Here is a 55302-nt window from a genome sequence, read left to right as displayed (position 1 = left end):
TCGCGCAGATGATGCGTGCTGCCGCGATCAAGGTCACCCCGCAGCACGTCACGGCGACCTCCCCGGCCGTCACCGCGCTCGTCGGCGAGGTCGCTCCGATCCGCCACGTCGCCGAGGAGCAGCCCACCCAGCAGCGTCAGCCCAAGCAGCGCTCGGCCGAGTCCGCCGGTGACGGCGGCGGTCGTCGCCGTGGTCGCGGCGGTCGGTCTGGAGGCGCGGCGCAGCCCGCGCGCTCCGGCTCGGCTGGCGAGTCCGCCGGTTCGGCCGGGGGCCGTCAGGGCCGTCCGGCCCGTGGCGCGCGGACCGAGGGTGCCGGGCGCTCCGGTGCCGCGGCCGCCGGTTCGACCGGTGGTCGCCGCAGCGGCGGCAACCGTCGCTCGGGCAGCAGCGACGTCGTGCGCGGCGGCTCGTCGGCCGTGTGGTCGTCCGAGGGCGGCTACGCCGCGGGTCGGTCCGGCAACGAGTCGGGCGGCAACCGTCGTGGTGGCTCGCGCCGCGCCTCCCGTCCGGCCGGCGCTGCCGACCGCCACTGACCTGCGCGGTCTGAGTCCGCAAGACACCGGTGTTCACGTTTCGAACCCCCGCATCCCGGGGTGTGTTCCGTGAACACCGGTGTTCCGCGTCGGGGCTCGGGCGAACCTTGGCGGGGGCTGGGGGTGAGGGACTCCGACGGGCGTACGGTCTCACTCACCGGATGCCGCGCAAGCGGCTGACGGGGAACACGTCCGCTTCTGGAAGGAGTGCCTATGGCTGGCATCGATGACATCAAGAACGCCGCTGAGAAGGCGTCAGGCAAGGTCAAGGAAGCCACCGGCAATGCGACCGGTAACGACCGGCTGAAGGCCGAAGGCCAGACCGACCAGGGCAAGGCCTCGGCGAAGCAGGGCGTCACCGACGTCAAGGACGCCGCGCACGGCGTCGCCGACAGCTTCAAGGACGACAAGCACTAAGCCGGTTCGCGACCGCGCTGCGAAGCCCCCGGATCCGATCGGATCCGGGGGCTTCGTCGTGCGCACGGCGTGGACACCCCGGTCGGGTTAGTGCAGGGCGCCGACCGATGCCAGGCCGGCACGGAGCAGTGCGCCGCGGCCGCCTTCCATCTCGTCGGCGACGGCGTCGGACGCGGCTTCCATCGGGCTCATCCACGTGAGCTCGAGGGCGTCCTGCCGGGGTTCGCACGTCCCCGTGACGGGAACGACGTACGCCAGCGAGATCGCGTGCTGCCGCTCGTCGGTGTACACCGAGGCGCCGGGCAGCGGGAAGTACTCGGCCACGGTGAACGGCGTGGGGCTCGAGGGCAGCTGCGGGAACGCCATCGGCCCGAGGTCCTTCTCCAGGTGGCGGAACAGTGCGGTGCGGATCGACTCGCCGAACATCACGCGACCGGACACCAGGGTGCGGGCGATCGAACCGCTCGGGGAGACACGCAGCAGCACGCCGACCTCGGTCACGACGCCGAGGCCGTCGGTGCGGACGGGGACCGCCTCGACGTAGCAGATCGGCAGACGACGGCGGACGTTCGCGAGCTCCTCGTCGGACAGCCAGCCGGAGTCGGGATCGGGGGTGCGCAGCGAGGACATGCACCGTGTCTACCAGGCACGGCGGCGAGTTCGGCGGAAGGCGCGGGGGTTGGGGATGGTTACCGTTGTCCACATGATCGATGCGGACCTGGTGCAGTGGACACGGAGTGCCCCGGACCGGCGGGGGACACCCCTGCTCGTGGCGATGCACGGGGTGGGGTCGAACGAGCACGACCTGCTCGGGCTCGCCCCCGCGCTGCCGCCTGCGTGGACCGTCGCGTCGCTCCGGGCGCCGACGGCGTGGGGGCCCGGCTTCAGCTGGTACCCACTCGGCACGCCCGGCTCCCTAGCGCCGGAGGCGGTCGACGCCGTCGCCGCCGAGGTGCTCGACTGGATCGACTCCGTCGCCGCCGACCACCCGCGGATCGGCCTGCTCGGGTTCTCGCAGGGCGGCTCGATGGCGCTCCAGCTCCTGCGCGCCCGGCCCGCGGCGTTCGCGTTCGCGGTGTCGCTGTCGGGGTTCGTCGTGCCGGGCGTCTCGGACTCGCGGGACGAGGCCGTGTCGGCCGTGCGGCCGCGGGTGTTCCTCGGGCACGGCGACATCGACCCGGTGATCCCGCCCGAGGCCACCGCCCGGACGCAGGCGTGGGCCGCAGCCCACACCGACGTGACCGACCGCACCTACGCGGGCCTGCCGCACGCCGTGTCGACGGCGGAACTGGCCGACGTGGCGGCCTTCGTCGACGCCGGGTAGGCGCACGACGACGGACCGGAGGCCCGGTGCCAGCTGGCACCGGGCCTCCTGTCCGTTACGCGGTGACGTCCGTCAGTCGGCGAGGATCTGGAGCAGGTCCTTGCGGAGCTGGTCCACCTTGGCCGTGGCGGCCTTGGCCTGTTCCTCGGTCGCGGTGCTGCGGTACATCTGCAGGACGCCCATGGTCTTCCGGAGCGCCTCGAAGAACTCGCGCTGGGCGTCCGGGATACCCGGGGCCCCGTCGAGTGCCGCAGCGATCTCGTCGGCCTTGACCTCGGTCTCGGCCTTGCCGGCGTCGGTGAGCTCGAAGAGCGTCTTGCGGCCGTCGCCCGACGAGACCACGAGGTCTTCGTCGACGAGCTGCTGGAGCGTCGGGTAGACCGAGCCGGGGCTCGGCTTCCAGGCGCCGCCGGTGCGCTCGGCGATGGTCTTGATCACGGCGTACCCGTTCTGCGGGCCCTCGGCCAGCAGACCGAGGATCGCGAGGCGGACGTCACCGCGGCGACGGCGTTCGCGGCCGAAACCGGGCCCGCCGAAACCGGGGCCGAAGCCCATGCCCGGACCGAAGCCGGGGCCGAACCCGCGGCCACCGAAGCCGCGGCCGCCGTGGTCGTGGTCACCGCGGTCACGGCCGGGGAAGCCGGCGCCGTGGTGCTGCCGCGCGCCGCCGAAGCGGGGGCCGCGCGGGCCGAACCCGCGCTGGTCGCGGGGGGACGTGTTGCTGTCGTCGTCATACGAGGGGCGCATGAGGAGTCCTTTCATCGTGCTGAGTCGGCTCGCGATCGGTCTGACCTGATCGTCTTCGTCGTATCGCGATGTGTTCACGATAGATCGTTAACTATCGTTCCGTCAAGGGGTACGCGCGCCCGGCCTGCTGTCGGTGGTGGGGGGCAGGATGGGACGGACCATGACGGACGTCTTCGAGCGCTTCTCCCCCGCGACCACCGAGTGGTTCCGCGGCGCCTTCGACGCACCGACGCCGGCGCAGGCCGGGGCGTGGGACGCCATCTCGACCGGGCAGCACGCACTCGTGATCGCCCCGACCGGCTCCGGCAAGACCCTGGCGTCGTTCCTGTGGTCGATCGACCGACTCATCAGCGCGACGGACCGTCCGCCGGCGAAGCAGCGCACGCGGGTGCTCTACGTCTCGCCGCTCAAGGCCCTCGGCGTCGACGTCGAGCGCAACCTGCGGAGCCCGCTCGTCGGCATCACCCAGACCGCTCGGCGCCTCGGCACCGAACCGCCGGACGTCACGGTCGGGGTGCGCAGCGGCGACACCCCGTCGTCCGACCGCCAGAAGCTCCTGCGCCAGCCGCCGGACATCCTCATCACCACGCCCGAGTCGCTCTACCTGATGCTCACCTCTCAGGCGCGCGAGACCCTGGTCAACGTCGACACGGTCATCGTGGACGAGGTCCACGCGGTCGCCTCGACCAAGCGCGGCGCGCACCTGGCCGTGTCGCTCGAGCGCCTCGACGACCTGCTCGACAAGCCCGTGCAGCGCATCGGGTTGTCGGCGACCGTCCGCCCGCCGGAAGCGGTCGCGCGGTTCCTCGGCGGTCGTGCACCGGTGACGATCATCGCGCCGCCCGCGCAGAAGACCTTCGACCTGCGGGTCGTCGTCCCCGTCGACGACATGACCGAGCTCGGGGCACCGCCGGTCGGTGCGGACGCGTCCGAGTCACCGACGAACGGATCGATCTGGCCGCACGTCGAAGAACGTGTCGTCGACCTGATCGAGGAACACCGCTCGACCATCGTGTTCGCGAACTCGCGGCGGCTGGCCGAACGACTCACGGCCCGGCTCAACGAGATCCACGAGGAACGCGTGCTCGCCGCCGCCGGCGACGGCGTGCTGGTGCCGGCGGGGGCGTCCCCGGACGACGACGGCCTCCCCGTGGCGCGGGGCCGACCACAGTCACCGGCCCGCACCTCGGCGCACGCCGTCGCCCCCCAGGGCGCCAAGCGACCGCCGGCGCAGCTGATCGGCGGGTCCGGACAGACGGGTGGCGGTGGCTCGGACGCATCCGTCCCGGTGCTCGCGCGTGCACACCACGGCTCGGTGTCGAAGGACCAGCGCGCGATCATCGAGGACGACCTGAAGTCCGGTCGGCTGCGGTGCGTCGTCGCGACGAGTTCACTCGAGCTCGGCATCGACATGGGCGAGGTCGACCTGGTCGTCCAGGTCGAGGCGCCGCCCTCGGTCGCGAGCGGCCTGCAGCGCGTCGGTCGCGCCGGCCACCAGGTGGGTGAGATCTCCCGCGGCGTCCTGTTCCCGAAGCACCGGGCCGACCTGGTCAACAGCGCGGTCACGGTCGAGCGGATGGTCACGGGCCAGATCGAGTCGATCTCGGTGCCGGCGAACCCGCTCGACGTCCTGGCGCAGCACACCGTGGCCGCCGGGGCGATCGACACCCTCGACGTCGAGCACTGGTTCGAGCTCGTGCGGCGGAGCGCCCCGTTCAGCGGTCTGCCCCGATCGGCGTTCGAGGCGACGCTCGACCTGGTCACGGGCCGGTACCCGAGCGACGAGTTCGCCGAACTCCGGCCACGGCTGGTCTGGGACCGCGTGCACGGCACCCTGACCGGGCGCCCCGGTGCGCAGCGACTCGCCGTGACGAGCGGCGGGACGATCCCCGACCGCGGCATGTTCGGCGTCTTCATGGTCGGCGAGAAGGCGTCCCGCGTCGGCGAGCTCGACGAGGAGATGGTCTACGAGTCGCGCGTGGGCGACGTCTTCGCCCTCGGTGCGACGAGCTGGCGGATCGAGGAGATCACCCACGACCGCGTCGTCGTGAGCCCGGCGTTCGGGCAGCCCGGACGCGTGCCGTTCTGGAAGGGCGACGGCATCGGCCGGCCCGCCGAGCTCGGCCGGGCGACCGGTGCGTTCGTACGCGAGGTCGAGGGCGCCTCGGACGAGGACGCCCGCGCCCGCGTCGCCGCCGGTGGACTGGACGAGCGCGCCGTCACCAACCTGCTGACCTTCCTGCGCGACCAGCGCGCGGCCACCGGTCACGTGCCGAACGACACCACGCTCGTCATCGAGCGGTTCCGTGACGAGCTCGGGGACTGGCGGCTCATCCTGCACTCGCCCTACGGCATGCAGGTGCACGCGCCGTGGGCCCTGGCCGTCGCCGCACGGCTGCGCGAACGGCACGGCATCGACGGTGACGCGATGGCGGCCGACGACGGCATCGTCGTCCGCATCCCGGAGACCGATGCCGAGCCGCCAGGTGCCGACCTGTTCGTGTTCGAGCGCGACGACCTCGAAGCCCTGGTCACGGACGAGGTCGGCGGCTCGGCACTGTTCGCCGCGCGGTTCCGCGAGTGCGCGGCGCGCGCCCTGCTGCTGCCCCGACGGAACCCCGGGCAGCGGTCGCCGCTCTGGCAGCAGCGGCAGCGGGCCTCGCAGCTGCTCGAGGTCGCGCAGAAGTACCCGACGTTCCCGATCGTGCTCGAGACCGTGCGCGAGGTGCTGCAGGACGTCTACGACGTGCCCGCGCTGCTCGGGATCGCCGACGACATCGCCGGACGCCGGATCCGCCTGGTCGAGACGGAGACCGAGCAGCCGTCGCCGTTCGCCCGCTCGATCCTGTTCGGGTACGTCGCGGCCTTCATGTACGAGGGCGACACCCCGCTCGCCGAACGCCGGGCAGCGGCCCTGTCGCTCGACTCGACGCTGCTCGGCGAGCTGCTCGGACGTGCGGAGCTGCGCGAGCTGCTCGACCCGGCGGTCATCGCCTCGGTGGAGCGCGACCTGCAGCGGCTCTCGCCGGACCGCCGTGCCCGTGACGCCGAGGGGCTCGTGGACGTGCTGCGGCTCGTCGGCGCGCTCGACCTCGACGAAGCGGTCGACCGGAGCTGGCTCGCCGACACCGCCGACCGTCCAGCGGCCACCGCCGAACTGCGCAGCACGCTGCAGGTCCTCGAGCGTGACCGCCGGGTGCTCTCGTTCTCGCACGCCGGGGCGACGCGCTGGGCCGTGATCGAGGACGCCGCCCGTCTGCGGGACGCCCTCGGGGTCCCGCTGCCGATCGGTGTGCCCACGGCGTTCGTCGAGCCCGTGGCCGACCCCCTCGGTGACCTGATCGGCCGCTACGCCCGATCGCACGGGCCGTTCTCCGCGCACGAAGCCGCCGGGCGACTCGGTCTGGGCATCGCCGTCGTGCAGGACACCCTGCGCCGACTCGTCGCCGACCGCCGGGTGGTAGAGGGCGAGTTCCGCCCCGACCGCCAGGGTGCCGAGTGGTGCGACGCCGAGGTCCTGCGCCGGATCCGCACGAAGTCCCTCGCAGCGCTGCGGCACGAGGTCGAACCGGTCTCGCCGGACACCCTCGCCCGGTTCCTGCCCGCGTGGCAGCACGTGCAGACCCCCGGGACCCGCGGTGGGCTCCGCGGCGTCGACGGCGTCCTGCGGGTGATCGACCAGCTCGCCGGGGTCGCCCTGCCCGCCAGCGCCTGGGAGACCCTGGTGCTGCCGTCGCGCGTGACCGACTACTCGACGAGCATGCTCGACGAACTCACCGCCACCGGCGAGGTCCTGTGGTCCGGCGGTGGCACCCTGCCGGGCAATGACGGCTGGGTTCGCCTGCACCTGGCCGACACCGCGGCGACGACGCTCGCCGAGCCCTCCGGCGACGAGACGACCGAGCTGCAGCGGGACGTGCTCGGGGCCTTGGCGGGCGGTGGCGCGTACTTCTTCCGGCAGTTGGGCCAGGCCGTGGGCAGCAGTGACGACCAGGCGCTCACCACCGCGCTGTGGGACCTGGTCTGGGCGGGGCAGATCACGAACGACACGTTCGCCCCGCTGCGCTCGATGCTCGGCGGCAAGGCGAAGAGCTCGAGTGCTCCGCGTGCTCGGGCCTACCGCGGCCGTCGGCGTCCGACGATGCCGACACAGTCCGGGCCGCCGTCGGTCGGGGGCCGGTGGTCCTTGCTGCCGCTGGCCGAGTCCGACTCGACCGTGCGGGCGGCCGCGACCGCCGAACAGCTGCTCGAACGCTACGGCGTCGTCACCCGCGGTGCCGTGCAGGTCGAGGGCGTCCGGGGTGGTTTCGCCGGGGTGTACCGGGTGCTCTCGCGCTTCGAGGAGTCCGGCCGGGCTCGTCGCGGGTACTTCGTCGAGGGGCTCGGTGCCGCTCAGTTCGCCACCGGCCCGACCGTCGACCGGCTGCGCACCTACGCCCGCGAACTCGGCGACGACGAGCGCGACGATCCGGACCGGAAGCGCGAGGCGCTCACGCTCGCCGCGACGGACCCGGCGAACCCGTTCGGGGCCTCGTTGCCGTGGCCGACGGGCGACGCCGATCCAGGCGTCGGGGCTGACGATGCCGCCGGGGCCGAGAGCACCCTCGGCAGCGGTGCGGCGAGCGGCGCGAAGACCACTCGGGGCCACCGGCCGGGGCGGAAGGCGGGCGCCCTCGTGACGACCGTCGACGGCAAGCTCACCGTGTACGTCGAGCGCGGTGGCAAGTCGGTGCTGACCTTCACCGACGACGCCGCCGACCTCGCTGCCGCGGCCGCCTCCATCGCCGGCATCGTCCGGACCGGGCTGCGCAAGCTCTCGGTCGAACGGGTCGACGGGGACTTCGTGCTCGAGACGCCGCTCGGCGGCGCACTCCGGGCCGCGGGGTTCACGGCGACCCCGCAGGGGCTGCGGCTCCGTGTGTGAGGCGAGCCGCGCCTCCCGGCAGCGCAGCGACCACGTGCCGGAAGTGCCCCGTGCCGTCCGGACGAGTTGCGGGCGCCCGTCGGAGGTGACCCGTGCCTGAAGGCGACACCGTCTACCGGGCGGCTCGCCGCCTGCACACGGCGCTGGCGGGCAAGGTCCTGACGAAGAGCGACTTCCGGGTCCCCGCGTTCGCGACGCTCGACCTGGTCGGCCGCACCGTCGACGAGGTCGTCCCCCGCGGCAAGCACCTGCTGCACCGGATCGGCGACCTGACCGTGCACTCGCACCTGAAGATGGAGGGTCGGTGGGACGTCTACGCGCCCGGTGACCGCTGGCGACGGCCGGCCCACCAGGCCCGGGCGATCCTGGACGCCGAGGGGGTCTCCACCGTCGGCTTCGCGCTCGGGGTGCTCGAGGTCGTCCCCCGCGACCAGGAGTCCGAGGTCGTCGGACACCTGGGGCCCGACCTGCTCGGCCCCGACTGGGACGCCGACCTGGCGCTCGCCAACCTGACCGAGGACCCGGAGCGCCCGGTCGGGCTGGCGCTGCTCGACCAGCGGGTGCTCGCCGGGCTCGGCAACGTGTACCGGAACGAACTCTGCTTCCTGCGCGGTGTGCTGCCGACGCGTCCGGTCGGGCAGGTGCCGGACCCGGCGCGGACGATCACGCTCGCCAGCCGACTGATCCTGGCGAACCGCGACCGCAGTGCCCGCGTCACCACCGGCGTCGACCGTCCGGGGCGACGGTTCTGGGTCTACGGCCGTGCCGGCAAACCGTGTCTGCGGTGCGGGACCCCGATCCGGCACGGCGAACTCGGCGACTCGGAACTCACCCTGCGCGACACGTACTGGTGTCCGCGCTGTCAGACCTGACGCGCGGGGTGCAGGCGCGACGAGGCGGTCGCACGGACGGCGTCGGTGACCCGTTCGAGGAGCGGTGACGCCAGGTTCCAGCGCTGCCACCACAGCGCCACGTCCGCGTGCCGGCCCGGGGCCAGCTCGACCAGGACACCGCGGTCGATCGCCTCGAGGCACTGCGCCTCGGGCAGCAGCCCCCACCCGAACCCGAGCGTGACCGCACGGGCGAAGTCGGCAGAGGTCGGGACGAAGTGGCGCGGGCCTCCGGGAGCGTGTCCGAGGACCTGCCGCAGGTACCCCTGCTGCAGGTCGTCGTCGCGGTCGTAGTCGACGAGCGGGACCTCGTCGAGCCGCCGGAGCATCCGCCGCTCGGTGCCGGTGTCGCCGAGGTAACGGGCGACGAACGCCGGGGACGCCACCGCCCGGTACCGGTCGATGCCGAGCGGCACCGACGAGCAGCCCTGCACCGGATCCGCCTCGGCCGTCACGGCACCCATCACCGTGCCGGCGCGGAGCAGTTCGGCGGTGCGGTCCTGGTCCTCGCGGTGCAGGTCGAAGACCACCTCGGTGTCGGCTCGGACGAGGGCGAGGGCGTCGAGGAACCAGGTGCCGAGCGAGTCGGCGTTCACGGCCAGCGGGATCGACGGCACCACCGATGATCCACCGCCGAGCGCTCGGGAGGTCTCCTCGTCGAGCAGCCGGACCTGCCGTGCGTGCCGGAGCACCACTGCGCCGTCCGCGGTCGGGCGCACCGGGGTGGTGCGCTGGAGCAGGACCCGGCCGACCTGCTGCTCCATGGACTTGATCCGCTGCGAGACCGCCGACGGGGTGATCGCCAGCGCGCGGGCCGCCGCGTCGAGCGTGCCGTGGTCGACGGCGGCGAGCAGCGTCTCGAGGTGCTCGCGCTGGAACCGGGTCATGCAGTTGAGCTTACGGCGCTGCAGGAACGTGAGCTGTACTACACCGGAGCCGGGCCCTAGCGTCGGACCGTGACCACGCTCCTGCCCCTGCTCTCCGGCCTCGGCACCGGCCTCGCACTGATCGTCGCGATCGGTGTGCAGAACACCTACCTGTTGCGCCTCGCCGTGAGCGCCGGGCTCCGGGTGGTGGCCGCTGCCGTCGTGGTGTGCGCCGTTTCGGATGCGCTGCTCATCGTCGCCGGGGTGCTCGGGGTCGGCGCCGTGGTCGAACGGTTCCCCGTGGCGCTCCTGGTGGTCCGGTTCGTGGGTGCCGCATTCCTGCTCACGTACGGGGTGCTCGCGGCGCGGCGTGCGCTGCGGCCCTCGGGGGACGCGATGCGGGTGGCCGACGAGGCCGCCGACGACGGAGTGGTGGGCGCCGGCGCGAGCGCGGGGGTCGGCGCGACCACCGGCGGGACGGTGGCGGCGGGGCGGACGCGCACCGCGCCTCCCGGCCAGGGGGTGACCATGCGGACGGCGGTGCTGACCATGCTCGTCTTCACGTGGGCGAACCCGCACGTCTACCTGGACACGCTGGTGTTCCTCGGGTCGGTGGCGAACCAGCAGGGTGCGGACGACCGGTGGCTCTGGACGATCGGTGCCGTCACGGCGAGCTGCCTGTGGTTCGGTGCGCTCGGGTTCGGCGGACGCCTGCTGCGGCCGCTGTTCGAGAAGCCGGTGACCTGGCGGGTGTTCGACGGGCTGGTCGCCGTCGTGATGCTCGCGTTCGGCGTGCTCCTGCTCGTCGGCGCGTAGCGACGCGGAGCCGCGCGGCGGCGGCGCGGCGCGGCGGCGGCGCGGCGCGGCGGCGGCGCGGCGGACAGGCGGGCAGCAAAACACCGGTGTCCACACGTCGAACCGCGTTGTGCGGGTGTGCAACGTGCGAACACCGGTGTCTTGCGGAACCGCCCTACTGCATGCGCTGGCCGACGCGGCTGTGGCGACGGCTGTAGCCGAAGTAGATGACGAAGCCGATGGCCAGCCAGACGACGAACCGGAGCCAGGTCTCGACCTCGAGGTTCAGCATCAGCCAGAAGCACAGCACCGCCGAGATGATCGGCAGCACCGGCGACCACGGCACCCGGAAGGCCCGCGGGGCGTCGGGCCGCGAACGACGCAGCACGACGATGCCGATCGACACCAGGACGAACGCGGACAGCGTGCCGATGTTGATCATGCCCTCGAGCTTGTCGACCGCGGTGAACCCGGCCAGCAGCGCCACGACGACACCGGCGACGACCTGCACGCGCACCGGGGTCTGCGTTTTCGGGTTGGTCTTCGAGAACCAGCGGGGCAGCAGGCCGTCACGACTCATCGAGAAGACGATGCGGGACAGGCCGAGCAGCAGCACCATGACGACGGTGGTCAGACCGATCAGGGACCCGATGGCGATGATGCCGGCGGCCCACGGCAGCCCGACGATGTCGAACGCCGACGCCAGGGACGGCGCTTTCTCCTCTGCCAGGCGCTGGTACGAGACCATGCCGGTGATGACGATGCTGACGCCGACGTAGAGCAGGGTCACGATGCCGAGGCCGATGAAGATGCCGCGGGGCAGGGTCTTCTGCGGGTTCTCGGTCTCCTCCGCGCTGGTGGCGACGACGTCGAAGCCGATGAAGGCGAAGAACACCAGGGACGCCGCGGCGAGCAGGCCGAAGACCCCGTACTGGGCGGGCTCGGCACCGGTGAACCAGGACACGAGCGACTGGGTCCAGACGCTGCCCTCGGCACCCTTGGCCGGCTCGGCCGGCGGGATGAACGGCGTGAAGTTCGCGGCCTTGACGAAGAACGCGCCGGCGACGATGACGAACACGACGATCGCGACCTTGATGACGGTGATGACCGCCGACACCCGCGACGACAGGCGGGTGCCGAAGGCGAGGAGCACCGTGAAGATCCCGACGATGAGCACCGGACCCCAGGTGAAGGGGATCGGGCCGAGCTGGATCGTGCTCGGCAGGGTGATGCCGAAGACGTCGAAAGCGGTGCTGAGGTAGATGCCCCAGTACTTCGCGATGACGGCACTGGCGGTGAGGGTCTCGAGGATGAGGTCCCAGCCCACGATCCAGGCGAGCAGCTCACCCATCGTGGCGTACGTGAACGTGTACGCGGAGCCGGCGACGGGGATCGTCGACGCGAACTCGGCGTAGCACATGATCGCCAGGCCGCAGGTGACGGCGGCGAGCAGGAAGGAGATGATGACGCCGGGCCCTGCGAAGTTCGCGGCGGCGTTCGCGCCGACCGAGAAGATGCCGGCGCCGACGGCGACCGCGATCCCCATCGCGGCGATGTCGAACGTCTTCAGGGAGCGTTTCAGGGACCTGCCCTGCTCCTCGGAGTCGGCCAGGGAGGCCTCGATCGACTTGATGCGGAGCTTCGTTGCCATGGGGTGGATCCCGTCATCGGCTGGCGGCGGACCTCGGAAGGGTACTGGTGTACCACTGTGTCACGCAAAGCGTCCGCCCGGACGGTGGCCCGGTCCGGCGACGGCCAGGAGGCGCGGCACCGGCCCGGCAGCCACCGCTCGGTCGGCTGACGGGTGCGTCCAGTGCCGCGGTCGCGTCAGCGGCCGGCGCGCCAGTCCGCCAGGAACCGGGCGCCGGCCTCGTCGTGGATCACGCCGTCGGGCGCGGTGAGCACCGGGTACGGCGTGGCCGGCACCCCGTCGGCGGGACGGACGTCGACGTGCGCGACCTCGTGGCCGTGGGCGTGCAGCCAGTCCGCCATGGCGTAGTCGCTGCGGGAGTCCCCCACGGTGCGCCAGGTGACCGGGAGCTCGCCGTCCTGCCCGAGGAGCTCGAGCGAGCGCTCGGCCCCGAGGTCCTTGCCGCTGCGGTCGGACTCGACGTCGGTCGAGATGATCGTGGGGTCGATGCGCCACTGCACGGCACCGTCGGCGTCGGGTCGGACGTCGTCGAGTCGGCGGACACCGAGCCCGCGACGCTCGAGCGCGGCCATGGCCTTCGCGTCGAACTCCGGTTGGCGGGCCAGGTAGGTGGCGTTCGGCACCTCGACGCGCTGCTCGATCGACACCATGGCGCGCTTCGTCTCGTCGAAGAACACCAGGTCGGCGTACTCGTCGCGGACCAGCTCGCGCATCTCGTCGGCGTAGTCCCGCGGCAGCGCGAGGTCCTCGGCGACCGTCAGTTCACCCATGCCGCCGTCGTACTGCGGACCGATCGAGCACCACACGGCGCCCTTCTCGCAGACCGCATGGACCCGCCCGCCCTCGGCGAGGCCACCGGCGAGCAGCGGGCCGACGACCTCGGAGCGGATGAACGCGTCGCTGCGCCCGGTGTTGAACACGATCGGGATGCCCTCGGCGGCGAGCGCGACGAGGTCCGCGACGATGCTCGGGATCGCGATGGTGCGGGAGACCGGGCTGGCGATGGGTCCGTCGACGTCGAGCAGGAGACCGAGGCGGGGTGCGTTCACCCGCTCATCCTCTCGCAGTCAGCTGCTGGGCGAGGCGATCCGGCTCCGGACGCGGTCGATCAGGGCTCCGAGGGCCGCCGGGGCGGGGACGTGTCCCTGCCCGGGCACCTCGGCGTACTCCGAACCGGGCACCGCGTCGACGAGGGCGCGGGCCGCACGACGCATCCACTCGAGTCCGTCGCCACCGGCACCGACGAGCACCGGCACACCCACGGCGGCAGCGACCCGCTCGGGCACGGCGAGGCCGTTCAGCACCCGGACCTCGCGGCTGAGCACGTGGGCGTCGACGACCAGGGAGCGCCAGAGCGACCCCTTGAGCCGCAGTGCCGTGACCTGGCCCATCGGGACCCCGAGCACCTGGGTCAGGAAGCCGCGGACGGCCTGGGCCCGCCGGCCGGCACCGACGTGTTCGTCGAGCAGGTCGGCGAACACCACGTCGTCGGCGTGCGGGTCGACCGAGGCGCGGTACGGCGGTTCCCACAGGACGGCGCCGTCGACGGGCAGTCCGGTGGCGAGCCCGTGCAGGACGACACCGGCGCCGACGCAGATGCCGACGGCGGTGGTCGGTGCGCCGATGCTCTCGACGACGGCGCGCAGGTCGTCGACCTCGCGCTCGATGGCCCACGTCGCGGAGTCACCGCTGGCACCGCGGCCACGGCGGTCGTAGGTCACCACGCGGTGCGTCGAGCCGAGCTCGGCGACCACGCGGTCGAGGTACGGGGTCCCCCGGTGGTCGAAGGCACCGCCCACGACGACGACCGCCGGCCCGTCCCCTGCCTCGGAGACGGCGATGGTGGTGCCGTCGGAGGAGACGACCGTTCGGTCGACTGGAGGGAGCATGGGGTCCTTTGCGAGCTGTCGACGGCGATGCGTCGGGCCTCGGAGGGCACCGTGCGGATTACCGGTCCTCCGAGTGTCGCAGGCGTGCGAGTCCGTGTCTCCCCCCGCTTCCAGGGGCAGAACCCCACGCTCGACACCGTGGTGGTCGCCGTGTCATGCTGTTTGAGTACACCTGTACTCAACACTCACCGCCGCTGCAACGGGGAACCATGACACTCATCGCCATCGTCGCCTGCGAGATCGCCTTCTGGGTCGCGATCCTCGGCGGCCTGACCACCCGGTACCTGCTGCGACGGCCGCGGTCGGGAGCGGCGATGCTCGTCGCAGCGCCCGTGATCGATGTCGTGCTGCTCGCGGTCGTCACGGTCGACCTGCTCGGCGGTGGGACCGCGTCGTGGCACCACGGACTCGCGGCGATCTACATCGGCTTCTCGGTCGCGTACGGGCACCGGATGATCGCGTGGGCGGACGTCCGGTTCACGCACCGGTTCGCCGGCGGTCCGGCACCGGAACGCCTGAGCGGACGGCGGTACACGGTCCGGTGCTGGGGCGACGTGCTGCGGACCGCGCTCGCCGTGCTGATCGCCGGCGGGATCATCGGCGGACTCGTCCTCGTCGTCGGGGACCCGGAGCGCACGAACGAACTGCAGGGCACGGTCGCGCTGCTCGGGGTGGTGCTGGGCGTCGAACTGCTGTGGGCGATCAGCTACACGATCTGGCCACGCCGGGCCACCTCCGCAGCCGCGGGCCCGGCCGGAGCAGCGAGCCGGCCGTAGGCTGACCCGGTGTCCCGCCGTGTCGACCTCGAGGAACGGGGATCCCTGGTGGCCGCGGCCTGCCTGCGGATCCTGGAGCGGGACGGCCTGAGCGCGCTGTCGGTGCGGAACGTCGCGGACGAGGCCGGCATCGCTCCCGCATCACTCCGCCGTGTGTTCCCGACGCAGGACGCCCTGCGCGAGCACTGCCTGATGATCATCGAGGAACGGGTCACCGCTCGGCTCGCCGCCCTGCGTTCGACGGGTCGGGCGCTCGCACTGGACGTCCTCGCCCAGGTGCTGCCGCTCGACGCCGAGCGCACGACCGAGATCCTGGCTCAGGTGCAGCTCGGCGTGCTCGCGCGCACCGACGAACACCTGGCCGCGAGCGCCCGACGCCTGAACGACGGGGTCAGCCGGGTGTGCACCCGGGCGCTGGAGATCCTGCGTGAGGACGGCAGCTTCGGCGCCGATCGCGACCTGACCGACGAGGCGGACCGGCTGCACGCGCTGATCGACGGGCTGGCGATCGAGCACACGTGGGACCCGACGGCACGTGCGCCGGAGCGGGTCCTGGCGCTCGTCGAACTGCACGTGGACAGCCTGCGCGGCGCGATCGCCTGACGGCTGCACGCTGCCGACTGCTGGCTGCCGCCTGCCGCCTGCCAGCTCAGCGATCCCGGTAGACCTCGCGCCGGTGCCCGGCGTCGACGACCACCACGACGAGCTTGCCGTCGTCGATCCGGTAGATCAGTCGGTAGTCCCCCGAGCGGACTCGCCACCCGGGCCGGTTCACGAGCTTGCGTGCGGCGGGCGGCCGGGGGTGCTCGGCGAGGATGGCGAGGAGCCCCTCGATCCGCCGCCGCCCGTCGAGCGGGAGCTTGCGGATGACGCGTTGCGCGGCCGGGATGACCTCGACCGAGTACGTCACCCGAGGCCGAGTTCGCGCTTGAGGTCGTCCCACCTGACGTTCTCGCCACCGATGCGGGCGCTCTCGGCGACGGCTTCGTCGTAGGCGACCAGGTCGTCCAGGTCCTCTGCCGCCTCGAGCAACCGGTCGAGGACGGCCGCATCGACCACGGCGGCGACGCGCTTGTTGCGCCGGGTCAGGTACACGGGTTCGTGTCGGGCGTCGTCGATGATCGACGCCAGACGGCCACGGGCTTCGGAGATCGACACTTCGCTCACCTGTACATTCTAGAGCGTTTTGTACAAGTCAGACGAGTGCCGTGGTGCCGACCGACTCTCGTTCGAGCAGGGACCGCTTGACGTCGAGCCCCCACGCGAAGCCCCCGAGCGTGCCGTCCGAGCGCAGCACGCGGTGGCACGGGACGAAGAGCGCCGGGGCGTTCCGGGCGCACACGCTCGCCGCCGCCCGCACGGCGTCGGGCCGGCCCATCGCCGCCGCGAACCCGGTGTAGGTCAGGGTGCCGCCGGCGGGGATCCGGCGGAGCTGGCGCCACCCCTCGGTGAAGAGCTCGGTGCCGAACTGCCGGACCGGTACCTGCATGGCGTGCTCGACCTCGCCCGAGTAGAAGGCGTCGACGGCCTCGGCCGAGGCGACCACGCCGTCGAGCACTCGGTCGGGGCGGTGGCGGTCGGCCAGGCGGGCGAGGATCCACTCGACGGAGTCGGTCCACCCGGAGGCGAGGACCCTGCCCTCGGCGTCCTCGAGCACGGTGAACGGCCCGTCGGGGGTGTCCAGGGTCTGGATGGTTGCGTCGGTCATCGGTCGTCCTTCCGGGGGTCCTCGGGGGCACGGGTTGCACGGGCGCCGGCGGTCGCGGTCATCGCGCGGTCGATGATCGGTCGCCAGCAGTGCATCGTGAGGTAGCTCCGCCAGGGGGCCACCTGCTCCGACCATAGGGAGAGCTCACGCGCCGTACCGGGCAGCCCGAGTTCCTGTGCACCGTTCCGCACCGCGAGATCGCTGTGGAGGAAGATGTCGGGGTGGTGCCGGACCCGGAGCGCGACGTAGTCGGCGGTCCACGGCCCGATGCCCTTCACGGCGAGGAGTCCGTCGCGCAGGTCACCGAGGGACTGCCCACCGTCCACCACCAGGGACCCGTCGGCGAGCGCAGCAGCCACCCGCAGGATCGTGTCGACGCGAGCGGCCGGCCCGCGCAGGACCTCGTGCCCGCGTTCGGCGATCACCACCGCCGACGGGAACAGCAGCCCGCCGGGCCGGATGGCGTCCGGCACCGTCGCTCCGAGTGCGGCCACGAGCCGGGTCTGCGCGGTGCGCGCCGCGGCCACCGAGACCTGCTGCCCGATCAGGGTACGGAAGACGATCTCGTGCGCGTCCACCGCGCCGGGGAGCCGGAGACCGGGCACCCGCGCGACGGGTCCGGCGAGCTCGGGCACGGCTCCGAGGACGGCGTCGACGGCGACCGGGTCGGCGTCGAGGTCGAACAGCGCCCGGACCCGCGCCACGAGGGACGGCAGGTCGGAGAGGTCGGAGACCCGCACGCGCAGGTCGATCCCGGTGCCCCGCCCGGCCACGTCGGGGACGGCGGCCGATGCGCTGAACCAGCCCGGGCCTCCTGGCAGGTCGACCAGCCGCCCGTACGACGTGACCCGGCCGGCGGGGTCGGCGTCCACCTGCTCCGTGCCCGGCAGGGCGTGCAGCGCGTGCCAGTCGAGCAGGCCCTGCGCGTCGAAGGGTGCCCGGGCCGGCAGGTGGACGTGCAGTGCGCCGTCACCGACGGAGCCGCCGGAGCCGCCGGTGGCGACGTCGCCTCGCCCGGACCGGCGTCCGCGGAGTTCGGTCGGGGTGACGGCGAAGACCTCGCGCACGGTGTCGTTGAACTGTCGGACGCTGGCGAACCCCGCGGCGAACGCGACATCGGCCACGGGCAGGTCGGACGAGGTGAGCAGGGTCCGAGCGGTCTGCGCCCGGTGCGCCCGGCTGAGCGCCTTCGGCCCGGCACCCAGCTCGGCCGTCATGATGCGGTTGAGCTGCCGCTCCGAGTAGCCCACGCGTGCGGCGAGCCCGGGGACACCGTCGCGCTCGACGACACCGTCGAGGACGAGTCGCATCGCCCGGCCGGCGACGTCCTCGCGCAGGTCCCACTCGGGGCTGCCGGGGGTCGCCTCGGGCAGGCAGCGCTTGCAGGCGCGGAAGCCGGCCAGGTGCGCTGCGGCGCTCGTGCGGTAGAAGGTGACGCCCGAGGCCTTCGGCGTGCGGGCCGGGCAGCTGGGCCGGCAGTAGATGCCGGTGGAGTGCACGGCGGTGACGAACTGGCCGTCGAAGCGCGCGTCGCGCGAGGCGACGGCGCGGTGCCGTTCGGCGTGCAGCGCGTCGGGCTGCGCGTCGGTGTCCGGGCTGGTCATGGGCTCAGCCTGACATGCGCCGCCGACGCCGACTGGCGGGAATCGGACGGAGCAGTGCATGGCCGGGCGGGCCCGACGCCGGCGTCTCGTCGAGACGCCGCCACCCGCGCGAGACGCCGCCCGATTCCGCGGCGTTCCGCCGGGAACACGGCGTCCCGGCAACACGACGGCGTGTCACCGCAGGTCGACGGAGCAGTACGGGGCCGGGAGGCCCGGCTAGCGTTGGCCGCGTGACTCCCGCAGACGACGTGGCCGGTCTCGGCGACCGGGCCGGTCTCGACGACCTGCCGTTCCGCACCGAGGTCGAGGTCGCGCTGCTGCTCGTCTCGCCGCGGCACCGGTACGAGGGGCGCCCGGCCGACGGTGCACGGCCGGTGGGCGCGGACGATCCGGACGAGTCACGCGACCGGATCGAGCTGCGGGCCGGGCTGGGCATCGTCGGCGACCGGTACTTCGCGGCCCGCGCGCACGTGCACGCCTCGGTCACGGTGATCGGGCTGGAGGGGCTCGAAGCCGTGGGCCAGGCGATCGGTGCCACCGTCGACCCCGCTGCGACCCGGCGGAACGTGTTCCTGCGGGGCGCCGACGTCGAGGCCCTGCGGGGCGAGCCGTTCTCGCTGGAGAGCGTGACCCCGGACGCCGGTAGCGGGCCGGTCCGATTCCGTGGCTACCGTGCGGCGAACCCCTGCGCCTGGATGGACCACGAGGTGGCCCCCGGGGCGTTCCGGGCGATGCGCGGCCGGGGCGGCGTGCGGTGCGACCCGGAGTCCGACGGTGTGCTCACCCTCGGACCTGCGGTGCTCCGCACGGCCCGCCCCGTGGCGCTCGCTTGACGCGGTCGCGCCGCGACAGGACGAGCGTCCTGCGCCAGCCGAGACTCCGCTCGGCGGACACATCGTCGGCCTCCGGGGGCGCATCGTGTCCGGCAGGCCGAGACCCGGCTCGGCGTCGAGACGCTCGGCGGCGCGGTGCTCAGGCGGTGAGGGCGCTCTCGATCGCGTCGACGAACGCCGGCAGGTCGTCCGGGGTGCGGGAGGTGATGAAGCCGCCGTCGACCTGGACCTCCTGGTCGACCCACTCGGCTCCGGCGTTGCGCAGGTCGGTCTGCAGCGACGGGAACGACGTGACGGTCTTGCCGGACAGCACGCCCGCCTCGACGAGGGTCCACGGGCCGTGGCAGATCGCCGCGACCGGCTTGCTCGCCTCGGCGAAGGCCTGTACGAGCGTCGCTGCACGGGACTCCTGGCGCAGGGTGTCGGCGTTGATCGTGCCGCCGGGGATCACGAGTGCATCGAAGTCCTTGGCGTCGACACCGGCGATGGTGGTGTCCGGCTCGAGCGTCTGCCCCGGGTCCTTGTCGCCGACCAGCGTCTGGATCGTGCCGGTCTCCTTCGCCGCCACGGTCACCGAGGCACCGCGCTCACGCAGCTGCTCGGTGGGGACGACGATCTCGTCCTGCTCCACGCCGTAGTTCGTCGTGATGACGAGGACCTTCTTGCCGTCGAGGGTTGCCATGATCGCTCCTTCCGCGGCCCGGTCGTTCCGGCCGCACACCCGAGGGTCGTCGGCGTCGGCTGGGTAGGCGCGCAGGGGCGGCTCGGGGTCCGGTCGGGTGGTCGCAACTCCCCGCTGACGTCCGCCGGGCGGTCGCAAGGCGTCGGCTGGCGGCGGCGCAGCCGACGGTTCCTGACCACTCGGCGCAGGCCGGGCGGGGTGTCCGGACCGACGGGCGAGGCGTCGTGGACGCGCCCGCCGTCGGCCTGGAGGCACGGTGCGGGCCCGCCACGGGCCTCCAGGCCGCCATCCGGCCGGTCGCAACTCCCCGCTCACGTCCGCCGGGCGGTCGCAAAGCGTCGGCTGGCGGCGGCGCAGCCGACGGTTCCCGACCACTCGGCGCGGGCCGAGCGGGGTGTCCGGACCGGCCGGCCGGCGGACGCGGGCGGGCAGGACGGGCGCCGCGCTCAGCCGTGGATGCGGAAGGCGTCGCCGTCGCGCTCGACGGTCAGGCCGTCGTACCCGTGGACCCGGTGCAAGCCGGCCGTCACCGGGTGATCGAGGGGACCCACGACGACCGTGGTCGCGCCGGAGGCGATGGCGGACTCGAGTCCGGCGGGGGCGTCCTCGAACGCCACGCAGTCGGCCGGGTCGACGCCGAGCAGAGCGGCACCGCGCAGGTAGCCGTCGGGGTGGGGCTTGCCGTGCTCGACGTCCTCCGAGGGCACGAAGGCCGCGGGCACGGCGAACCCGGCGGCCGCCATCCGACCCGCGGCGAGGTCGCGCGGGGCGCTGGTGACCAGCGCCACCGGGACACCGAGCTCGACGAGTCGCTGGACGAAGGCGACGGCACCGGGGATCTCGAGGATGCCCTCGGTGCTCGCGGTCTCCTCGGCGACGAGCTCCGCCGCGATCCGCTGCTGCTCGGCGAGGGGCAGGTCGGGCAGGAAGCGCCGCAGGGTGTCGATCGCCTGCCGCCCGTGGGAGAACGCGAGGATCTCGTCGGGGTCGATGCCGTTCGCGTTCCCGAACCGGGTCCAGGTCGCCTCGACCACCGCGGTCGAGTCGACGAGGGTCCCGTCCATGTCGAAGAGGACCCCGGACGCCACGATGTCGATCACGCGCCCGACCCTAGCCCACGGGCCCGACCGTCCCGCGGTCCGCGGTCCGCGCGCGAGCGGGGTCAGCGCGCCCGCGGCGCCAGCGCAGGCGGGGTCAGCGCGCCCGGACGTACCGGGTGAGCAGCACGCCGTCGGCGCCGAGCAGCACGTGGGCCGGTCGCATCCGCCGGAGTTCCGGCGACGACCCCCGGGCGATGCGCGGCCCCTCCCCGCCCTCGAGCGACGGGTCGATCGTCAGGGTCAGCTCGTCGACGGCGTCCGCGGCGATGAGTGCCCCGAGGAACGACGGCCCGCCCTCGCAGTGGATCGTCCCGAGGCCACGGCCGGCCAACAGCCCACGGATCCGTCCGGCGTCGACCGAGTCCGGGGCGTCGTCCGCGCTGCAGGGCACGACGTCGGCGACCTCGGCGAGCGCCCGGCCCGTCGGCGAACCGGCCGCCGTCGCCGACGTCAGGACGATCGGGCGCACCGGCGCCTCGGTGAACACCCGAGACCCCGGGTCGAGCGACAGCGACCCGGTGACGATCGCGAACACGGGGTGGTCCGGCATGCCGTGGGCCCGCCGCCAGGCGATGTCGGTGTCGTGCAGGACCATCGGCCCGTAGCCCTCGTCACGGACGGTGCCGGCGGCGACGAGCACGACGTCGGCCACCCGCCGGAGCAGGTCGAAGACGCGCAGGTCGTCGTCGCCGCCGAGCGCCCCGGACACCCCGGCAGCCGAGGCCGAACCGTCCAGCGTCGCGACGAAGTTCACCCGGAGCCAGGGGTCGCCGGCGTCGGCGGTGTAGCGCTCGAGCAGGTCGTCGTCGGACAGGTCCGCGATCGACGGGGGCAGGACGTTCACGTGTTGTGCCTCGATTCCACCGGGGTGCGCCATCCGAGCGTGGCCTCGACCATGCGCATCGCGTCGACGCTCTCGGCGACGTCGTGCATGCGGACGATCCGGGCGCCGAGCATCGCGCTCACGGTCGCCACGGCGAGCGATCCGGAGAGCCGTTCACCGCGGGGGCGGCCGAGCGACTCCCCCACGAAGTCCTTGTTGGACACCGCGGCGAGGACCGGGTAGCCGAGCGCGACGACCTCGGGCAGCCGACGGGTGAGCTCGAGGGTGTGCACGGTGTTCTTGTGCAGGTCGTGGCCGGGGTCGACGATGATCCGCGACTCGGGGATGCCCGCGGCGAGCGCCCGGTCGACCCGTTCGCGCAGGAACGCGACGACCTCGCCCGCGATGTCGCCGTACTGCGGTGGTGCTGGCAGGGGCCGTCGGGGTTCGGCGAGCGAGTGCGTGATGACGACGGTGGCGTCGGAGTCGGCGACCACGGCGGCCATCCGCGGGTCGGACAGACCGGTGGTGTCGTTGACGACCCTCGCCCCGGCTGCGATCGCCGCCGCGGCGACCTCGGGACGGAAGGTGTCGACGCTGATGACGACGTCGGACTGCTGGGCGAGCTGCTCGACGACGGGCACGACGCGGTCGATCTCGTCGGACGCGGGCAGTTCCGGACCGGGGGCGAACTTCACGCCGCCGATGTCGACCCAGTCGGCACCCTGCTCGGCGGCGCGCACCGAGGCGGCGACGGCCCGGTCGAGCTCGAAGGTGGCGCCGCGGTCGTGGAACGAGTCGGGCGTGCGGTTCACGATCGCCATGACGGCGATGCGGTGGTCGAAGTCGATGGTGCGGCGGCCGAACGTCCGGACCGGGTGGCGCAGGTCCGGCACGACCCAGCCGGGTCCGGCCGCCTGGAGGCCCGTCATGCGTCCGCCCCGGCACTCGCATCCTGCCCGGCGTCGGTCGCACGCCCCGCGCCGATGAGCGCGATCGCCTCGGCCCGTCCCGCGGCGTCGGCCAGCGAACCGGTCGCCGCCACCGTCACGGTCGTCGAACCGGTCTGGCGCTCCCCACGTGTCGTGACGCACTGGTGCTGCGCGTCGAGGACCACCAGGACGCCCTCGGCGCCGAGCCCCTCGGCGATGGTCGCGGCGACCTGTTCGCCGAGCCGCTCCTGCAGCTGCGGGCGGGAGGCCACCGCGTCGAGCACCCGTGCCAGCGTGCCGAGCCCGATGAGCCGGTCGCCCGGCGCGTACGCCAGGTGCGCGACCCCGAGGAACGGCAGCAGGTGGTGCTCGCAGACGGAGCGGAACTTCACGTCCCGGACGATGACGAGCCGACCGCGCTCACCGTCCTCGGCGTGCACCGTGCCGTCCCGGGCGATGGCGACCGCGTCGGTGCCGATCCCGGAGAAGAACTCGGCGTACGAGTCGGCGACACGGGCGGGGGTGCGGGTGAGTTCCGGGCGGTCGGGATCCTCGCCGATGGCGAGCAGCAGCTCGCGGACGGCGGCCTCCACACGGGCGCGGTCCATGGGTGACGTCACCCGCTCATCCAACACCAGCCATGGCCGGAGAACGCGGGCAGACGCCCAGCGCGAGGTGCGCGATCCGCGTGGAACGGGCCTCCCGGCGGTCACAACCTGTGAGACCGGTGTGACACGCCCGAAACCCAGCGTCCTTTAAACTCTCGTGGTGAGCGCCCCGCAGACCGACACCACGCCCCGGAACCGCTTCGCGACCGGCCTCGATCGATTCTTCTCCATCACGCAACGCGGATCGTCGATCCCCCGCGAGGTCCGCGGTGGCCTCGTCTCGTTCGTGACGATGGCGTACATCGTGATCCTGAACCCCCTCATCCTCGGTGGGTTCAGCGCCGACCAGGCCGCCAAGGACGTCTCGGGCGGATGGCTCGAGAACGCTCAGGTGGCCGCGGCGACCGGCCTCGTCGCCGGCGTCATGACCATCGCGATGGGCATCATCGCGAACCTGCCGTTCGGCATCGCCGCAGGGCTCGGGATCAACTCGTTCCTCGCCGTCAGTGTCGTGCAGCAGGTCACCTGGGCCGAGGCGATGGGCCTGGTCGTCATCAACGGTCTGATCATCGTGATCCTCGCGTTGACCGGCATCCGGACGATGATCTTCACCGCCGTCCCGGCCCAGCTCAAGGCGGCCATCACCGTCGGCATCGGCCTGTTCATCGCGTTCATCGGGCTCGTCGACTCCGGCTTCGTGCGGTCCTCCGGGCTCGCGTCGCCGCCGCTGCAGCTCGGCGAGGACGGCTCCGTCGGCGCCCTGCCGACCATCGTCTTCCTGATCGGCCTGATCATCATCGGCACGCTCATGGCCCGCCGGGTCAAGGGTGCGCTGCTCATCGGCATCGTCGCGACCACGATCATCGCGATCATCCTGCAGGCGATCTTCCAGGTGCCGACCTCGGTCGACTCGAAGACCGGCTGGAACCTCAACGCCCCCGGCCTGCCGAGCGCACTGTTCGCCGTGCCGGACCTGTCGCTCGTCGGTCACGCCGACGTCTTCGGCGCCTTCACCCGCATCGGCCCGCTCGCCGCGTCGATGCTCGTTTTCACCCTCGTCTTCACGAACTTCTTCGACGCCATGGGCACCATGACCGGTCTGGCCAAGGCCGCCGGTGTCGCGAAGCCGGACGGCACGTTCCCCCGCCTGAAGTCGGCGCTCGTCGTCGAGGGCGTCGGCGCGATCGCCGGTGGTGGCGCGTCGGTGTCGTCGAACACCGTCTTCATCGACTCGGCCTCCGGCATCGGCGAGGGCGCCCGCACGGGCATGGCCTCGGTCGTCACCGGCCTGCTGTTCCTGGCGTCGATGTTCCTCACGCCGCTCACCCAGGTCGTCCCGCTCGAGGTCGCCGCCGCCGGGCTCGTCGTCGTCGGGGCGCTCATGGTCGCGCAGGTCGCGGACATCTCGTGGTCGGACTTCGGCTCGGCCCTGCCGGCCTTCCTGACGATCGTCGTCATGCCGCTGACCTACTCGATCGCGAACGGCATCGGCGCCGGCTTCATCAGCTGGGTGCTCATCAAGCTGCTGTCCGGCCGTGGCCGCGAGGTCTCGTGGCTGCTCTACGTCGTCGCCGCGGGCTTCCTGCTGTACTTCGCGCGGGGGCCGCTGGAGGCGCTGCTCGGCGTCGGCTGAGCCATTCGTTCGGGCCTTGCTGGGCCGGTTCGCTCGGGCCTGGCGCAAGACGCCGTCGTGTCATCGAGACGCCGCCGAATCCGGCGGCGTCTCGACGTTTCCGGGGCGTCTTCCGCAGGACGCCGGCGTCTTCGCCGGCTGGCGTCAGCCGCGTCGGCCGCGTCGGCCGCGTCGGCCGCGTCGGCCGCGTCGGCCGCGTCGGCCGCGTCGGCCGCGTCGGCCGCGTCGGCCGCGTCGGCCTGGAGGCCCGTGGTCAGTCCGGCAGGTCGCTCGGCGTGGCCTCGTGGTGGCGCTGGTCCTGGGTGCGACGGTCTTCCTTCATGCCCGCCTCGAACAGGTGGCGGCGGCCCTGCACGAGCTCGTCGCGCGCGGTGCGCTCGAGCTCCTTGGCGAGGGCGTAGTAGCCGTCGTCGTAGTCCTCGACGATCTGGAACGTCCAGCGGCCCGCGATGACGTTGCGGCCCACGAGCTCGGTGTCGATGCGCTCGGCGAGTTCGGTGTGCCCGGCCTTCCGCAGCTGCTCGACCGCCTCACCGAGGTTCAGATCAGCGGTGCCGGTCAGGCGGTGGAACCCGTAGAGCAGGCCGCGCGCGTGCTCGATGACCTCGACCGCGGCGGACAGGCTGCCGAGCGCCTCGACCGTGGCCTCGGACACCCCCTCGGGAACCTGGTGCTGCGCGTCGGGGCCCTGTGCGTCGTTCGTCATGGGTCCCGTCTACACGACGGCTGCTGCGTCGTTCGAGGGTTCGTCCGCGACCCGCCGTGGTCGACAACCGTCGGTTGCGACGTCGGAGGTCGACACCTACCATTCGAACACACGTTCGAACGAGGAGACCCGATGATGATCACCGACACGGCTGCCACGGTGTGGTGGTCCGGAGGCACACCGACCCGCCTGGTGTGGGCAGGGCAGCGGTGGCGGGTGAGCGACACCCCGACCCGACTGACCGTCACACGGGCCGAACTGCCCACCGCCATCACCCACGCGCCGGAACGGACCGTGGGATGGCGATTCCAGGCGACCAGCGACCTCGACGGCGAGTCGCTGGTGGTCGACATCGTGCCGCAGGGCTCCGGCTGGGGCGTGGCCCGGACGTGGACGTGATCGCCGCGGACCGCTACCGTCCGGACATGGACAGGTGGGTCGCGCTGCTGCGCGGGGTCAACGTGAACGGCATCACGATCAGGAGCGCGGACCTGGCGGAGCTCTTCCGGGAGCTCGGGTTCGACGATGTCCGGACCGTGCTCGCCTCGGGCAACGTCGTGTTCAGCGCCGACGCGCCCGCCGAGCCGCTGAAGACGTCGATCGAGCAGGGGCTGCGCGACCGGTTCGGGTACGACGCCTGGATCGTGCTCGTCCGGCACGACGCCCTCGCGGCCGTGGTCGACGACTTTCCCTTCGAGCATGCCGACGAACGGCACGACTACGTCGTGTTCGGGTCCGACGACGGTGCGCTCGACGCCTTGATCGAGGATCTCGAACTCGATGACTCGGTCGAACGGATCGCACGCGGAGCCGGCGTCGTCTACTGGTCCTGCCCGAAGGGCTCGAGCACCGACACCGTGTTCGCGAAGCGGGCCGGCGCCGCACGCTTCAAGCGCACGACGACGACCCGCAACACGAACACCCTGCGGAAGCTCCTGTGACGCTCGTGCACTCGAAGCGAGCCGAGACTCACGCCCACGGACGATCCGGACGTCCCTGACCGCCCGAAGTGTCCGCTGGGCCGAGTCTCCGCCGACGCCGGGGTGGCTCAGGCCTGCGGCGGCTGCCCGTTGCTCGCCATGGTGCCGCCGTCCACGGGCAGGACCGCACCCGTGATGAACGAGGCCGCGTCGCTTGCCAGGAACAGGATCGCCTCGGCGACCTCGGCAGAGCGACCCCCGCGGCCGAGGGCGATGCGCTCGGTGAACTTCGACTGCAGGGCCTCGTCCTCCGCCTGCTCCTGGGTCAGGTCGGTCCAGATGAGTCCCGGAGCGACGGCGTTCACGCGCACGCCGAACTGCCCGTTGTCGAGTGCAGCGGCCTTGGTGAAGTTCGTCACGCCACCCTTCGCCGCGTTGTACGGGCTCATCCGCCAGTCGGCATCCTCGCCGGAGACCGACGACGTGTTGACGATCGAGCCCTTCGTCTCACGGAGGAACGGCAGCGCCGCGCGGGTGCCGTAGAACACACCGGACAGGTCGGTCTCGATGACCCGGCGCCACTCGTCCGTGCTGATGTCGGTGATGTCGCCCGAGCTGAAGGTCCCGGCGTTGTTCACCAGGACGTCGACCCGGTCGAACCGGTCGATCGCCGCGTCGACGACGGTCTGCCAGTCGTCGGGGCTCGCTACATCGGCGTGCAGCGCCACCACCCGGTGGGTGGGCAGCGAGTCCCCGACCGCGCGCACCTTCTCGTCGACGCTGTCGGTCAGCACGACCGACGCGCCCTCGTCGATGAACGCCCGCGCGGTCGCCTCACCGATGCCGGACCCCGCGCCCGTGACGATCGCGACCTTGCCCTCGAACCGGTTGCCCATGATGTCTCCTCTCGTTGCACGAAGCGTGCCCGGGGAGACGCCATCGACCCGAGGGGCACGGCAGACCACGGTGCCCGGGGCCGACTGGACGCGTTCGGAGGCGCCGGGAACGCGCGTGAGCGCACTCCGCCCCGGTACCGCGAGGCGGATCCGGGGCGGAGTGCGATCGCAGCGAAGCGCGCGGCTCGTCAGGCCGTCGTGTCGTCGAGGTCGAAGTCGCGCTCCAGGGAGATCGTCGGGATCGAGGCGGTGATGACCGAGCCGTCGGCCCGCAGCGTGCCCTGGATGTCGCTCGTGGTCGGGGCGTGCCCGGACATCCGCGGCCCGTGGTGCGGCAGCGGCACCACGGTGGGCTCCCCCGCCTCGATGTCCCACTGCTGGTTGTGCACCCACACCGTGAAGCCCGAACCGGTCTCGACCGTGAGCGTCATGGCTTCCTGCTCCAGGTCCACCCGGACCCGCGATCCGCGCACCGTCAGCCGGTAGGACAGACGGTCCCAGTGCTTCGGCAGCCGCGGGTTGAAGGTCATCCGACCTCCGTGGTCGCGCATGCCACCGAAGCCGTTGACGAGCGCACCCCAGATGCCACCGGTCGACGCGATGTGCACGCCGTCCGAGGTGTTGCCGTGCAGGTCCGCCAGGTCGACGTAGAGCGCGGTCTGGAAGTACTGGTCGGCGAGGTCGTGGTACCCGACCTCGGCCGCCATGATGGACTGCACGACCGCGGACAGCGTGGAGTCACCGGTGGTGAGCGCGTCGTAGTAGTCGAAGTCGCGACGTTTCTCGGCCGCCGTGAACTCGTGCCCCTGCAGGAACAGCGCGAGCACGACGTCGGCCTGCTTGAGCACCTGGAACCGGTAGATCACCAGCGGGTGGTAGTGGAGCAGCAGCGGGCGCTTGGACTCCGGGGTGTTCTCGAGGTCCCAGAGTTCCTTGTCGAGGAACTGGGCGTCCTGCGGGTGGATGCCGCGGTGCGGGTCGAAGGGGATCTCCATCGACTCGGCGGCGTGCTCCCACTCGACGAGCTCGTCGGGCTGCAGACCGGTCCGGCGCACCATGCGGTCGTACTCTTCGGCGTCGTCGGCAGCGAGCTCGCGACAGGCGTTGACGGCGAACCACAGGTTCGCCCGCGCCATCACGTTCGTGTAGAGGTTGTCGTCGACGACGGTCGTGTACTCGTCCGGCCCGGTGACGCCGTCGATGTGGAACTTCTTGTCGCCGTTCGAGCGCCAGAAGCCGAGGTCGGCCCAGAGCCGGGCGGTCTCGACGAGCACGTCGATGGCTCCGCGCTTCAGGAACTCGCGGTCGCCCGAGGCCCGCACGTACTGCATGAGCGCATGCGAGATGTCGGCGTCGATGTGGTACTGCGCGGTGCCGGCGGCGTAGTAGGCGCTGGACTCTTCGCCGTTGATCGTCCGCCACGGGAACAGGGCGCCGCGCTGGTTCAGCTCGCGGGCCCGAGCCCGCGCCGCGTCGAGCATGTTGTAGCGGAAGCGCAGGGCGTTCCGGGCGACGATCGGCGCCGTGTACGACAGGAACGGCAGGACGTAGATCTCCATGTCCCAGAAGTAGTGGCCGCCGTAGCCGGACCCGGTGACGCCCTTCGCGGCGATGCCGTGGCCGTCGGTGCGGGCGGTGGCCTGCGCGAGCTGGAACAGGTTCCAGCGGACGGCCTGCTGGATCGCGGGCTGGCCGGCGATCTCGACGTCGCTGCGGGCCCAGTAGTCGTCGAGCCACTCGCGCTGCTTCGCGAAGGTCTCGTCGACGTTCTCGGCGTGCGCGCGGTCGAGCGTGCGGTCGCAGCGGTCGGCGAGCTCGCGCACGGGCACCCCGCGAGAGGTGTGGTAGACCACGTGCTTCACGAGCCGGATGGGCTGCCCCGCGCGGGCCTGCACCCGGTAGACGTGCTTCGCCAGGTCGTCCTCGATCGACGACGACTCGTCCCAGCTGTTCTCGGTCTCGATGTGGTGCTCGACGCCGACGCAGATCGTCATGCCGGAGCTGGACGCCTGGTACCCGAGGACCGAACGGCCGCCGGTGCTGCGCTTGAGCTTCGGCACGAGCACCCGCTCGGTGAACGCCTCGGCCTTGCGGGGGTCGAAGGCGTTCGCCGCGGCCCGCATGCCGGCGTGGTACTCGTCCTGCACGTCCTGGCGGTTGAGGATCTGACTGGACAGCAGGATCGAGGCGTCCGCGTCGAGCACGGTGACCTCGTAGTCGATGACGGCGAGGTGCCGGTCGGTGAACGACACGAGCCGACGCGCCCGGATGAGCACCCGCTTGCCGGACGGCGTCGACCACTCGGTCTCACGGAAGAGGTAGCCGCCGCGGAACTCCAGCCTGCGCGTGTGCCGGAGGATGTCGGCCTCGGCCAGCACGAGCGGCTCGTCGTCGACGTAGAGGCGGATGACCTTGGCGTCGGGCGCGTTGATGATCGTCTGCCCGGTCTTCGCGAAGCCGAAGGCGTCTTCCGCGTGCCGGATCGGCCAGGTCTCGTGGAACCCGTTGATGTACGTGCCGTACTGCACGCCGCCACGGCCTTCGTCCAGGTTGCCGCGCAGGCCGAGGTACCCGTTGCCGACGGCGAAGTTCGTCTCGGCGACGCCCTGCTCGTCGGGGGTGTACTCGGTCTCGACGAGTGCCCACTCGTCGATCGGGTAGCGGACGCGGTCGAGGGGGTCCGAGGTGATGGGGTTCATGCTGCTCCGTGGGAAGGGAGGGAGGTGGGTGCGTCGGTGCGACCGGCAGGCGCTGAACGGCTCCGGCCGGTGCGTGTCTAGTCGGTGCTGGCGGCCGGTGCGGGCAGGTCGTCGATGAGTTCGGCGAGGTCGGACACGACGACGTCGGCACCGTGCTCGCGCAGGGCATCCGCCCCGGCACCACGGTCGACCCCGACGACGAGACCGAACGAACCGTTGCGGCCGGCTTCGACCCCGCTCGTGGCGTCCTCGACCACGACGCACTCGGCGGCGGTGAGTCCGAACCGGGTGGCGGCGTCGAGGTAGGTGTCGGGCGCGGGCTTGCCGGTCAGGCCGTCCTGGCGCGCGACGAGCCCGTCGACGACGACCGGGAACCGGTCGAGGATGCCCGCGGTCCGGAGCACCGAGGTGGCGTTCGCCGAGCTCGAGACGACGGCGACGGACATGCCGGCGGCGATCGCGGCGGTCAGGAACCGCAGCGAACCCGGGTAGGGCTCAACGCCGTGCTCGTCGAGCTCGGCGGTGAACTCGGCGTTCTTCCGGTTGCCGAGCCCGCACACCGTGTCGGTGTCGGGCGCGTCGTCGGGGGTGCCCTGCGGCAGGTCGATGCCGCGCGACTCGAGCAGCGAACGCACGCCGTCGTACCGGGGTTTGCCGTCGATGTAGGTGAAGTAGTCCTGCTCGGTGTACGGCGCGACTCCGTGCGCTTCGAGGTACGGCGTGAACAGCCGGCTCCAGGCCCGCATGTGGACGTCGGCGGTCGGGGTGAGCACGCCGTCGAGGTCGAACAGGAGTGCGCGCTGGTCACTGAGTCGCGCGGGCGTGCGCTGGTCCTGCGTCGTCATCTGCGGTCCTCCGGGGACTGGTGGTGGACGTGTGGCTCCCGACGAGTCTAGGACCGCTCCAGTCGGCACGTCCGGAGGCGCTGCGCCCTGTGGAGGGTGTTCACCCGCACCTCGGTGTGGAGGAGCACGGTGACCACGATCCACCTGTGAGTGCTCGGAGACACGCACCGGCACGCTGACCCGGACGAAAGGCACCACCATGACCAGCGACACCACGGCCGCACCCCACGACGGTACGCAGTCGAAGCTCCGCCAGGCGATCACCGGCCCGCTGCTGTACCTCTTCATCCTCGGCGACGTGCTCGGCGCCGGCATCTACGCCCTGATGGGGACCCTGTCGAAGGACGTCGGCGGCGCGCTCTGGGCACCGCTCGTCCTCGCGCTGCTGCTGGCCCTGCTCACCGCGGGTTCCTACGCAGAGCTCGTCACGAAGTACCCGAAGGCCGGTGGCGCCGCGGTCTTCGCCGAGCGCGCGTACAAGTCGCCGATCGTCTCGTTCCTGGTCGGCTTCAGCATGCTCGCGGCCGGTGTCACGAGCGCCGCCGGACTGTCGCTCGCCTTCGCCGGCGACTACCTCGGCACCTTCGTCGACTTGCCGCCGGTCCCCACCGCCATCGTCTTCCTCGCCCTGATCGCGTGTCTGAACGCCCGGGGCATCTCCGACTCGCTCAAGAGCAACGTCGTGATGACGATCATCGAGGTGTCCGGCCTCGTCATCGTGATCGTCGTCGTCGCGGTGATGCTCGGCGGTGGCGGCGGTGAGGTCTCGCGCATCGGGGAGTTCCCTGCCGATGCGAACCCGGCGCTCGCGACCCTGAGCGCAGCGATCGTCGCCTACTACTCGTTCGTCGGCTTCGAGACCTCTGCGAACATCGCGGAAGAGGTCCGCGAACCCCGCCGCGTGTACCCGAAGGCCCTGTTCGGCGCCCTCGCCACGGCCGGCGTCGTCTACGTCCTCGTCGCACTCGCGAGTTCCATCGCCCTCCCCGCCTCGGAGTTGTCCGAGTCCAGCGGCCCGCTGCTCGCGGTCGTCTCCGCCACCGGCGTCCCGATCCCCGACTGGGTCTTCAGCCTCATCGCCCTGGTCGCCGTCGCGAACGGCGCGCTGCTCACGATGATCATGTCGAGCCGCGTGACCTACGGCATGGCCGAGCAGCGGCTCCTGCCCGCCCTGCTCGCGAAGGTCCTGCCGAACCGCAAGACCCCGTGGACCGCCATCGTCGCCACCACGATCGTCGCGATGCTCCTGACCCTGGTGGGCGACGTGGGCGTGCTGGCCGAGACCGTCGTGCTCCTGCTGCTCTTCGTGTTCATCAGCACGAACGTCGCCGTCCTGGTGCTCCGCCGCGACCACGTCGAGCACGACCACTTCCGGGTCTGGACGTTCGTCCCGGTGCTCGGGGTGCTGTCGTGCATCCTGCTGCTGACGCAGCAGAGCGGACAGGTCTGGCTCTACGCCGCGATCCTGCTCGCCGTCGGCGTGGTCCTGTACTTCGTCGCACGGTTCACCGGGCGCCGTTCCGGACGCGACCACGAGGCGGGCGTGATCCACTGACGTCGCGCACCACGGGCCTCCAGGCAGACCGTCTGGAGGCCCGTGGTGCGTCCGCCGGTCCGCCCGGGTGATCAGCGCAGGTCGCGCACCCAGGCCTCGATCGCGTCCGAGATCTGCTGGCGGGCATCAGCACGGCTGATGGTCGCCGTGCGGTCGCCCGGCTGGTCGCCGTAGGCGCCGAAGTCGGCGTGGTTCGAGCCCTGGATCTCGGTCATGGTGGCGGTCGACGGCAGCTTGTCCCGCGCGGCGTCGACCTTGGCCGGGGTCGACAGACCGTCACGCGAACCGGAGACGCTCAGCACGTCGATGTAGGAGCGGCTGATGTCGTTCGCGCAGTAGCTGCCGAGCAGCAGCAGGCCGTCGGCGTCCTGGGCGAGCTGGCACGCGCGGACCCCGCCGAGGGAGTGCCCGCCGACCGCCCAGCGGGTGACGGAGGGTGCGTGGGCCTCGAACGTCGCGAGGGGCCGGGTGTCGAAGAACGCGAGGTTCAGCGTCGGCTTCGTGATGACCACCGTCGTGCCGTTGGCGACCATCTGCCGGAACGTGGCCATGTAGGCGTACGGGTCGACCTTCGCGCCGGGGATGAAGACGATCCCGACCCCGTCGGCCTGGCCGGTCGGGGTCATCACCACCGAGTCACCGGCGTCCCGGACCGCGATCCGGTCGTCGCGCCAGACCTGCAGGGCGGCGCTGCGGGTGCCCTGCATCACGATGTGCGCCCAGACGAGGAACACCACCGCGATCAGCACGACGACGGCGACGATCCAGGTGGTCCAGCGCAGCGCTCGGTTCATGGGGCCACCGTACGGCGCATCCGGGCCGGCGTCGTTCGCTTCGTGAGCAGGAATGGTCGGGTGCGACGTGCACACCCGACCGTTCCTGCTCACGATGTCGCCCGGGAAGGGCGACCGTGACCCGCTACTTGATGGCGGCGCGGATCTCGGCGGCTGCTGCGCCGACGTCCGACGCACTGTAGATCGCGCTGCCGGCAACGGCGATGCGGGCGCCGGCCTCCTGCACCGAGGCGACCGAGGACGCGTTCACGCCGCCCGCGATCGAGAACGGGACGCCCGACTCCTTGCCGGCGTCGAGCAGGGCCCCGAACGTGAAGCCCTCTTCCGCCTGCTCGTCGAGCCCGGCGTGGACCTCGACGAACTCGGCGCCGAGTGCGACGACCTCGCGGGCACGGGCGGCCTTGTCGGAGACGCCGATCAGGTCGACGACGATGCCCTTGCCGTGCTTCTTCGCGGCCTTGACGGCACCGACGATCGTCGAGTCGCCGGCGACACCGAGGACGGTGACCAGGTCGGCACCGGCCGAGAAGGCGATGTCGGCTTCGAGCTCACCGGCGTCCATGGTCTTGAGGTCGGCGAACACGATCTTGTCGGGGTGTGCTTCCTTGATCGCGGTGACGGCGGACAGGCCGGCGCTCTTGATCAGGGGCGTGCCGAGCTCGAGGACGTCGACGTGCGGCGCGGCCGCGGCGGCGAGCTCGAGGGCGGCTTCGGTGGTCAGGGTGTCCATGGCGAACTGGAGCTGCATGGGTGTGCCTTTCATTCGAGGTTGGCGTGACGGGGCCAGAGGTCGTCGGCGGACTGCCCGCCTCGGGTCCACAGGGCGTGGAACACGGCGTCGCCCACCAGGGCGACCGCCTGTTCGAAGAGGCCACCGGCGTACTGGGCCGAGGCGGTGCCGGAGCGGTCGGTCTTCGTCGCGGCGGGCAGCACGATCGTGACGTCCGCCAGCTCGGAGAGCGGGGAGTCGTCGGTGGTCGAGAGCGCCACGACGGATGCGCCGACCTCGTGCGCGGTGCGCGCGGCCTGCACGATGCCGGTGGTCGTACCGGAGCCGCTCGCGACGAGGAGCAGGTCACCCGGACGGATGGCCGGGGTGGTGACCTCGCCGACGACGTGCGCGTCGAGGCCGAGGTGCATGAGGCGCATCGCGGTCATGCGGAGGGCGAGTCCGGAGCGACCGGCGCCGTGGACGAACACCCGGTCGGCGCCCTCGATCAGGTCGAGTGCGCGCTGGGCCGGGGCATCGTCGAGGCGGGCCGCCAGGTCGCCGACCTCGCGGACGACCAGGTCGAGCGCTGCGGAGACGGTGGTTGCTGCCATGCCCTCGATCCTTCCGTCGCGCGCCTCGGCACGCCGCTACCCGCCCCGGCAGGGACCCCATCCCATCGGGTGGGCCCGTCCGCTCGGGTGGGACGGGTACCGTCGCGTCCATGGACGCATCGGTCGACACCCTGGAGGCCCGGGGCGGCTCCGCCATCCGGCTCGCGGCCGCCGAGCACGCCCGCACGGTCGCCGAGCAGGCGGACCGGCACGCCCTCACCCTGGAGTCCGTCCTCGCCGTGCTCCGGTCGTCGCGGGTCACCGACGCGGCCGCCAGGGCCGAGGCCGTCGAGATCGCCTCGGCCGCCCTCGTCGACCTGCGCACCGTGACCGATCAGCAGCGGAGCACCCTGCTCGAACCCGTCACCGGCGCGTTCTCGCGGTTGCGCGCCGACCTGCGGCCGCTCGTGCGCTTCGGGGACCTCGACGTGCAGTTCGTCGAGCCGCCGGCCACCGGCCGTGCGCTCCCGGGCGACGTCGCCCACGCGGCCCGGGCGATCGTCCGGACCGCGGTGCTCGCCCTGGTCGACGACGGTGCGGCGAAGCGGGTGCGCATCCAGTGGGACTGCGACGGCCGGAACCTGCTCATGCAGCTCCGCGACGACGGCTCCGGCACCCTCGACGTGCACGACGACGCCATGCGGCCGATCGCGGAGCGGGTCGTCACGCTCGACGGGCGGGTGCAGGTCGCGAGCACGCCCGGCTGGGGGTCCGTGCTCGACATCTCGCTGCCGCTCGACCCGCGGCCGACCGAGGTGGACGGGGTCGACGACGGTGACCTGACCCCGCGTGAGCGCGACGTGCTGCGGCTCGTGGCGACGGGAGTGGGCAACCGGGAGATCGCGGAGGGGCTCGGCATCAGCGTCAACACCGTGAAGTACCACGTGGCGAACCTGCTCCGGAAGCACGGCGCCCGGACCCGGGCCGAGCTCGCGGCGTTCAGCTCCCGGGCGTGAACCGACGGGACCGCGACGAGGCGTCCCGACGAGATCGCGACGACGGGTACCGCCGACGTCATCGGAGTTCACCGATCCGCATCTCGTCCACGCCCCGACAGCGGCGGTCCCCTACGCTCCGGGGGCGAAGCGGTACCCCATGCCGGACTCCGTCACCAGGTAGCGCGGGTGCGCGGGGTCGGGCTCCAGCTTCCGCCGCAGCTGCGCCATGTACAGCCGCAGGTACCCGGAGTCGTTGCCGTGCGTCGGCCCCCAGACCTCGGTCAACAGCATCTCGCGGGTCATCAGGCGGTCGGGGTTCGTGACCAGGACCTCGAGCAGGCGCCACTCGGTGGGCGTCAGGCGGATCGCCGGACCCTCGGCCGGGGTGACCTGCTTCGCCACGAGGTCGACGAGCAGCGGTCCGATCGCGATCGTCGGGGTCTCCTCCGACGCCACCACCCGCCGCCGTCCGAGTGCCCGCAGCCGGGCGAGGAGCTCGTCCATCTGGAACGGCTTCGTCACGTAGTCGTCGGCACCGGCGTCGAGCGCGTCGACCTTGTCGGACGAGTCGGTGCGCCCGGAGAGCACGAGGACCGGCACCTGCGACCAGGCCCGGACGCCCTCGAGCACCCCGATGCCGTCGAGCCGGGGCATGCCGAGGTCGAGCAGCACCAGGTCGGGGCGCTCGGTGATGACGGCGTCGATCGCCTCGCGCCCGTCCCGAGCCGTGACGACGTCGTACCCGCGCGCCGAGAGCGTCACCGAGAGCGCGCGGACGAGCTGCGCGTCGTCGTCAGCGATCAGGACCTTCATCGGATCTCCACTCCCACGTGCCCGGCGATCGGCAGCCGCACCACGACGGTGAGCCCACCGCCCGGGGTGTCGTCGACCTCGATCGTGCCGCCCATGCCCTCGGTGAACCCACGCGCCAGGGCCAGGCCGAGCCCGAGGCCGGTCTCGTTGTCGGTGTCACCGAGTCGCTGGAACGGCTGGAACACCTCGTCGCGGCGGTCCTCGGGGATGCCGGGGCCGTGGTCGGCCACGCGGAGTTCCACCCCGCCGGCGAACGCGCTCGCGGCGACCCGGACGTGTGTGCCGTCCGGGGCGTACCGGGCGGCGTTGGCGAGCAGGTTCACGACGACGCGCTGCAGCAGGACCGGGTCGGCGAGCACCGGTGGCAGATCCGCGGGCAGGTCGAGGTCGACGTCGTCCGGGCCGAGCTCCAGCTCGTCGAGCGCGGGGGCGACCACCGTCTCGAGCGCGATCGCCGCCGGGGTGACCGCGAGGACACCGGCTTGCACGCGGCTGACGTCCAACAGGTCTGCCAACAGCACCGCCAGCTGACCGAGGCTCTCGTCGGCGGTCGCGAGCAGCGCCTCCCGGTCGGCCCCGGACAGGTCGATGTCGGGCGCACGCAGCGTCTGCACGGCGGCGGAGGCCGCTGCGATGGGGCGGCGCACGTCGTGGCCGACCGCCGCGAGCAGCGCGCTCCGGACCCGGTCGGCGGCGGCGATGCGCTCGGCGCCCACGGCGGTGCGCGTCAGCTCGCGGTGCTCGACGGCGGCGTCGAGCTGCTGCTCGACGACCCGCAGCAGCCGGCGCTGGGTCGGGTCGTCGGGCGCACCGGCGAACTCGAGCACGGCCCCGGACGCCAGCGTCGTCGACGCGTCCGGCGTCGCACCGAACTCGCCCGAGGTCGCCGGCACCTCGTCGCCCTGGCGGATCCGGACCCCGGCGAAGCCGAAGGCCTCTCGTGTGCGGTCGAGCAGGGCCTGCAGGGCGTCGTCGCCGCGGAGCACGCTGCCGGCGATGCCCATCAGGAGCCCGGACTCGGCCGAGGCCCGACGGGCAGCGCGTGACCGCCGAGCGGACCGGTCGACCACGAAGCTGACCAGCACCGCACTGATCACGTACATGACCAGGGCGAACAGGTGCCACGGCTGCTGGACGGTGACCATGTAGAGGGGTTGCACGAAGAAGTAGTCGAGGCTCAGCCCGGACAGCACGGCCGTGAACACCGCCGGCCACATCCCGCCCACGAGCGCCACGACCAGGACGAGTAGTTGGTACGCCAGCACGTCCACCGTGATGGCGTCCGGGTCGCTGCCGATCGACAGCACCCAGGTGAGCAGCGGCCCGACCAGGACCGACAGCACGAACGCGGCGACCACCCGGCCGCGGGCCAGACTGCCGCCGAGCTTGGGCAGGGTGATCCCGCCGCCGGCACGCTCGTGCGTGACGACGTGCACGTCGATGTCGCCGGACTCGCGGATCACGGTGTTGCCGATCCCCGGACCGGTCATGGCGGCCGCGAGCCGACTGCGGCGACTGACCCCGATCACGATCTGGGTGGCGTCGATCGACCGCGCGAACCGCACCAGCGTGCTCGGCACGTCGTCGCCGACGACCTGGTGGTACGTCCCACCGAGTTGCTCGAGCAGGGTCCGCTGCTTGCCGAGCGCGCCGGGGTGCCGGACGCGCAGGCCGTCGTTCGTCGTCACGTGCACGGCGGCGAGTTCACCACCGGCGCTGCGGGCGGCGATGCGGGCGCCGCGGCGCAGCAGGGTCTCACCCTCGGGGCCACCGGTCAGGGCGACGAGCACGCGCTCCCGGGTCTCCCACCGGTGCTCGATACCGTGCTCGGCGCGGTAGGCCTTGAGCGCGTCGTCGACCTCGTCGGCGAGCCAGAGCAGGGCGATCTCGCGCAGTGCGGTGAGGTTGCCGAGGCGGAAGTAGTTCGACAGCGCGGCGTCGATCCGGGCCGCCGGGTAGACGAGCCCGTCGGAGAGCCGTTCGCGCAGCGCTGCCGGGGCCAGGTCGACGACCTCGATCTGGTCGGCCGCACGCACCACGGCGTCGGGGACGGTCTCGCGCTGCACGGTGCCGGTGATCTCGCGGACCACGTCGCCGAGGGACTGCATGTGCTGCACGTTGACGGTCGAGATGACGTCGATGCCGGCGTCCCGCAGCGCTTCGACGTCCTGCCAGCGCTTCTCGTTCGGGCTCCCCGGGGCGTTCGTGTGCGCGAGTTCGTCGACCAGCGCGACCTCGGGTGCCCGGGCGATGACGGCGTCGAGGTCGAGGTCGTCGAGGTCGACACCCCGGTGCGAGACGGTGCGGCGGGGCACGACCTCGAGCCCGTTCACCAGTGCTGCGGTGGCGGCGCGCTCGTGCGTCTCGACGACGGCGACGACCACGTCGCGACCCTCGTCGAGCAACCGACGCCCCTCTTCGAGCATCGTGTAGGTCTTGCCGACACCGGGCGCCGCACCGAGCAGGACCCGCAGCTTCCCGCGCTTCACGTGCTCATCCTCTCGCGTGCGGGGGTCGGTCTCCGCAAGACACCGGTGTTCACCTGTCGCACCGCGGTCTGCGGGTGTTCGACGCGCGAGCACCGGTGTTCTGCGGAGGGGTCACCCACGCTCAGGACGCCTTCGCCAGCGCCAGGTTCAGCGCGAGCACGTTCACCACGGGCTCACCGAGGAACCCGAGCTGCCGGGACTCGGTGTGCGACGCCACCAGTTGCCGCACGGTGTCGGCGGGCAGGCCGCGTGCCGAGGCCACACGGGCCACCTGCTGGGACGCGTAGGCGGGGCTGATGTCCGGGTCGAGGCCCGAACCGGATGCGGTCACGGCGTCGGCAGGCACCTGCGCGGCGGAGACCCCGTCGGCCTTCGCCAGCGCCGCACGACGCTCCTCGACGGCCTTGAGCAGGTCGGCGTTGTTCGGCCCGAGGTTCGAGCCGGACGACGCTCCCGCGTCGTAGCCGTCCCCGGCGGCGGACGGCCGCGACTGGAACCAGCGATCGGCCTGCTTGCCCGTGAACGACTGCCCGATCAACGAGGAACCGACGACGGCGCCGGACGAGTCCGTGACCATCGAGCCGTTGGCCTGGTCGTGGAACGCCGCCTGGCCGACGCCCCAGACGGCGAGCGGGTAGCCGACGCCGAGGACGACGGTGGCGACGAGGGTGAGGCGGATGGCCACACCGGCGGAACGGAAGGTGGAACGTGCAGATGCCATGACTAGAACCCCGGGATGAGACCGACCACGAGGTCGATCAGTTTGATGCCGATGAAGGGGACGACCACGCCGCCCAGCCCGTAGACGAGCAGGTTGCGGCCGAGGATCGACGACGCTGCGGCCGCGCGGTACTTGACGCCACGCAGGGACAGCGGGATGAGCGCGACGATGACGAGCGCGTTGAAGACGACCGCCGACAGGATCGCGGACGAGGGGCTGTGCAGCGCCATGATGTTGAGCGCCGCGAGCCCCGGGAACGCGAGCTGGAACATCGCCGGGATGATCGCGAAGTACTTCGCGACGTCGTTGGCGATGGAGAAGGTGGTCAGGGCGCCGCGGGTGATGAGCAGCTGCTTGCCGATGCGGACGACGTCGATGAGCTTGGTCGGGTCGGAGTCGAGGTCGACCATGTTGCCAGCCTCCTTCGCCGCCGTCGTGCCGGTGTTCATCGCGACGCCGACGTCCGCCTGCGCCAGGGCCGGGGCGTCGTTGGTGCCGTCACCGGTCATGGCGACGAGGTTGCCGCCCTCCTGCTCGCGCTTGATGTACGCGAGCTTGTCCTCCGGGGTGGCCTCGGCGAGGAAGTCGTCGACGCCGGCCTCGTGGGCGATGGCAGCCGCGGTGCGGGGGTTGTCGCCCGTGATCATCACCGTGCGGATGCCCATCGACCGGAGCTCGGCGAACCGCGACGCCATGCCGTCCTTCACGACGTCCTTCAGGTGCACGACACCGAGCAGCGTGACCGCACCGGTCGACGAGCGACGCCCGACGACGAGCGGGGTGCCGCCCTGGTCGGAGATGTCCGCGACGGTCGCGTCGATGGCAGACACCAAACTGGCTTCGGTGGTGTCCGCCCAGGCGAGCACTGCCGCGGCAGCGCCCTTCCGGATCTGCGACCCATCCGACAGGTCGAGACCGGACATGCGTGTCTGCGCCGTGAACGGCACCTCGACGGCACCGTCGGGCAGACCGACGGCGGCTCCGTCTGCACGCGCCAGGTCGACGATCGAGCGTCCTTCCGGCGTGCTGTCGGCGGCACTCGACAGTGCCGCGGCCTCGAGCAGTTCGGCTGTCGTCACGCCCGGCACCGGCACCACGCGGGACGCCCGGCGGTTGCCGTACGTGATCGTGCCGGTCTTGTCGAGCAGCAGCGTCGTGATGTCGCCGGCGGCCTCGACCGCGCGGCCCGACATCGCCAGCACGTTGTGCTGCACGAGCCGGTCCATGCCGGCGATGCCGATCGCGGAGAGCAAGGCTCCGATGGTGGTCGGGATGAGGCAGACGAGCAGGGCGATGAGCACCGGCACGCTGACCGTCGCACCGACGAGTCCCGCGATGGGCTGCATCGTCAGGCAGACGATCACGAAGACGATCGACAACGAGGCGAGCAGGATGTTCAGCGCGATCTCGTTCGGCGTCTTCTGCCGTGCCGCACCCTCGACCAGGCGGATCATCCGGTCGATGAAGGTCTCACCCGGCGTCGAGGTGATGCGCACCACGATCCGGTCCGACAGCACCCGTGTGCCGCCGGTGACGGCACTGCGGTCACCGCCGGACTCGCGGATGACCGGTGCGGACTCACCCGTGACGGCCGACTCGTCGACCGACGCGATGCCGTCGACGACGTCGCCGTCGCCCGGGATGACCTCGCCGGCGACGACCACGACCACGTCGCCCTTGGCCAGGTCGACGGACGCGACCTCCTCGGTCTCGTTGCCGGTCGCGGCCGCGTCGGTCGTCGCGTACCCGAGGACCCGGCGGGCGCTCGTGGTCGAGCGGGTCTTCCGCAGGGTGTCGGCCTGCGCCTTGCCGCGGCCCTCGGCCACCGACTCCGCCAGGTTGGCGAAGACGACGGTGAGCCAGAGCCAGACGGCGATGGCGATCGTGAACGCGGACGGCTCGACGACGGCGGCCGCCGTCGTCAGCGCTGCGCCGACCTCGACGATGAACATGACGGGGTTCCGCCACATGAGTCGCGGATCGAGTTTCCGCAGGGCGCCCGGGAGGCCCGCCACCAGTTGGCGGGGTCCGAATGCGGACGAGCGGGTGGCCGGTTCCACGGCGGTGCGCGGTTCCGACTCCGTGGTCACGGGGGTGGTCATGACAGTCCTTCTGCGAGCGGACCCAGTGCGAGCACCGGGAAGTAGGTGAGTGCGGTGACGATGACGGCGACGCCGCCGAGCAGCCCGATGAACAGCGGGCGGTGGGTGGGCAGCGTGCCGGCGGTCTCCGGCACCCGGTCCTGCGCGGCGAGGGACCCGGCGAGCGCCAGGACGAACACCATCGGCACGAAGCGGCCGAGCAGCATCACGACTCCGAGCGAGGAGTTCATCCACGTGGTGTTCGCGGTGAGCCCGCCGAAGGCCGAGCCGTTGTTGTTCGCACCCGAGGTGAAGGCGTAGAGCAGCTCGGTCAGCCCGTGGTTGCCGGGGTTGAAGATCGACGTCCCGAGCACCTGCTCGCGGACCCCGGGGATCACGAGCGAGAGCCCGGTGGCCAGGAGCACGAGCGTCGGCGTGACGAGGATGTACAGCGCTGCGAAGGTCATCTCCTTGGCGCGGATCTTCTTGCCGAGGTACTCCGGGGTGCGACCGACGAGCAGGCCGCCGATGAACACCGTGATGACGGCGAGCACGAGCATGCCGTACAGGCCGGAGCCGACGCCGCCGGGGGTGACCTCGCCCAGCATCATGTTGACGAGCGCCATCATCCCGCCGATCGGGGTGTAGCTGTCGTGCATCGCGTTGACGGCACCGGTGGACGTCGAGGTGGTCGCGGTCGAGAAGAGCGTGGAACCGAGGATGCCGAAGCGGCTCTCCTTGCCCTCCATCGCGGCCCCGGCGGCGTGTGTGGCGACACCGCCGCCGCCGAGCTCGGCGATCGACATGACCGACAGGGACACGAGGAAGATCGCGCCCATCACGGCGAGGATCGCGTAGCCCTGGCGGTCGTCGCCGACCAGCCGCCCGAACGTGCGCGGCAGCGAGAACGGGATGACGAGCATCAGGAAGATCTCGACGAGGTTCGTCCACGCCTGCGGGTTCTCGAACGGGTGCGCCGAGTTGGCGTTGAAGTAGCCGCCACCGTTCGTGCCGAGTTCCTTGATCGCCTCCTGCGAGGCGACGAACCCGTCGGGGATGTGCTGCGTGCCACCGATGAGCGTGGTGACGTCGGTACCGCTTCCCCACGACTGGACGACCCCGCCGGCGACGAGCACGATCGCGAAGACGAACGCCCCGGGCAGGAGCAGTCGGCCGAGACCGCGGACGATGTCCACCCACACGTTGCCGAGCGTGCCGGACTTGCGACGGGCGAACCCGCGCACCAGGGCCACGGCGACCGAGAGACCGACGGCCGCGGACAGGAAGTTCTGCACCGCCAGGCCGGCCATCTGCACCGTGTAGCCGACGGTGACCTCGGGCGAGTACGACTGCCAGTTCGTGTTCGCGACGAACGACGCCGCGGTGTTGAACGCGAGCGAGGGTCCGACGGCGGGCAGCCCGAGGTCGCCGGGCAGGATGACCTGGATGCGCTGCAGCAGGTAGACGAGCAAGAGCCCGGCGACGCTGAACAGCAGCACACCGCGCAGGTACACGGGCCAGGACTGCTCGGCGTCCGGGTCGACCCCGATCAGCCGGTAGACCCCGCGCTCGACCCGGTTGTGCCGGACGGGCGTGAAGACCTTCGCCATCCAGTCACCGAGCGGGCGGTGCGCGACGACGAGCAGCAGGACGAGGGTGGCGACCTGGGCGATGCCCGCCCAGACGTCCGCGGCGCCCACTAGAACCGCTCCGGACGCACGAGCGCCCAGACGAGGTACACGACTGCGGCGATGCCGAGGACGGCGGCCGCGATGGTGATGCCGATCACAGCCGTTCCACCCCCTTGGCGATCAGTGCCACCACGCCGAACACGGCGAGGACACCGGCGACGACGAACACGTCGAACACGAGGGACTCCAGAAGGTCTGCGGTGTCCGCGCCGGGTGACGCGGACCGGCACCACTTGTGGTGCCGAACCGATGCTGGGTCCTGCGCCGCGCCTCCAGTCCGCTCCTAACGGATCCCTGACGCCGCCCTGGTGGACGCATGCACGCTCCTAACGCCTGTGGAGAGCGCTCGATCCCGTGACGCGGATCCTGGTAGGGTTTCGGCATCACGATCGGCCCGCTCGCCTCACGGCTCGGGCCGATTTTCTTGTCTCGGGGGGGCGCATGGAGTACGTGAAGCCGTGGCTCTCGATCGGTGAGCAGATCGAGAAGCTGGCTTCCAAGGGAGTCCGCATCGGTGATCGGGGCGTCGCGGGCTCGGTGCTGCGCGAAGTCGGTTACTACCGCCTCACCGGATACCTCTATCCCTTCCGTGAATCCTCGTTCGAGATCGACGACGACGGCCGTCGGCACGTAGAGGTCCAGGACCGGTACCGAGCAGGGACGGAACTCGCCGCAGCCGAAGCACTCATCGCCTTCGATCGGAGTCTTCGGCTCCTGGTGATCGAAGGTGTCGAGCGGATCGAGGTGGCCGTTCGGACCCAGGTCGGCCACGTCCTCGGAGAGCATGCCCCCTTCGCTCACGAAGACGGATCACTCTTCACCGAGGCGTTCACCGCACACCGAGCAGATGCATCCGATGGCTCCAGCCCGCACACTGCTTGGCTGCAGCGCGTCCGCGAACGGCAGGATTCCTCGGATGAATCGTTCGTTGCCCACTTCCGCACCAAGTACGACGACCGGATGCCCATCTGGGCACTCACCGAAATCCTCGAGCTGGGACACCTGGCTCGGCTGTACGGCGGTCTCCGGAACGACGTCGCCACCCGGATCGCCCGAGAGTTCGGCGTCCCGACCAAGAAGACGATGCTGAGCTGGCTCGCCTCGGTCAACTACGTCCGGAACGTCGCAGCACACCATGCGCGTCTGTTCAACCGGAAGTTGGTCGTGGTCCCGAAACGCCCGAGGTCCGGTGCGGTACCGCTCCTCGCACATCTTTCGGGAACCGATGCGCCGAAGCAGTTCGGTGTCTACAACACCTTGGCGGTGATGGCCTACCTGCTCAGGTCGATCCCGTCCGACCACGACTGGGCCGAGCGCGTGGCCGCTCTCCTCGAGTCCTTCCCGAGCAACGAACACCTCGATCGCGCGTCGATGGGAGTTGGCGCCGGTTGGCTGGACCACGCGCTCTGGACAGGTCGCCACTGATCACGGTGGGCTACGCGTGCCGGCCGCGCGCAACCGGTCAGCGAGGTCTGCCACGGCCTCGACGAGCTCCTCCGGACCCGCGACGACGAAGTCGACCGCAAGTCCTGACACCACGCCAGCGAGCCCGTCCCACGACCACGATCCGAGGGTGACGCGGGCCCGGCCGTCCTCGAGCTGCTCGACCACAGCGTCCTCGGGCAGGTACGGCGTGATCCGCCGCGCATCGCCCGCCGTCGTGGTCACCGAACCGGTGCACGGCCACACGTCGTCGACCACCGACCCCTTGAACCGCGCAGAGACGAACGCGGCGGCATCGCCACCGGGGATCGGGGTCGGCGTGAACGGGACACGGGTCCGCATCCGCGGCGTGATCCGGTCGATGCGGTGCGTCCGCCAGTCGTCGCGGTCGAGGTCCCGGTCGAGCAGGTACCAGCGACCGTTCCGGGCGACGACGGCGTGCGGTTCCACCCGGTGCGGAGTCTCGTCGTCGCCGTACCCGAAACGGAACACCTCCTGCAGGTGGACGGCCTCGCTCACCGCCACCAGGACGTCCGGGTCGGTGGTGGTCCGGCTCGTCGCGGTCACGGCCTGCACCGCGTCGACGCGGGACCGTAGCCGCGCGGGCATCACCTGCCGAACGGTCGCGAGGGCACGGGCCGCCGACTCGGCGACGTCCGCCCCCGACGCCGGGGCCACGGCGAGTGCCAGGGCGATCGCGACCGCCTGGTCGTCGTCGAAGAGCAGCGGGGGCAGGTCGGAGCCCGCCTCGAGCCGGTAGCCCCCGGCCGGCCCACGGAGCGCCTCGACCCGGTACCCGAGGCCGCGCAGCCGATCCACGTCGCGGCGGACGGTGCGGGGACTGACCTCGAGCCGCCCGGCGAGCTCGTCGCCCGGCCAGTCGCGGTGCACCTGGAGCAGGGAGAGCAGCGCGAGCATCCGTACGGAGGGTCCGGCCATGGCGTCCATCTTCGTTCGAGAAGCGGACACGATCTGACCGCATTGACCGACATCCTCGTCCCATGAGCATCGAAACGACAACCCACCTCAACTTCGACGGCGACGCCCGCGCGGCGCTCGACTTCTACGCATCGGTCTTCGGCGGCGAGGTCACCGCCGCCACCTACGGCCAGATGGGCGCCCTGGACGACCCGGCCTGGGCGGACCGGATCGTGTTCGGTCAGGTCTCCACGGCCGCCGGCTTCCGCGTCATGGCCTTCGACGTCTGGCCCGGGCAGCCCTACGACCAGGGATCGAACGCCTTCTACGTGTTCGTGCACGGTGACGACACGGCCGAGATCGAGCGGTACTGGGCCGCACTGTCCGAGGGCGCCGAGATCCGGCAGCCCCTGGAACCCTCGGCCTGGGCTCCGTTGGCCGGGCAGCTGCGTGACCGCTTCGGCGTGGTCTGGCAGCTCGACGTCGCCCCGGCTGGCGACTAGTCGGTCCTGACGGTCGCGGTCAGCGCGTCGGCGTCCACGTCGACACGGTGACCGCGGCCGTCACCGTCGCCGGCTCGAACACGGTGTCCGCCGCGACGTGGTGGTGGCTCGGCCCCATGTGCACGACGTCGTGGACGTCCTCCGCCGACAGCTCCATCGTCCACGTCAGGTCTTCGGAGGACCGCAGCACGAACGACGGCGTCAAGGAGTCGTGCAGCCGCCGTTCCTTCTCCGGGTCCACGCTGATCGTCGCCTCGGCGAGCTCCGCAAGGTGCCCGGTCCGCGGGGTCACCACCGCGAGTACGCCGTCCGGGTGCAGCACGCGGGCGTACTCGCTCTGGTTGCGGGGTGCGAAGACGTCGAGCACGACCGCGGCAGCGCCGTCGACGACCGGGAGGCGCTCGGTCACGTCCCCGACGACGGCCCCCGCACGCTCGTGGGCGCGTGCCGCACGCCGGATCGCGACGGCCGACAGGTCCAAGGCGACCCCCAGTCGTCGAGTCGGCTGACGGCCGACAGGTGCAAGCGTGTCCGGCGCGACCCCGAGCCTCCCGTCCGCCGCGCGCAGCGCATGCGCCAGGTAGGTCCCCGGGCCCGAACCGACGTCCAGCACGATGCCGGGCGCGGTGGCGTCCGCGACGATCGCGGCGAGCGCCCGCTCGACGGGCGCGTAGTGCCCGCGCCCCAGGAACCGCAGCCGCGCGTCCACCATCTCCGGGGTGTCCGCGGTGAGTGCGCGCCGCTTCGCGGGCAGGAGCGTCAGGTGGCCCTGCTTCGCCTCGTCGAACCGGTGACCGTTCGGGCAGCCGACCTGGCCGCCGTCGACGCGGCCGAGCGGCTCGGCGCACACGGGGCAGGCGAGCATCGGCAGCAGGTCGTCACGCACCGGCCCAGCGTACGGGCCTCGGTAACCTGACCGGATGTCGCTGCAGCAGCTCTTCGGCCTCGACGGCCGCACCGCACTCGTGACGGGAGGCAGCTCCGGCATCGGCCGAGCGATCGCCACCGCACTCGCCGACGCGGGTGCCCACGTCCTCGTCGCCGCCCGGACGTCCGCGACCATCGACGCCACCGTCGCCGGCATCCGCCAGGCGGGCCGCTCGGCCGACGGCATCGTCGCGGACCTGTCCTCCCGCGCTGGAGCACACGCACTCGCAGACACCGCCGGAGACGTCGACGTCCTGGTGAACTCCGCCGGGATCAACCTGCGCCCGCCGATGCCGGAACTCGACGAGGCCACCTGGGACGCCACGATGGCCGTCAACCTGGACGCGCCGTTCGTGCTCGGGCAGCGGCTCGCACCCGGCATGGCGGCCCGTGGGTACGGGCGGATCGTGTCGATCAGTTCGCAGCAGGCCCACCGCCCCTTCGCCGCCAGCGGCGCGTACGGGGTCTCCAAGGCCGGCCTGGAGGCACTGGCCCGGTCCCAGGCAGAGGCCTGGTCCGCGCAGGGGGTCACCTCCAACGTCCTCGTCCCCGGTTTCGTGCGCACCCCGCTCAACGAGCGACTCGGGTCCGACCCGGCGACGGTGGCGGCCCTCGCCGCGCGGACGCTGGTCGGCCGGAACGGGGTCGCGTCGGACTTCGCCGCGGCGGCGGTGTTCCTCGCCGGACCCGGGTCGGCCTACGTCACCGGGCAGTCGATCGCGGTCGACGGCGGGTTCTCCGTCCACTGAGCGACGTGGCACTGGCAGGGCCTGCCTGCACCGGGGTCTGGCTGGCAGGATCGAGGGCGTGAAGACACTGGAGTTGCCACAGACAGACCTCACCGCCTCCGACGTCGTCGTCGGACTGATGCGGATCAACGACATGAGCGACGAGGACATCCGTTCGCTCTACAGCGCCTCGCGCGACGCGGGCGTGAACATGTTCGACCACGCCGCGGTGTACGGCGAATGGCACGGCTGCGAGCAGCGGTTCGGCGCGGCGGTCACGCTGTCGCCCGCGGAACGTGCCGAGATCGTGCTGCAGACCAAGGTCGGCATCCGACCGACGCCGAAGGGCGCCTACTTCGACTTCTCGTACGAGCACATCCTCGAGTCCGTGCACGAGTCGCTCGAGGCGCTGCAGACCGAGTACGTCGACGTCCTGCTGCTGCACCGCCCCGACGCCCTGGTCGAGCCGGAAGAGGTCGCGAAGGCCTTCGACGAGCTGCACGCCTCCGGCAAGGTCCACCACTTCGGCGTCTCCAACCACACCCCCGGCCAGGTCGACCTGCTCAAGAAGCACGTCCGCCAGCCGCTCGCGTTCAACCAGGTGCAGCTGAGCATCACCCACGCCAACGTCATCTCGCAGGGCCTCACCGCGAACATGGGTGGCCTCGACCAGTCGGTCGACCGCGACAACGACATCCTCAACTACTCGCGGATCAACGACATCACGCTCCAGGCCTGGTCGCCGTTCCAGAAGGGCTTCTTCGACGGCGTCTTCCTGGGCGACCGCGAGCAGTACGCCGAGCTGAACGACGTGCTCGAGGAGGTCGCCGCCGCACACGGGGTCACCCCGACCGGCATCGCGGTCGCGTGGATCACCCGCCACCCCGCGCACTTCCAGGTCGTCCTCGGCACGACGAACCCGCAGCGCGTGCGGGACTCGGCCGCCGGCTCGGACGTCGAGCTGTCGCGCGAGGAGTGGTACCGGATCTTCACCGCGGCCGGACACACCGTTCCCTGAGCAGGAACGGCCCGGTTGGGGTCGGGCAGGGTGGGGTCGTGCTCCACGACCTCGCCTTGCCCGTCCGTCTGACCCCACGCTCCTGCGAACTGACGCTGCGGACGCCACGGAAGCGGACCTCGACGCACTCATGACCCTGTTGTCCGACGACCCGATCAGCGCCGCGCGCGGTGACGTCGCCGCACCGGAGGGCGCTCCGGCGGCGTTGGGAGTGCCCTGACGCGTTGGGTGACCGACGTCGCTGCGCCGGCCCTCGGGACCCCGCTCGTGCAACTCACGTCGGACGCTGCACGGACCGATGCGCACCGCTTCTACGAGCGCCTCGGCTTCACCGGCTCGCACATCGGGTTCAAGTACCGGGTCCTCGACCCTTCCGCCATCCCGCCTGATATGTCACACTGAGACCAGTCGCCCCATCGAGGTGGGTGCGGAAGTGATCCCCGGGAGATCCTGCGGTATAGCGGGGCCCGGGGATTCGCGCGTTCACCGGCGGTGTTCGTGGACGCTCAGCACATGGTCCAGCTGCTCGAGGTACGCCGTCTCGCCTCGCCGATCCAGCGCGACCACGCCGCAGACCGCATCCGCCGCCCAGAGAAGTGGCTCGCGGCCACCCGGCAGGTGCTCGAACACCAATCCGTGAACCAGCTTGCGTGATCGCAAGGCGTCGAGGTGCGCACGATCGTTCCGGTCTGAGGGTCCGCGAGATTCGAGGACGACACGGTCAACACCGCTCGCGCGGAGTTCCATGATCAAGTGCTCAAGAGCCAGACGGCGACGGCGCTCGCTCCGGACGGATCGGTCAGTCACGCTCACGACTCCGACGGCTGTGAACGGATGGTCACACAGCATCTCGACGATCCCTGTGCGGTGCCGGGCGTCGCTCTCGGACCAGTGCAGCTTCCGCGCCGATCGTGGCTTGATGGCGTGGAGCGAGTCCCGGAACCGCTCAGCGTCGCTGTCGGCAACTGTCACCGCCCCGAGGATGTACGCGCCGGGGTCACGTGCGTCTCCGGACTCGGATTCGTCCACGTAGGCCGTGGTACCATTCCGGAATACTACCGGCTGAATGGGACGCGCGGCCGCTTCGACCAGGCGCGCGCTAGTCGTCGGACGCGGAGTCGGCAGACCTCGGCGTCGGCACGTTCACGTCGACCGGGGACACCCCGGCGGGGTCCGCGGAGGCACCGCCCACGACGTCGAACGAGATCCCGAGCATCGCCGGGTCCTCGTCGAGTTCGAGCCCGTCCTGACGGACCTGGTCCTCCGGGATTGCACGGCCACCAGACGGGTCCCACGAGTTCGCGATCGACATGCGCACGAGCATGCCCGAGCCGCTTGGCAATCGCCCAAGAAACCCCGGAGGAACCCCGGAACGGTCAAATGTCGTCCGGGTGCAGCCGCTCGCCTGCGTGCGGACGCCGGAACACCGGGCCGCCGCCGGCCTCGTCCTCGTCGTGGTGGCTGACGGGCGAGACGCTCGGGTCGGCGGAGTCGTCGCCGACGTCGGCGCCGCGGTCCTCCTCCATCTCGAGCTCGGACTCGTCACTGCCGTCCACGGGGATGGACCGGCCCTGCTGTTCGGGATCGAACGGTGCGCTCATCGACATGGGGCGAGCATGCTCCCGCTCGGTGAACGCCGGGTCAACGCTGTCCGTCGGCCGCGATGAGTTCGAGCTGCGTCAGCGCCAGGTCGGTGCCGGCAGTGAACGTGAACGACGAACCCCCGCCGAGGATCCGGAACACGCGGGTCTGGCCGGCCCACGTGAACTCGGCGCCGTCGACCGCGGTGACGTCGTCGTCCAGGGCGACCTGCCACGAGTAGGACCCCGGCGACGCGACCGTCACGGTGTACAGCGAGGCGGCGGGGCACGACACGTCGAAGGACACGGACTCCCCCGCCGCGAGCGCCGTGACGGAGCGGCCGGTGTCGTCCGTCAGTGCCGAGACCCCGACGGGCAGGACGTCCACCGGGGCGTCCCGGTAGCCGTGCACGTCGGAGGCCGAGACGGGCCGGGTGTCCGCCGCCCATCCCTGCGGTTCGTCGGACAGCGTGAACTCGATCCGTGACGCGGCCACGACCACGCTGTGCGGGATGGTGACCGAGGTCCAGGGCGAGCCGTCGACCGTCACCGACGCGACGTACGCGCCTGCGGAATCCGGCGCGACCTCGATGACCGTGGCCGCGCCTCCAGGCTGCCGCAGCACCGTCCTGCGGACCGACGGCGGCACGAGCACGTAGGTGCCGGTCGACGGCGCCAGCGGGTACAGGCCGATGGTCGCGAAGACGTACCAGGCGCTCATCTCACCGTTGTCCTCGTCGCCGGGGTAGCCCTGGCCGAGGTCGGACCCGACGAACAGGCGCTCGAGCGATTCGCGGACGATGTGGTGCGCGTCGTCGTGGCGCCCGGTGAACATCGGGAAGAAGGGGATGTGGTGCGCGGGCTGGTTCGACAGCCCGAGCATGCCCATCCGGACGTCGCGGGCCTCGGTCATCTCGTGGATCGGGAACCCGTACGAGCCGGACCGCGCCAGGCTGCCGGTCTCGGGGGTCGCGAAGAACGCGTCGAGGGCCGCGTCGAACCGCTCGGGGCCGCCGTGCAGGTCGACGATGCCGGCTCCGTCGTGCGGAGCCGTGAACGCGGTGCCCCAGGCATTCGTCTCGGTGTAGTCGTCGCCCCAGTCGCGCGGGTCGAACTCGGTGCCGACCCGCCACGAGCCGTCCGGGTCGCGGCCGATGAAGAACCCGCGCTCGGAGTCGAAGACGTGCCGGTACTGCAGCGACCGGCGGGCGAACCACTCGGCCTCGGCTTCGTACCGGGACAGGTGGGCCGGCGTCCGCGCCCGTGACGCGAGCAGGCCCGCCATGACGGCCAGACCCCAGTCGTTGATGGCCGCGTCCAGGGTCCAGGACATCCCCTCGTGGGTCGCCGTGTCGACGTGGCCACGGAAGGCGCCCGGGAGGCTCCCCTTGCGTCCGACGCGCTCGTCACGGGGCGGGACGGTCGCGTTCCGCACCGCGCTCCGGTACGCCTCGCCCAGGTCGAAGCCGCGCACGCCCTTCACGGCGAGGTCGGCGAACACGGTGTCACTCGTGGTGCCGGTCATGCAGTCCTCGGCGCCGGGGGCACTCCAGCGGGGCGTCCATCCGCCGTCGTGGTGGTGCTCGACGAAGCCCTGCGCGAGCTCGCCCGCGGTCTCGGGGGTCAGGAGTCCGAGGAGCGGCCAGGCCGTGCGGTAGGTGTCCCAGAAGCCGTTCGTGGTGGTGAACGCGCCCTCGACGATCTCCGGCCCGGGCTCGTCGCGGATCGGTTCCGCCAGGACGTCGCCGTAGGGTGAGCGGTGTCGCGGGGTGCCGGTCAGGGCGGTCTCCCCGGCCCGGTTCGGGTAGAGGAACAACCGGTACAGGCCGGAGTACAGGCTCGTCAGCTGGTCGGGGGTCGCGCCGTCGAAGGACAGCGTCGCGAGCTTCTCGGTCCACAGCGCCTCGGCACGGGAGCGCATGGCGTCGTACGAGCCGGCGTCGTCGAGGTTCGCACGGGCGTCCTCGATCGAGACGGTCGAGATGCCGAGCAGGACGTCGACCGGGCCGTCCGCGCCCCCGGCCTCACCCACGGACAGCCAGCCGCGCAGCTCGTGCTCGCCGATCGTCGTGTGGTCGGCGGTGACCCCCGCGACCCGCAGGTGCACGTGGTGCGGCGGGGTGCCTGGCCGGTCGTCGAGGACGGCCTCGACCACGGCGGTGCGGTCCGTGACCGTCACGGAGACGTCGGACACCCGGCCGTGGTGGTCGAGCACGACGCTGCGGGCGCCGGTGAACCGGAACCCGAGGGCGAACTCCCCCGCAGTCAGCTCGGCCGTCACAGCGTGCTCGAGGGCGACCCGATAGCGGTGCGGGCCGTCCTGCTCGTCCTCGTGGTCGAACCCGAGCGCGCGGGCATCCCGGTCCACGTCGGGCGTCTCGAGTGGCGAGGGCATCACCTGGAACACCCCGCGGTCGCCCATCCACGGCGACGGGATGTGACTCGTGGCGAAGGCCTGGATCGCCGGGCGGAGTCGTCCCTGGTCGTCGATCCGGTCGTGTTCCTGGTACGCGTACGGCCAGCGGTTGCTCGAGGCGTCCGTCATCGGCAGCCCGAACACGCCGCCGTGCGGGACACCGACGAGCGGGGCGTTGTTGCCGCGGGAGAACCGGGAGGATGCCTGGGTGCCACGGGTCGTCCGGACGTGGCCGAGCGGGGTCGTCGGGGTCGGACGCGCGGGACCGATCCGGACGGCGTCGAGCCAGCCGCGCAGTGCGGGACGCTCGCCGTCGGTGGCCGTGGCCGGCGCGTCGGAGCCGAGCCGGGCCTCCAGGCGGTCGACGACCAGCCCCGCGAACGGCGTGAGGTCGACCGCGCGCCGGTTCCACTGGTCCACCCACTGCTTGCGGGCCGCGTCCTGCACGTCCGGGGTGACCGCGTCGCCGTACTGGTCGCGGACCGCGGCGTGGTCACGCAGCCGCGAGCCGTCGGTGAAGACGACGTCGAGGGCGAAGGCCGTGGCGTCCCAGAAGTGCGGCAGGTCTGCTTCCGTCGGTTCCGACGCCCCATCGGGCAGGGTCCGCTCGGGGAACCAGACCCAGGAGAGCTCGTCGCCGGTGGCGATGGTGCGTCCGGTGAAGCCGGGGACGATCGCCTCGGCCACCGGCGCGCCCGCTGGTCGTTCGACGAGCCAGCCCTCTGCAGACCCGAAGCCGACACCGTTCCGAGCGGCCACGGCCGTCGTCGGACCACCGCTCCGTTGCAGTTCTCGCACGGGGCGAGCCTATTTGCTCCAGGGACTGGACGAAAACCCCGGCGTGTCAGTGCCGGTCGTCAGTGTTGGTCGTCAGTGCGCGTCGTCAGTCCTTGTTGTGTCCCGGGGCGCTGCCGGAGTTGCCGGGAGCGGTGTCCGACGTGGTGTCGACCGCGCCCGTGCCGTCCTGCGGCTCCTGCACCGGGTTCGAGGCCGGGGTGCTCGGCTCCGGTCCGACGGGCGGGTCCTGCGTGGGCTGCTCCGGCTGCGTCGGTTCGCTCGGCTGCTCCCTGGGTTCCTCGGCGGGCTGCGACGGCTGCTGCTCCTGTGAGGGCTGCTGCTCGGCCGGTTCGCTCGGCTGCTGTTCCTCGCCCGGGTCCTCGGACGGCTGCTGCTCGGTCGGGGCGGTCGACGTGGTGTCCGTCGGGGCCGGGGTGCCGTCGTCGTCGCCGTTGAGGGCGAACACCGCGACGCCGATGCCGATGAGCACCAGGACGATCACGATGATCGCTGCGATGAGCGGTCCGCGCTTCTTCTTCTCCGGCTGGTCCTCGGGCTGGTCCCCCCGGACCGGGCGGGGCGCGACCGGCGGCGGGGTCGGCCCGCTCGGGCCTGATGCGCCGCGGTCGTTCGCCTGGGCGCCGAGAACGGTCGTCGAGACGTCGTCGGCGGGGTTCGGGCGCTGGGTGTCGAGCACGCGGGTGGCGTCGTCGCCCGGACGCGCGCCGCCGTTCGGCAGCTCGCTGGCCGGCATCGCCTGTGTCCGGTCATCGGCGTTCGCCGCAGCGGCGGCACCAGCCGCGGCACCCGCTGCGCCGGCAGCCGCAGCGGTCACCGCACCGGGCATCCCGGGCAGGAGCTGCGTGGCGTTCGTCGGCTCGTCGCGGCCCAGGGCACGCAGGCGCTCGGCGGCCTCGGCCGCCGTCGGGCGCTCCGCCGGGTCCTGCGCGGTCATCACGTGCAGCAGGGTGCGCCAGGCCGTGGGCAGGTGCCGGTCGATCTCGGGCGAGCGGGTGAGCCGGGCGGTGGCCGACTCGACGGCGCTGCCCGGGAACGGCTGGCGGCCGGTCAGGCACTCGAGCAGCACGAGTCCGAGCGAGTAGACGTCGGCCTTGCCGGTGATCTCCTTCGCCAGGACCTGCTCGGGGGCCAGGTACGCGGCCGTCCCCATCACGGTGCCCGTCCCGGTCACGCGTGAGGCGTCACGGAGCAGGGCGATCCCGAAGTCGGCGAGCTTGACGTGTCGGCCGTCGCTCTCGAGCAGGACGTTCGCGGGCTTCACGTCACGGTGGACGATCCCCTGCGCGTGCACGGCGGCCAGGCCGTCGGCGACCTGTGCACCCAGCCGGGCGGCGGTCGCCGGGTCCAGCGGGCCCTCGCGCAGACGCGTCGCCAGGTCGCTGCCCGGCACGAGTTCCATCACGAGGTAGGAGTCGCCGTCGACGTCGTCGAGTGCGGCGTCGTAGAGCGTGACGAGCTCGGGTGCACGCAGCGTCGCGAGGGTCTGGATCTCCGCCTCGGCGCGGGCGCGCTCCCCGCGGTCGACCGGGCCGATGCGGAACACCTTGACCGCGACCTCGCGACCGAGCTGCTCGTCGACCGCCCGGTACACGGACGCCATGCCACCGTGTCCGAGCGTGCCCGTGACGCGGTACCTGCCGCCGAAGACCCGTTCTTCCATGCCCGGCAACCTACCGGTCGCGGCTGACGGCGCTCTGCCGTTGGCGCACGGCGGCGCGGGACGGTGGCGGCGGCGGGGCGGGCGGGGGGGCGCCCGGAGACTCGG

General features: G+C 72.0%; 54 protein-coding genes (1 of these 54 only partly in view). 19 read left to right on the top strand and 35 right to left on the bottom strand.

Annotated features, from left to right (window positions below):
- A protein-coding gene (locus DEJ27_RS10695; protein WP_110859468.1) for a DEAD/DEAH box helicase crosses the window boundary here: on the top strand, window positions 1-533 show its 3' end. It extends 1078 nt beyond the left edge of the window; only the last 533 of its 1611 coding nucleotides appear in the window; the start codon falls outside the window, past its left edge; its stop codon occupies window positions 531-533.
- A 213-nt stretch (window positions 534-746) separates the two neighbouring features.
- A complete protein-coding gene (locus DEJ27_RS10690) occupies window positions 747-950 on the top strand; it encodes a CsbD family protein (RefSeq protein ID WP_110859467.1) in 204 nt (67 codons plus the stop codon).
- Window positions 951-1037: 87 nt separating this feature from the next.
- Here DEJ27_RS10690 and DEJ27_RS10685 read toward each other — a convergent pair whose 3' ends face one another.
- The gene (locus DEJ27_RS10685) at window positions 1038-1580 is read right to left on the bottom strand and encodes an NUDIX hydrolase family protein (RefSeq protein WP_110859466.1); all 543 of its coding nucleotides are present in this window, start codon (window positions 1578-1580) and stop codon (window positions 1038-1040) included.
- A gap of 73 nt (window positions 1581-1653) precedes the next feature.
- On the opposite strand from DEJ27_RS10685, the gene DEJ27_RS10680 reads away from it, so the two are divergent.
- Window positions 1654-2274, top strand: a complete 621-nt coding sequence (locus tag DEJ27_RS10680; RefSeq protein WP_110859465.1) for an alpha/beta hydrolase — start codon at window positions 1654-1656, stop codon at window positions 2272-2274.
- A gap of 72 nt (window positions 2275-2346) precedes the next feature.
- On the opposite strand, the gene DEJ27_RS10675 is transcribed toward DEJ27_RS10680, so the two are convergent.
- Window positions 2347-3021 (bottom strand): PadR family transcriptional regulator, encoded by a 675-nt coding sequence (locus DEJ27_RS10675; protein ID WP_110859464.1) that lies wholly within the window; start codon window positions 3019-3021, stop codon window positions 2347-2349.
- A 160-nt stretch (window positions 3022-3181) separates the two neighbouring features.
- Here DEJ27_RS10675 and DEJ27_RS10670 point away from each other — a divergent pair, with 160 nt between their 5' ends.
- Together DEJ27_RS10670 and DEJ27_RS10665 are read left to right on the top strand one after the other, a co-directional pair.
- Window positions 3182-7945 carry a DEAD/DEAH box helicase gene (locus tag DEJ27_RS10670; RefSeq protein ID WP_110859463.1) on the top strand — a complete coding sequence of 1588 codons (4764 nt, stop codon included), beginning with the start codon at window positions 3182-3184 and terminating at the stop codon, window positions 7943-7945.
- Window positions 7946-8037: 92 nt separating this feature from the next.
- Window positions 8038-8817, top strand: a complete 780-nt coding sequence (locus DEJ27_RS10665) for an Fpg/Nei family DNA glycosylase (protein ID WP_110859462.1) — start codon at window positions 8038-8040, stop codon at window positions 8815-8817.
- On the opposite strand, the gene DEJ27_RS10660 is transcribed toward DEJ27_RS10665, so the two are convergent.
- The gene (locus DEJ27_RS10660; protein ID WP_110859461.1) at window positions 8808-9722 is read right to left on the bottom strand and encodes a LysR family transcriptional regulator ArgP; all 915 of its coding nucleotides are present in this window, start codon (window positions 9720-9722) and stop codon (window positions 8808-8810) included. The genes DEJ27_RS10665 and DEJ27_RS10660 overlap by 10 nt on opposite strands.
- Before the next feature lie 69 nt (window positions 9723-9791).
- On the opposite strand from DEJ27_RS10660, the gene DEJ27_RS10655 reads away from it, so the two are divergent.
- Entirely contained in the window at window positions 9792-10517 is a 726-nt protein-coding gene (locus tag DEJ27_RS10655; RefSeq protein WP_110859460.1) for a LysE/ArgO family amino acid transporter, read from the top strand.
- 154 nt (window positions 10518-10671) lie between these two features.
- Here the strand turns inward: DEJ27_RS10655 and DEJ27_RS10650 are convergent, their stop codons facing one another.
- The 3 genes from DEJ27_RS10650 to DEJ27_RS10640 all read right to left on the bottom strand — a co-directional run bounded on the left by DEJ27_RS10650 (window position 10672) and on the right by DEJ27_RS10640 (window position 14036).
- Window positions 10672-12147 (bottom strand): APC family permease, encoded by a 1476-nt coding sequence (locus tag DEJ27_RS10650; RefSeq protein WP_110859459.1) that lies wholly within the window; start codon window positions 12145-12147, stop codon window positions 10672-10674.
- Between the two features lie 176 nt (window positions 12148-12323).
- Window positions 12324-13196: a hypothetical protein gene (locus DEJ27_RS10645; protein WP_110859458.1), complete on the bottom strand. Its 873-nt coding sequence runs from the start codon at window positions 13194-13196 to the stop codon at window positions 12324-12326.
- Between the two features lie 18 nt (window positions 13197-13214).
- Complete coding sequence (locus DEJ27_RS10640) at window positions 13215-14036, bottom strand: alpha/beta fold hydrolase (protein ID WP_110859457.1); 822 nt, start codon at window positions 14034-14036, stop codon at window positions 13215-13217.
- A gap of 209 nt (window positions 14037-14245) precedes the next feature.
- On the opposite strand from DEJ27_RS10640, the gene DEJ27_RS10635 reads away from it, so the two are divergent.
- Complete coding sequence (locus DEJ27_RS10635; RefSeq protein WP_110859456.1) at window positions 14246-14812, top strand: hypothetical protein; 567 nt, start codon at window positions 14246-14248, stop codon at window positions 14810-14812.
- A 9-nt stretch (window positions 14813-14821) separates the two neighbouring features.
- Window positions 14822-15415, top strand: a complete 594-nt coding sequence (locus tag DEJ27_RS10630) for a TetR/AcrR family transcriptional regulator (RefSeq protein ID WP_110859455.1) — start codon at window positions 14822-14824, stop codon at window positions 15413-15415.
- A 46-nt stretch (window positions 15416-15461) separates the two neighbouring features.
- On the opposite strand, the gene DEJ27_RS10625 is transcribed toward DEJ27_RS10630, so the two are convergent.
- Genes DEJ27_RS10625 through DEJ27_RS10610 form a run of 4 tightly spaced genes read right to left on the bottom strand, consistent with a single transcriptional unit; the run spans window position 15462 to window position 18124 of the window.
- Complete coding sequence (locus tag DEJ27_RS10625) at window positions 15462-15722, bottom strand: type II toxin-antitoxin system RelE/ParE family toxin (protein WP_017885834.1); 261 nt, start codon at window positions 15720-15722, stop codon at window positions 15462-15464.
- Window positions 15719-15979 (bottom strand): type II toxin-antitoxin system Phd/YefM family antitoxin, encoded by a 261-nt coding sequence (locus DEJ27_RS10620; protein WP_258369841.1) that lies wholly within the window; start codon window positions 15977-15979, stop codon window positions 15719-15721. The genes DEJ27_RS10625 and DEJ27_RS10620 overlap by 4 nt, the downstream gene beginning before the upstream one ends.
- A gap of 28 nt (window positions 15980-16007) precedes the next feature.
- A complete protein-coding gene (locus DEJ27_RS10615; RefSeq protein WP_110859453.1) occupies window positions 16008-16520 on the bottom strand; it encodes a methylated-DNA--[protein]-cysteine S-methyltransferase in 513 nt (170 codons plus the stop codon).
- Window positions 16517-18124: an AlkA N-terminal domain-containing protein gene (locus DEJ27_RS10610; protein WP_111090907.1), complete on the bottom strand. Its 1608-nt coding sequence runs from the start codon at window positions 18122-18124 to the stop codon at window positions 16517-16519. The genes DEJ27_RS10615 and DEJ27_RS10610 overlap by 4 nt, the downstream gene beginning before the upstream one ends.
- Before the next feature lie 230 nt (window positions 18125-18354).
- On the opposite strand from DEJ27_RS10610, the gene DEJ27_RS10605 reads away from it, so the two are divergent.
- The gene (locus DEJ27_RS10605) at window positions 18355-18957 is read left to right on the top strand and encodes a molybdenum cofactor biosysynthesis protein (RefSeq protein WP_258370342.1); all 603 of its coding nucleotides are present in this window, start codon (window positions 18355-18357) and stop codon (window positions 18955-18957) included.
- A gap of 139 nt (window positions 18958-19096) precedes the next feature.
- On the opposite strand, the gene DEJ27_RS10600 is transcribed toward DEJ27_RS10605, so the two are convergent.
- The 5 genes from DEJ27_RS10600 to folE form a co-directional block, all read right to left on the bottom strand.
- Complete coding sequence (locus DEJ27_RS10600) at window positions 19097-19639, bottom strand: type 1 glutamine amidotransferase domain-containing protein (RefSeq protein ID WP_027466778.1); 543 nt, start codon at window positions 19637-19639, stop codon at window positions 19097-19099.
- A gap of 446 nt (window positions 19640-20085) precedes the next feature.
- A complete protein-coding gene (locus DEJ27_RS10595; RefSeq protein ID WP_110859451.1) occupies window positions 20086-20739 on the bottom strand; it encodes an HAD-IA family hydrolase in 654 nt (217 codons plus the stop codon).
- Window positions 20740-20833: 94 nt separating this feature from the next.
- Window positions 20834-21583, bottom strand: coding sequence for a pyrimidine reductase family protein (locus tag DEJ27_RS10590; RefSeq protein WP_258370341.1), 750 nt, complete (start codon window positions 21581-21583; stop codon window positions 20834-20836).
- Complete coding sequence (gene folP / locus DEJ27_RS10585) at window positions 21580-22494, bottom strand: dihydropteroate synthase (protein WP_111090905.1); 915 nt, start codon at window positions 22492-22494, stop codon at window positions 21580-21582. The genes DEJ27_RS10590 and folP overlap by 4 nt, the downstream gene beginning before the upstream one ends.
- The gene (folE, locus tag DEJ27_RS10580) at window positions 22491-23102 is read right to left on the bottom strand and encodes a GTP cyclohydrolase I (protein ID WP_110859449.1); all 612 of its coding nucleotides are present in this window, start codon (window positions 23100-23102) and stop codon (window positions 22491-22493) included. Before folE ends, folP begins: the two co-directional genes overlap by 4 nt.
- Window positions 23103-23259: 157 nt before the next feature.
- On the opposite strand from folE, the gene DEJ27_RS10575 reads away from it, so the two are divergent.
- Window positions 23260-24735 carry an NCS2 family permease gene (locus DEJ27_RS10575; protein ID WP_110859448.1) on the top strand — a complete coding sequence of 492 codons (1476 nt, stop codon included), beginning with the start codon at window positions 23260-23262 and terminating at the stop codon, window positions 24733-24735.
- Window positions 24736-24988: 253 nt separating this feature from the next.
- Here DEJ27_RS10575 and DEJ27_RS10565 read toward each other — a convergent pair whose 3' ends face one another.
- Window positions 24989-25441 carry a hypothetical protein gene (locus DEJ27_RS10565; protein ID WP_017887957.1) on the bottom strand — a complete coding sequence of 151 codons (453 nt, stop codon included), beginning with the start codon at window positions 25439-25441 and terminating at the stop codon, window positions 24989-24991.
- A gap of 132 nt (window positions 25442-25573) precedes the next feature.
- On the opposite strand from DEJ27_RS10565, the gene DEJ27_RS10560 reads away from it, so the two are divergent.
- Together DEJ27_RS10560 and DEJ27_RS10555 are read left to right on the top strand one after the other, a co-directional pair.
- Window positions 25574-25840, top strand: a complete 267-nt coding sequence (locus DEJ27_RS10560) for a hypothetical protein (protein WP_110859447.1) — start codon at window positions 25574-25576, stop codon at window positions 25838-25840.
- A 26-nt stretch (window positions 25841-25866) separates the two neighbouring features.
- Entirely contained in the window at window positions 25867-26382 is a 516-nt protein-coding gene (locus DEJ27_RS10555; RefSeq protein WP_110859560.1) for a DUF1697 domain-containing protein, read from the top strand.
- Between the two features lie 107 nt (window positions 26383-26489).
- On the opposite strand, the gene DEJ27_RS10550 is transcribed toward DEJ27_RS10555, so the two are convergent.
- From DEJ27_RS10550 to DEJ27_RS10540, 3 genes are all read right to left on the bottom strand, one after another.
- Complete coding sequence (locus DEJ27_RS10550; RefSeq protein WP_110859446.1) at window positions 26490-27257, bottom strand: SDR family NAD(P)-dependent oxidoreductase; 768 nt, start codon at window positions 27255-27257, stop codon at window positions 26490-26492.
- Window positions 27258-27445: 188 nt separating this feature from the next.
- A complete protein-coding gene (locus tag DEJ27_RS10545) occupies window positions 27446-29956 on the bottom strand; it encodes a glycoside hydrolase family 65 protein (protein ID WP_110859445.1) in 2511 nt (836 codons plus the stop codon).
- Between the two features lie 77 nt (window positions 29957-30033).
- The gene (locus tag DEJ27_RS10540) at window positions 30034-30801 is read right to left on the bottom strand and encodes an HAD family phosphatase (RefSeq protein ID WP_110859444.1); all 768 of its coding nucleotides are present in this window, start codon (window positions 30799-30801) and stop codon (window positions 30034-30036) included.
- A 199-nt stretch (window positions 30802-31000) separates the two neighbouring features.
- Here DEJ27_RS10540 and DEJ27_RS10535 point away from each other — a divergent pair, with 199 nt between their 5' ends.
- Complete coding sequence (locus DEJ27_RS10535; protein ID WP_111090904.1) at window positions 31001-32356, top strand: APC family permease; 1356 nt, start codon at window positions 31001-31003, stop codon at window positions 32354-32356.
- Window positions 32357-32427: 71 nt separating this feature from the next.
- Here DEJ27_RS10535 and DEJ27_RS10530 read toward each other — a convergent pair whose 3' ends face one another.
- The 3 genes from DEJ27_RS10530 to hxlB all read right to left on the bottom strand — a co-directional run bounded on the left by DEJ27_RS10530 (window position 32428) and on the right by hxlB (window position 34473).
- Window positions 32428-33150, bottom strand: a complete 723-nt coding sequence (locus tag DEJ27_RS10530) for an alpha/beta hydrolase (protein ID WP_111090903.1) — start codon at window positions 33148-33150, stop codon at window positions 32428-32430.
- Between the two features lie 124 nt (window positions 33151-33274).
- Window positions 33275-33898: a 3-hexulose-6-phosphate synthase gene (hxlA, locus tag DEJ27_RS10525; RefSeq protein ID WP_110859441.1), complete on the bottom strand. Its 624-nt coding sequence runs from the start codon at window positions 33896-33898 to the stop codon at window positions 33275-33277.
- A gap of 11 nt (window positions 33899-33909) precedes the next feature.
- Window positions 33910-34473 carry a 6-phospho-3-hexuloisomerase gene (hxlB, locus tag DEJ27_RS10520; protein ID WP_071406216.1) on the bottom strand — a complete coding sequence of 188 codons (564 nt, stop codon included), beginning with the start codon at window positions 34471-34473 and terminating at the stop codon, window positions 33910-33912.
- 110 nt (window positions 34474-34583) lie between these two features.
- Here hxlB and DEJ27_RS10515 point away from each other — a divergent pair, with 110 nt between their 5' ends.
- A complete protein-coding gene (locus DEJ27_RS10515; RefSeq protein WP_111090902.1) occupies window positions 34584-35429 on the top strand; it encodes a LuxR C-terminal-related transcriptional regulator in 846 nt (281 codons plus the stop codon).
- A gap of 111 nt (window positions 35430-35540) precedes the next feature.
- Here the strand turns inward: DEJ27_RS10515 and DEJ27_RS10510 are convergent, their stop codons facing one another.
- The 6 genes from DEJ27_RS10510 to DEJ27_RS10485 all read right to left on the bottom strand — a co-directional run bounded on the left by DEJ27_RS10510 (window position 35541) and on the right by DEJ27_RS10485 (window position 43304).
- On the bottom strand, window positions 35541-36224 hold the full coding sequence (locus DEJ27_RS10510) for a response regulator (RefSeq protein WP_027466795.1): 684 nt from the start codon (window positions 36222-36224) through the stop codon (window positions 35541-35543).
- The gene (locus tag DEJ27_RS10505; protein ID WP_111090901.1) at window positions 36221-38713 is read right to left on the bottom strand and encodes an ATP-binding protein; all 2493 of its coding nucleotides are present in this window, start codon (window positions 38711-38713) and stop codon (window positions 36221-36223) included. Before DEJ27_RS10505 ends, DEJ27_RS10510 begins: the two co-directional genes overlap by 4 nt.
- 121 nt (window positions 38714-38834) lie before the next feature.
- Complete coding sequence (gene kdpC, locus DEJ27_RS10500) at window positions 38835-39434, bottom strand: K(+)-transporting ATPase subunit C (protein WP_111090900.1); 600 nt, start codon at window positions 39432-39434, stop codon at window positions 38835-38837.
- A gap of 2 nt (window positions 39435-39436) precedes the next feature.
- Window positions 39437-41536 (bottom strand): potassium-transporting ATPase subunit KdpB, encoded by a 2100-nt coding sequence (kdpB, locus tag DEJ27_RS10495; RefSeq protein ID WP_110859437.1) that lies wholly within the window; start codon window positions 41534-41536, stop codon window positions 39437-39439.
- Window positions 41533-43215: a potassium-transporting ATPase subunit KdpA gene (kdpA, locus tag DEJ27_RS10490; protein ID WP_110859436.1), complete on the bottom strand. Its 1683-nt coding sequence runs from the start codon at window positions 43213-43215 to the stop codon at window positions 41533-41535. The genes kdpB and kdpA overlap by 4 nt, the downstream gene beginning before the upstream one ends.
- Complete coding sequence (locus DEJ27_RS10485; protein WP_017887940.1) at window positions 43215-43304, bottom strand: potassium-transporting ATPase subunit F; 90 nt, start codon at window positions 43302-43304, stop codon at window positions 43215-43217. Before DEJ27_RS10485 ends, kdpA begins: the two co-directional genes overlap by 1 nt.
- Before the next feature lie 343 nt (window positions 43305-43647).
- Here DEJ27_RS10485 and DEJ27_RS10480 point away from each other — a divergent pair, with 343 nt between their 5' ends.
- Window positions 43648-44631, top strand: coding sequence for an Abi family protein (locus DEJ27_RS10480; protein WP_111090899.1), 984 nt, complete (start codon window positions 43648-43650; stop codon window positions 44629-44631).
- Here DEJ27_RS10480 and DEJ27_RS10475 read toward each other — a convergent pair whose 3' ends face one another.
- Window positions 44632-45588 carry a YafY family protein gene (locus tag DEJ27_RS10475; RefSeq protein ID WP_110859434.1) on the bottom strand — a complete coding sequence of 319 codons (957 nt, stop codon included), beginning with the start codon at window positions 45586-45588 and terminating at the stop codon, window positions 44632-44634.
- 62 nt (window positions 45589-45650) lie between these two features.
- On the opposite strand from DEJ27_RS10475, the gene DEJ27_RS10470 reads away from it, so the two are divergent.
- Window positions 45651-46070 carry a VOC family protein gene (locus DEJ27_RS10470; RefSeq protein ID WP_110859433.1) on the top strand — a complete coding sequence of 140 codons (420 nt, stop codon included), beginning with the start codon at window positions 45651-45653 and terminating at the stop codon, window positions 46068-46070.
- A gap of 19 nt (window positions 46071-46089) precedes the next feature.
- Here the strand turns inward: DEJ27_RS10470 and DEJ27_RS10465 are convergent, their stop codons facing one another.
- Window positions 46090-46956 (bottom strand): putative RNA methyltransferase, encoded by an 867-nt coding sequence (locus DEJ27_RS10465; protein ID WP_111090898.1) that lies wholly within the window; start codon window positions 46954-46956, stop codon window positions 46090-46092.
- Between the two features lie 34 nt (window positions 46957-46990).
- On the opposite strand from DEJ27_RS10465, the gene DEJ27_RS10460 reads away from it, so the two are divergent.
- The 3 genes from DEJ27_RS10460 to DEJ27_RS18115 all read left to right on the top strand — a co-directional run bounded on the left by DEJ27_RS10460 (window position 46991) and on the right by DEJ27_RS18115 (window position 49145).
- The gene (locus DEJ27_RS10460) at window positions 46991-47746 is read left to right on the top strand and encodes an SDR family NAD(P)-dependent oxidoreductase (RefSeq protein ID WP_110859431.1); all 756 of its coding nucleotides are present in this window, start codon (window positions 46991-46993) and stop codon (window positions 47744-47746) included.
- Between the two features lie 58 nt (window positions 47747-47804).
- A complete protein-coding gene (locus tag DEJ27_RS10455) occupies window positions 47805-48743 on the top strand; it encodes an aldo/keto reductase family oxidoreductase (protein ID WP_110859430.1) in 939 nt (312 codons plus the stop codon).
- 228 nt (window positions 48744-48971) lie between these two features.
- On the top strand, window positions 48972-49145 hold the full coding sequence (locus tag DEJ27_RS18115; protein WP_309147035.1) for a hypothetical protein: 174 nt from the start codon (window positions 48972-48974) through the stop codon (window positions 49143-49145).
- Between the two features lie 81 nt (window positions 49146-49226).
- On the opposite strand, the gene DEJ27_RS10445 is transcribed toward DEJ27_RS18115, so the two are convergent.
- The 5 genes from DEJ27_RS10445 to DEJ27_RS10425 all read right to left on the bottom strand — a co-directional run bounded on the left by DEJ27_RS10445 (window position 49227) and on the right by DEJ27_RS10425 (window position 55197).
- The gene (locus tag DEJ27_RS10445) at window positions 49227-49772 is read right to left on the bottom strand and encodes a hypothetical protein (protein ID WP_111090897.1); all 546 of its coding nucleotides are present in this window, start codon (window positions 49770-49772) and stop codon (window positions 49227-49229) included.
- 70 nt (window positions 49773-49842) lie between these two features.
- Window positions 49843-50055, bottom strand: a complete 213-nt coding sequence (locus DEJ27_RS10440) for a hypothetical protein (RefSeq protein WP_146238506.1) — start codon at window positions 50053-50055, stop codon at window positions 49843-49845.
- Between the two features lie 64 nt (window positions 50056-50119).
- The gene (locus tag DEJ27_RS10435; protein ID WP_111090896.1) at window positions 50120-50350 is read right to left on the bottom strand and encodes a hypothetical protein; all 231 of its coding nucleotides are present in this window, start codon (window positions 50348-50350) and stop codon (window positions 50120-50122) included.
- 34 nt (window positions 50351-50384) lie between these two features.
- A complete protein-coding gene (locus DEJ27_RS10430; protein ID WP_258370340.1) occupies window positions 50385-53537 on the bottom strand; it encodes a GH92 family glycosyl hydrolase in 3153 nt (1050 codons plus the stop codon).
- A gap of 85 nt (window positions 53538-53622) precedes the next feature.
- The gene (locus DEJ27_RS10425; protein WP_111090894.1) at window positions 53623-55197 is read right to left on the bottom strand and encodes a serine/threonine-protein kinase; all 1575 of its coding nucleotides are present in this window, start codon (window positions 55195-55197) and stop codon (window positions 53623-53625) included.
- Window positions 55198-55302 lie beyond the last annotated feature (105 nt).

The sequence above is a fragment of the Curtobacterium sp. MCPF17_018 genome (assembly GCF_003234135.1).
Classification (GTDB): domain Bacteria; phylum Actinomycetota; class Actinomycetes; order Actinomycetales; family Microbacteriaceae; genus Curtobacterium; species Curtobacterium flaccumfaciens.
Note: the sequence above shows the minus strand (reverse complement) of the source record. Positions and strands in the feature narration are given on the sequence as shown.

Excerpts from the sequence above, each read along its gene's own strand:
- DEJ27_RS10555 (WP_110859560.1), top strand. The coding sequence starts at position 25,867 with ATGGACAGGTGGGTCGCGCTGCTGCGCGGGGTCAACGTGAACGGCATC.
- DEJ27_RS10685 (WP_110859466.1), bottom strand. The coding sequence starts at position 1,580 with ATGTCCTCGCTGCGCACCCCCGATCCCGACTCCGGCTGGCTGTCCGAC.
- DEJ27_RS10670 (WP_110859463.1), top strand. The coding sequence starts at position 3,182 with ATGACGGACGTCTTCGAGCGCTTCTCCCCCGCGACCACCGAGTGGTTC.
- DEJ27_RS10660 (WP_110859461.1), bottom strand. The coding sequence starts at position 9,722 with ATGACCCGGTTCCAGCGCGAGCACCTCGAGACGCTGCTCGCCGCCGTC.
- DEJ27_RS10475 (WP_110859434.1), bottom strand. The coding sequence starts at position 45,588 with ATGGCCGGACCCTCCGTACGGATGCTCGCGCTGCTCTCCCTGCTCCAG.
- DEJ27_RS10680 (WP_110859465.1), top strand. The coding sequence starts at position 1,654 with ATGATCGATGCGGACCTGGTGCAGTGGACACGGAGTGCCCCGGACCGG.
- DEJ27_RS10690 (WP_110859467.1), top strand. The coding sequence starts at position 747 with ATGGCTGGCATCGATGACATCAAGAACGCCGCTGAGAAGGCGTCAGGC.
- DEJ27_RS10425 (WP_111090894.1), bottom strand. The coding sequence starts at position 55,197 with ATGGAAGAACGGGTCTTCGGCGGCAGGTACCGCGTCACGGGCACGCTC.
- DEJ27_RS10615 (WP_110859453.1), bottom strand. The coding sequence starts at position 16,520 with ATGACCGACGCAACCATCCAGACCCTGGACACCCCCGACGGGCCGTTC.
- hxlA (WP_110859441.1), bottom strand. The coding sequence starts at position 33,898 with ATGCAGCTCCAGTTCGCCATGGACACCCTGACCACCGAAGCCGCCCTC.
- DEJ27_RS10460 (WP_110859431.1), top strand. The coding sequence starts at position 46,991 with ATGTCGCTGCAGCAGCTCTTCGGCCTCGACGGCCGCACCGCACTCGTG.
- DEJ27_RS10470 (WP_110859433.1), top strand. The coding sequence starts at position 45,651 with ATGAGCATCGAAACGACAACCCACCTCAACTTCGACGGCGACGCCCGC.
- DEJ27_RS10435 (WP_111090896.1), bottom strand. The coding sequence starts at position 50,350 with ATGTCGATGAGCGCACCGTTCGATCCCGAACAGCAGGGCCGGTCCATC.
- DEJ27_RS10600 (WP_027466778.1), bottom strand. The coding sequence starts at position 19,639 with ATGGCAACCCTCGACGGCAAGAAGGTCCTCGTCATCACGACGAACTAC.
- DEJ27_RS10545 (WP_110859445.1), bottom strand. The coding sequence starts at position 29,956 with ATGAACCCCATCACCTCGGACCCCCTCGACCGCGTCCGCTACCCGATC.
- DEJ27_RS10640 (WP_110859457.1), bottom strand. The coding sequence starts at position 14,036 with ATGCTCCCTCCAGTCGACCGAACGGTCGTCTCCTCCGACGGCACCACC.
- folE (WP_110859449.1), bottom strand. The coding sequence starts at position 23,102 with ATGGACCGCGCCCGTGTGGAGGCCGCCGTCCGCGAGCTGCTGCTCGCC.
- DEJ27_RS10530 (WP_111090903.1), bottom strand. The coding sequence starts at position 33,150 with ATGAACCGAGCGCTGCGCTGGACCACCTGGATCGTCGCCGTCGTCGTG.
- kdpB (WP_110859437.1), bottom strand. The coding sequence starts at position 41,536 with ATGACCACCCCCGTGACCACGGAGTCGGAACCGCGCACCGCCGTGGAA.
- DEJ27_RS10675 (WP_110859464.1), bottom strand. The coding sequence starts at position 3,021 with ATGCGCCCCTCGTATGACGACGACAGCAACACGTCCCCCCGCGACCAG.
- DEJ27_RS10480 (WP_111090899.1), top strand. The coding sequence starts at position 43,648 with ATGGAGTACGTGAAGCCGTGGCTCTCGATCGGTGAGCAGATCGAGAAG.
- hxlB (WP_071406216.1), bottom strand. The coding sequence starts at position 34,473 with ATGGCAGCAACCACCGTCTCCGCAGCGCTCGACCTGGTCGTCCGCGAG.
- folP (WP_111090905.1), bottom strand. The coding sequence starts at position 22,494 with ATGACGGGCCTCCAGGCGGCCGGACCCGGCTGGGTCGTGCCGGACCTG.
- DEJ27_RS10610 (WP_111090907.1), bottom strand. The coding sequence starts at position 18,124 with ATGACCAGCCCGGACACCGACGCGCAGCCCGACGCGCTGCACGCCGAA.
- kdpC (WP_111090900.1), bottom strand. The coding sequence starts at position 39,434 with ATGGCATCTGCACGTTCCACCTTCCGTTCCGCCGGTGTGGCCATCCGC.
- DEJ27_RS10550 (WP_110859446.1), bottom strand. The coding sequence starts at position 27,257 with ATGGGCAACCGGTTCGAGGGCAAGGTCGCGATCGTCACGGGCGCGGGG.
- DEJ27_RS10535 (WP_111090904.1), top strand. The coding sequence starts at position 31,001 with ATGACCAGCGACACCACGGCCGCACCCCACGACGGTACGCAGTCGAAG.
- DEJ27_RS10635 (WP_110859456.1), top strand. The coding sequence starts at position 14,246 with ATGACACTCATCGCCATCGTCGCCTGCGAGATCGCCTTCTGGGTCGCG.
- DEJ27_RS10560 (WP_110859447.1), top strand. The coding sequence starts at position 25,574 with ATGATGATCACCGACACGGCTGCCACGGTGTGGTGGTCCGGAGGCACA.
- DEJ27_RS10650 (WP_110859459.1), bottom strand. The coding sequence starts at position 12,147 with ATGGCAACGAAGCTCCGCATCAAGTCGATCGAGGCCTCCCTGGCCGAC.
- DEJ27_RS10540 (WP_110859444.1), bottom strand. The coding sequence starts at position 30,801 with ATGACGACGCAGGACCAGCGCACGCCCGCGCGACTCAGTGACCAGCGC.
- DEJ27_RS10515 (WP_111090902.1), top strand. The coding sequence starts at position 34,584 with ATGGACGCATCGGTCGACACCCTGGAGGCCCGGGGCGGCTCCGCCATC.
- DEJ27_RS10510 (WP_027466795.1), bottom strand. The coding sequence starts at position 36,224 with ATGAAGGTCCTGATCGCTGACGACGACGCGCAGCTCGTCCGCGCGCTC.
- DEJ27_RS10440 (WP_146238506.1), bottom strand. The coding sequence starts at position 50,055 with ATGTCGATCGCGAACTCGTGGGACCCGTCTGGTGGCCGTGCAATCCCG.
- DEJ27_RS10565 (WP_017887957.1), bottom strand. The coding sequence starts at position 25,441 with ATGACGAACGACGCACAGGGCCCCGACGCGCAGCACCAGGTTCCCGAG.